Source organism: Chitinophaga sp. (assembly GCF_036569125.1).
Lineage (GTDB): Bacteria > Bacteroidota > Bacteroidia > Chitinophagales > Chitinophagaceae > Chitinophaga.
Genome location: NZ_DATCRF010000268.1, coordinates 1 through 42,664, shown reverse-complemented (window position 1 = coordinate 42,664; position 42,664 = coordinate 1). Strand labels below are relative to the sequence as shown.

Genomic DNA, 42,664 nt, shown 5'->3' with positions numbered 1-42,664 from the left:
CCTGTATACTGCTGATCGGAAAACATGCTTTACCGGAATTTAAAATTGTGAACGGAATCTTTGAGCGTAAATTTCATGATATGATGGGTATTCATTAACGCATCTGTTTGAATGCTTAGCAGCTTACTATCCTGCCCCTCTTCTTTAACGGTAAAAGGAAGTTCGGAAAAAACTTTGCACAAAGGCCCGTTCTTGGCAGTGAGGGTTAGTTTTACGCGAAGCTCTTTATACCCATTATTATGAAGAAGCGCTGTAATAGATTTCATATAAGTATGCTCAACCCTTTTCTGTGCTATTCTGCATGACAGCACAAGATTTTCCATTACAGGAATATTATTGGAGACATTGATGCTGGAAAATCCTATTAACCCATAATCGCCGAATTTATCTTCACAACGAATGCCAATAGAAAGCACCTGCTTATCCGCAAGCAATGAGCTGAACCCGGGTCTGGAATACCGGATGGTGGACAGGTTTAGCTGGTTGCTGCGTTGGATCAGCTCAAAACATCTTTCAATTTCCTGGTCTGTGCCAGGCACAAAGGCTTCCACCACCATGTTGCAGCTAATGAGGAAATCTTCATAGGAACCGGCAAATTTTTCCTGGGTTTCAATACGCTGCGCTTCCCGCTGGTATTTATTCCTTCTGTCTTTACTCTCTTCACTTATCAACACATTAAATTCTTCGTAGCTGAGAATATTATCGATCTCTTTTTCAGAATAAACCCTCACTTGTGGTAAAGCATTCACTATTTCTGATCTTTCAAATGGCGAGTCATCTATAACGGCAATGGTATCGAGCCCAATATTCAGCTTTTCAACAATTTTGCTAAGGTTCTTGCTTTTCTGATCCCAGTTTATGGCAGGCACCAGAAAGTATTTGTCCATCTCCAGGTTTTTGAGCTTTTCCCAGCAGGGGTCAAAATCGTTCTTGCTTATAATCGTTTGTATTATTCCTCTTTCATCCAGCTTTTTTACCAGGTTAATTGCTTCCTCTTTTACGGCTACTGTTTCCTGCTCTATGAAAGTTCCGTTCCAGAATGTATTATCCAGGTCCCATGCAACGCATTTTACTTTTGTGGTGTTTGCTTTTTGCGGGGTTTCTTTTACCGGTACCGGTGGCCGCTTGTATTTAACAAGATCAAGCCATGTGAAGATCAGGCGTTTTTCTATATCACTGTTTTCAGGATACAAATAAATATACCCTTCCAGGGCAGCCACATTTAAAAGATGGAACGGAATGTTAAAGTGATTAAAACCTTTGTGAATATTAAGAACGTTCCTGTATTTGGTATTCCTTACCCGGTTGTTTTCGGTAAAATACTCGCAAATTAATTTATAAGGTTCTTCGTTAACAGAGTAACATTCTATTACAAATTCATCGAAAAGGCCGGTTGCATCCGTATGAACAACCTTCTCTTTCCCTCCTAACCATTTCATGATCTTTTTGGGCAGGCTGTAATTGATCATTGTATTAAAAAGGGAGATCGTTCTTACAGGATAAGCATCCTGTAAAGAGGCTTCTATCTTGCCCCACCTTCTGAAAGTAACATCGGCGCCAAAATTATAATGGCCGCTGAACTTCGGGTTGGGTATTATCCCATATACAAACCTGGCACAGGCTCCGTCCTTACGTTGTTCATAGAGCGGGCAGTTATGGTAGCATTCCGGAATTGCACATTCCACGCAATGTTCTTCCCAATCCATTTTCAGCACCCGGGTAATATTCCTTTTATCAATCTTAGATGGCTCAATTGCGGAAATACTGTCGGAGGACCATAGATCTTTGTTGGCCCATTTTAGCTGGAACATAGCTTTTGATTTAAATGATATGGCGCCTGTGTGGTTAACGCAGGCAATATGGGATATTGCCAGTAACAAGTTAATTTCTAAAAAGGGGCAAAAGAATCGTAGTAGTACTAATCTTGTTGCGGGTTTTACTAAAGCGGCTACAAAACTATACCGGCTATGCCGTCAAATTTGCAGGTTCTATTATTCTGTTCGTAATTCCGTATTTTAGTAATCCTACCGTAGATTTAAGGCCCAGCTTGTCTTTCATGTCCTGCCGTATTTTCTCAATGGACCGTACACTTAGAAAGAGCTGGTCGGCTATTTCCCGGTTACTTTTTTCCTCCCATAATAACTGCAGCACCTTTTTCTCCCGCTCATTCAGGGAAGCAGAGAAGCCGTTTATGCCCGGCTTTATATTATACTGCTTGTTGTAATATAATGCCTCCGTAAACAGCTTATTGCGGTAGATCCTGTTGTTGGCCACTGTCATGATGGCCTGGACCAGCTCTTCCGGTTCGTCTGATTTAGAAATATAGCCATGAATGCCAAGATCCAAAAGGTTGCTGATCACCTTTGGGTCTGTGCAGGTGGATAATATTATGATCCTGATCTCCGGATGCCGGGTTTGTATTGTTTTTAATACATCAATGATGTTAACATTGGCAATGAGAATGTCGGATAACAGAATGTCGGCAGGAAAGTGTTTAAGCCTGTTCAATAGTTCAAAAGGGTCGGAGGTATGTGTAGTTATGTTAATGTTCTCTTGTTCTGAAAGGTAGCCTTTTAACATTTTTCTAAATAAGGTGAATTCATCAATGATAGCTAATTTGATTGCTTCTTCTATCATAAAATAATATTGAAAGGGTTCTCACACGTTGGAAAAGGTGGAATGGTGATTTGAAGGGTTAATGGGTCTAACGCGTAAATTAATGCGTTATTTTGAGGTGGTACTTTTTCTAAATGTAAATTGGGTGAATGAATAATTGTGTCCAGGGTGGCGCCAAAATGATTTTAGATTTCATATGAGTAAGCATAAGTTTTATATCAGTTGTCATCCAATACAGAAAGAACATTTAAGCCGAAAGCTTTTTAAACATACAAAATATTTCCCTAATAAAAAAGAGCAGCACCTGCGACAGAAAGATTGATATTGTAATGTTTTATAATGTTATTGGCCGGGCAGCTGTTTGTAACCAGCTCTTCGGAAGAAAATAAAAAGGCCGCAGGGGAATGATTAGCTAATTCTGAATACTTTTAGTAAAACCCGAAGTAAAATTTCGAAAAACTGCTATATCCGGTTTCTGATTTTTTAAATTATTTTGTTAGGTGTGACCTTGATCAGAACGAAAATGATTTACCGCAATTTATAGTGTGATGATAGCAGCCCTGTTACTCACATAAGCGCAAGCTTTGCCCGGGCTTATTATTAAGCGGTCCTTATTCCTGTTTTATCTTCTCTGGTATCTTTCCCTTAAAAAAATAATAGATAATGACTTCATCACCGGATATCCGGCAGCAGGCATACGTTGCTAAAAAATAACGGTGCTCACAAGATCTTTCCCCAATTGACAGACGATACAAAACCTAATCCTACACATATGACATTATCATTACTGGTAGCTTACCGGAACCGCCCTTTGCATTTAAAATGCCTGCTGGATTGGTTCACGAAAACTGTTCACATAAACCCTGGTATTGAACTGGTGCTAATTGAATCCAGCCCCAAACCTTCACTGGTAAAGGATCCTGGAAAGAACATAAAGTATGTTCATGTACAGGAAGATGGAAATTTTAACAAAGCAAGGCTATTAAATATTGGCCTGGGTTACAGTGTTGGAAAACTGGTAAGCTCATACGATGTTGACCTGGTACCCATTGATCTCTCATTTAAAAAACATTTGCTGCTGGCTGAAGAATCTGATATCCTACTGGTATCAGGCTACCGGCTGAACTGTGGAAAGGAATATATAAATGTGGAGGAAATTGAGCGGGAAAGACTGCAGGCGGCTATTTGTGTAAAGGAGGAATGTTGTGAAAGCTTTTTACGGGAGCAGCTGGTAGAAGGGCACCGGTATGGAGTTATTCCGCTTTTTAACAGGGAGCGGCTGATAAAAGCAGGCGCCTGGGATGAAAGGTTTGAAGGCTGGGGGGCAGAGGATAAAGACGTTATTGAAAGATACCTGGGAGGAACAAGGCACCTCGTCAGGTGTCCGGACCTTATCTATCTTCATCTGAAACATGAAGAGGCAGCAGGATGGAATGATCTGGCGCTCACCAGGAAAAACGATTCCCTGTATTATGAAAAAAGGGCACTGCGCGAAATAATGATAAAAGAAGGTCAATAATAATCATCCGCAATTAATTTATAAACGTTATGGATAAATACCCCATTTCTGTTATCGTACCCACGTATAACCGCAGCCAGTTATTAACCTATACGCTTGATTCCCTCCTGATCCAGCATACGCCCAAAAATATTTTTGAAGTGATCGTTGCAGACGATGGATCGTCTGATAATACTAAAGAAGTAGTAGAAAGCTATAAGGGACAACTGAACATAAAATATGTGTACCAGGAAGATAAAGGCTACCGGCCGGCTTCGGCCAGGAACCTGGGAATAATGAATGCAGAAGGGGCCATCTGCTTTTTTGTAGATGCAGGCGTAATTCTTAGCGAGGATTGTGTAAATGCGCATATAGCTATACATAGTGAGCTGGGATCGCAGGTGGCTGCCATTGGTTATGTGTATGGGTTCGATCAATCCGGCAATACATCTATACAGGAAACAATAATCCCCGCAAATCCTGCTCAGACAATTGAAAATTTAAGATCAGCAGGGATTGGTCTTGATATCAGGGAAAGATATTACAAGCGCTATAACGATAGGATAGATACACTCCCAGCCCCCTGGATCTTATTCTGGACCTGTAACGTATCAGTAAGCCGCAGGAACCTCATTAATATAGGGTGCTTTGATGAACGATATGACGGAAGATGGGGATGTGAGGATAATGATGTAGGAATACGGCTTTGGCAAAGAGGCGTGAAAATACACCTTTGCCGGAAAGCAGCATCTATTCATTTTCCGCATGAAAAGAATATGGAACAGAAAATAGAACAGGGATATAGGAATTGCACAATTTTCCACCAGAAATTCCAAACAGCTGAAACAAAGATCTTTCTGGAAAATTATAAGCAATTAATAACAGATGAATCAGTAGACATTAATGCAATGATCTTACAATCGCAGGCAATTTATTAACCTGTTATCAACGACCATGAAGAAAATACTCTTTTTATTTGGAACACGCCCCGAAGCAATTAAAATGATCCCGTTGATAAAGGAATGTGAAAAGCATCCACATTTATGGGAGCTAAGGGTATGCGTTACCGGACAGCATAAAGAAATGTTGGACCAGGTACTTACCTTTTTTGAAGTAAAGCCGCATGAAAATCTGGCTTTAATGAAACCTAATCAAACCTTGTTTGACATAACGGCCGACGGGCTTGTAAAGATGGCTGCCCTGCTTGAAAAGGAGCAGCCAGACCTGGTGATGATCCACGGGGATACCACCTCTGCTTTTACGGGCGCATTAGCTGCATTTTATAAAAAGATCAAAATAGCACATATAGAGGCAGGCTTGCGGAGCGGCAATAAGTATTCTACCTTCCCTGAAGAAGTTAACCGTAAAATGGCCGGCATTATAGCCGATTTTCATTTTGCGCCTACTTCCAATGCCCGCAACAATCTGCTGAAAGAGCATATCACGGAGCATGTGTATGTAACGGGCAACACGGTAATAGATGCTGTGCTGCTAACGCTGGAACAAATGAAAGGCAAAGACCAGTATTCGGCATTCTTTAATTTCCTGGACCTGCGTAAAAAGATCATTCTTATTACCGGCCACCGGCGCGAAAGCTTTGGGAAACCTTTGGAAGAGATGTGTATGGCCGTTAAAACACTGGCGGAAAAATATGCGTCTTCTGTTGAAATTGTTTACCCCGTACACTTAAACCCACAGGTACAGGAGCCGGTAAGGCGCATACTGGAAAACCATGAGAATATTCACCTGATAGCGCCGCTCGAGTATCCGTACCTGTTATGGCTGATGCAGCATTGCTACCTGGTGCTTACTGATTCCGGCGGCTTGCAGGAAGAGGGGCCTGCCTTAAAAAAACCAGTGCTGGTAATGCGGGATGTAACAGAAAGAACAGAAGGTATTGCAGCCGGCACAGCCACATTAGTAGGCACCAGCCGTGAGAAAATAGAGCAGGCCGTAAGCACCCTGTTGGAAGATGATATTGTATACCAGCAAATGGTGAACGCAATAAATCCTTATGGGAATGGAACCAGTGCCCGGCAGATCATGGAAATATTATCGGAAATAGTATAAGTGTCTTTTACACGTTAATAAAGGGTGAAAAGTAAAGCCAGGTTATGCTTTACTTTTCACCCTTTTGTTTTTTCTAAACTTTATTGATCGCCAGTATCACCCTTGAATAACGGGCATAGCTGATCTCCACCTCATTGCCTGCGCGGTAATCGCTCAAAGCGCCGCGGGTCCAGTAGAACAGCCTTTTTCTTTTTGAATTGGGCAGCATTACCATGAAGTTGGTTTGTGTGTCGTCGTTCTCATGGTACACGGCTTCCAGCGGCGCCTGCATGGTACCTTTCTGTAAAGCCATCAGATCGCGTTTAATAGTGAAATAACGCACCTCTGTTACCTTGATCAAAGCAAATACCAGTACTACAATAAAAGATAACATCCAAAGCCAGAACCAGCCATTGGTGTAAGAAAACAGGGATTGATCCGCTTCCTGGGCTGTGCTGTGCGTGTAAAGATAAACTTGTGGTACTACAGCGGCTACAATCATTAAACCAAGGCCAATCAGTACGAATTTAGTTACCTGTTTTTTGTTCTTTTTGAGGGCATCCTGTAGTAGAAAATGCTCTTCTGTGGTCATAAAAGAGAAATCCTGCATAGATAAAATAAGGTTTTTCTGTTACTAATATAATCAATAACGATTAATTGTTGAAATTTAATATATATAATCTATAACTACCGGATATTGATCTGGTGGGGGTTAGGGAGGGATTGTGCCTCTTATGATTAGTTATGAGGTACTTACAGGCATAAAAAAGATTGCCGCGATCCGGGACCGCGGCAATCATAATTCTATCATTCGTAATTGAACTAGGCTTCTGCTTCTGCGTAAGCGCTCACCGGCTCGCAGGTGCAAATGAGGTTACGGTCGCCATAGGTGTTATTTACACGGCTAATGGAAGGCCAGAATTTGTTAGCCTTCACATATTCCAGCGGATAAGCGGCCTGCTGGCGGCTATACGCAAATGACCATTCATCGGCAGTAATTACAAACTGCGTATGCGGTGCATTTTTCAGTATGTTGTTTTGTTTATCTGCTTTGCCTTCTTCTACTGCACGGATCTCTTCGCGGATGGCCAGCATGGCATCGCAGAAGCGGTCCAGCTCAGCTTTATCTTCACTTTCTGTAGGCTCTATCATAATAGTACCGGCTACAGGGAAGCTCAGGGTAGGGGCGTGGAAACCATAGTCCATCAGGCGTTTGGCCACATCTTCCGCTTCAATACCGGCGCTGGTTTTAAAGGGACGCAGGTCCACAATAAACTCGTGCGCACAGGTGCCGTTCTTACCGTTATACAGGATGTCGTATGCTTTTTCCAGCCTTGCCTTCATGTAGTTGGCATTGAGGATGGCGTATTCAGATGCCTGTTTTACGCCTGCTGTGCCCAGCAAACGGATGTAGGCATAAGAGATGAGCAAAATGCTTGCTGAGCCGTAAGGGGCTGCAGATACTGCCTGTGCGGTGCCTTTATTCAGCGATACGTGGCCGGGCAGGAAAGCTGCCAGGTGCTCGCCTACGCAAATGGGCCCCATACCGGGACCACCACCGCCATGCGGAATGGCGAAGGTTTTATGCAGGTTCAGGTGGCATACATCTGCGCCAATTAAGCCCGGCGCAGTTAAGCCTACCTGTGCATTCATGTTGGCGCCGTCCATATATACCTGTCCACCGTATTCGTGAATGGTGCTGCAAATGTCTTTTACACTTTCTTCATACACACCGTAGGTAGATGGGTAGGTGATCATGATACCTGCCAGGTCATTTGCATGCGCCTGTGCTTTGGCTTTCAGATCATCTACATCTATATATCCATTTTCCAATGCTTTTACTACTACTACCTTAAAGCCCGCCATTACTGCAGATGCGGGGTTGGTACCGTGTGCAGAGATGGGAATAAGCATAATGTTACGATGACCTTCATTACGGCTTTCGTGGTAAGCGCGTATCACCAGCAAACCGGCATACTCGCCCTGTGCGCCGCTGTTAGGCTGCAGGCTGCAGGCATCAAAACCGGTGATCTGGCAAAGGTATTCGCTCAGCTCATCTGTGATCTGTTTATAACCGCCGGTTTGATCCTTCGGTGCAAAAGGATGGATCTTGCTCCAGTGCGCCCAGCTAAGCGGTATCATTTCCGTAGCTGCGTTCAGCTTCATGGTGCAGGAACCCAGGGATATCATGGAGGTGTTCAGAGAAAGATCTTTGTTCTCCAGCATTTTGATGTAACGCATCATCTCTGTTTCGCTGTGGTGCGTGTTAAACACGGGGTGCAGCAGGTAAGGAGAGGTACGTGCCAGGGAAGCCGGTATAGCCGCCGCTTTTGCGGTAATGGTCTTGGCGGTTACCTGGCCGGCATCAAATAGCTGCAGAATATCGTTCACATCCTGGATGGTAGTGGTTTCATCCAGCGCAATACCAATCGTATCGGCGCCAAAGTAGCGGAAGTTAATGCCTGCCTGTTCTGCTTTGGGTCTGATGGTTTCAGCAGGTGCTTTTACTACCAGGGTATCAAAGAATTGTTTGTGCTGTACGGTTATGCCTTTGGCCTGCAGCTTTTCTGCAATGGTATTGGCCAGCAGCGCTACGCGGGTAGCAATGCGCTCCAGGCCCTGCGGGCCATGGAACACTGCATACATGGCGGCCATATTGGCCAGCAATGCCTGGGCGGTACAGATATTGGAAGTAGCTTTTTCGCGTTTAATGTGCTGCTCGCGGGTTTGCAGGGCCATGCGCAGTGCGCGGTTGCCCTGGGCGTCGATACTTACGCCAATGATACGGCCGGGGATAGCGCGTTTAAAATCATCCTTCACCGCAAAAAAAGCAGCATGCGGGCCGCCAAAGCCTAAGGGTACGCCAAAACGCTGGGCCGATCCCAGGGCAGCATCCGCACCCAGCTCACCCGGAGGGGTAAGCAGGGTAAGCGCCAGCAGGTCGGTAGCCATGGCTACATAAGCGCCGGCAGCATGTACCTTTTCAATAAAGGCGCGGTAATCTTCTACAGCACCCATATCATTGGGGTATTGCAGCAGGGCGCCAAAGTAAGTAGCATCCGGCTGGGCGGTTTTATAATCGCCGTACACCACTTCAATATCCAATGGGGTAGCGCGGGTAAGCACTACATCTTTGGTTTGCGGGAATACGTTGTTATCTACAAAAAATTTAGGACGGGTCAGGTGATCATGATCGCGGTTCAGCGCGTTGAAGAACATGGTCATAGCTTCTGCGGCAGCGGTAGCCTCATCCAGCAGGGAGGCATTGGCAATAGGCAGGCCGGTAAGGTCGCTCACCATGGTCTGGAAGTTCAGCAGGCTTTCCAAACGGCCCTGTGAAATTTCTGCCTGGTAAGGGGTATACTGGGTATACCATCCCGGGTTCTCAAAAATGTTACGCAATATTACGCTGGGGGTAATAGTATCGTAATAACCCTGGCCAATATAGTTACGGAACACTTTGTTCTTCAGGGAAACCTCTTTCAGGTGGCGCAGGTAGTCGCTTTCACTCATGGAAGCCGGAATAGCCAGCGGCTGCTGCATGCGGATGTTGCCGGGTACGGTTTTATCCACCAAAGCTTCCAGGGAGGGAACGCCGATGGTGTCCAGCATCTGGTTGGTTTCAGATTCATTTGGCCCGATGTGACGGGACACGAACTCATTCTGTTGAATATCAAAAAGATTCATGATGTAAAAGCAGGTAGTTTGAATAGAATGTGCAAAGCTATAACGATTTTAAGCAACTGCCAAACGGGCGGCAGGGTTGTGGAAACTGTGGTGATAAATGAGTGGCTGGAAGCTGTTGGATTGTCATAGTATTGTCCATGGTCGATGGTCCATAGTCCATAGCCTGCTCCGGTGCGAAGATAGTGCAAGTGAATGCGGTGGTTAGTCCATGGTCGATGGTCCATAGTCCATAGCTTACTCCAATATGAAGGTACTGCAAGTGAATGCGGTGATCAGGCAGGTGTGCATACCTCCATTCACCGAAGGGCTGTTCCTCCGCTCTATGCAATGGACCATCGACCATGAACCATCGACTTTCCTCCATTCCCCGAACTCCCCCCCCCACGATCTATGCAATGGACTATGGACCATCGACCATGGACTTTCCTTACCTTTGCGCTCAAATGAACCACTTACTAGAGAACTGGGAGCTGAAGGCAAAAGAAAAGCAGAAGGCTAACAAGCAATTCCTGCAAAAGCTGCAAACCAAAAGAGGCAAGGGCGTGGAAAAGCTGTTGCCCGAGCTGCATGAGGAAGCTTTTAGCCATATTGACTGCCTGCAGTGCGCCGGTTGCTGTAAAACCATCAGCCCCCGGTTTAAAACGCCGGATATTAAACGCATTTCCAAACACCTGGGCCTGAAAGAATCTGTATTCATTGAAACCTACCTGCGCCTGGATGAGGATGGCGATTATGTAGTGAAAAGAACGCCCTGCCCTTTCCTAGGGGCAGATAACTATTGCGGCATTTACGATGTACGCCCCGGTGATTGTGAGAATTATCCCTATACAGATAGTTATGATTTCTTTAAACGGCCTAATACCACTTTCCTGAACAGCACCATTTGCCCGGCAGTATATTATGTATTGGAAAGGTTAAAAACGATCATGAAGTAAGAGAGCAGGAGGGGCTGACATGAACTTCACTAGGGATGGACTAGGGAAAAACATGGGATCTAGTAGGGAAAGACACGAGAAACTCATGAGAAAGACATGGGAAAATGACAAACTGCCCAACTGCTTACGCCTTCAGATCCAGCTTACGCATAGCCGGTGAAATAATGTAAGTAGTGATCACCACACCCAGGGTTACACATCCGCCAAACACCACAGAGGGCACCAATCCCATTGCCCGCGCCATAAACCCGCTTTCAAAAGCGCCCAGCTCATTGGATGATCCTACAAACATAGAGCTTACAGAAGCCACGCGGCCGCGCATATCATCCGGCGTTTTCAGCTGTAAAATAGTTTGACGGATGATCACGCTGATGCCATCCAGCATACCGCTTATCAGCAGGGCAAAGAACGACAGGTAAAAGCTGGTGGACAAGCCAAAAATAATAATACACAACCCAAAGCCGAAAACTGCCGCCAGCAGCTTAATACCCGGCTTATTCACCAGGGGCCGGTAAGCCAGTATGAACATAGTAACCAGCGATCCTACAGCCACTGCGGCCCGTAAAAAGCCAAATTCCAGGGAGCCCACATGCAGCACATCTGTAGCAAAAGCAGGCAGCATAGCGGTAGCGCCGCCAAATAATACGGCAAACATATCAAGTGCCATGGCATTCAGCACTACTTTGGTATTCCAGACAAAGCGGATGCCTTTGGTAAGGCCTTCTATAAAACCTTCGCCCTGTGATTTATAGTAAATGGGTTTGGGCTTTATCTGCAACAGGCAAAACATAGACAGTACAAAAAAAGCCACAACCACCAGCATAGACCAGTGCACGCCAAACAGGTGTATGAAAAGCCCGCCCAGCGCAGGCCCTGTCATGCCGCCTATTTGCCAGGCGCTGCTGCTCCACGTAGAGGCATTGGCGTATAATGAACGCGGTACCAGTAACGCCAGCATGGAAAAGTTGGAAGGGCTGGTAAAGGCCCGCACAATGCCACCCAGGAACACCAGCGCATAAATAAGGTTCAGCACCAATTGGGTAGAGAAGCCCTGCACAGCACGGTCCCAGGTAAGCAGGAACAAACCGGTGCCTATCACAATGTAAGAGATGATACAGGCCAGCAGCATGCCTCTTTTTTCCCGCTTATCCACCATATGGCCGGCAAAAGGCGCCAGCAGCACGGCGGGTATCACCTCTGCCAAACCTATTAAGCCTAATGTGAACGGATCATGAGAAAGGGCATACACCTTCCATTCAATAATGGTGAACTGCATGCTAAGGGCAAATACAATTGCAAAACGGATAACGAGGTAAAAGTTAAATTCCCGTATGCGAAGGGAGGCATAGGGATCATTCTTTGCAGGAGTTGCCGTGTCCAAGCTAATGCGTTTTATTGAGTGATAAGGTGATACAAATTTAAAATAATTGTTGAAAAGTTAAGAGCGAATTATGGAAATGCGCTACAGCAGCGGGCTGCAGCGTAGCCGTTTTATATCCGGACGGGAATAACCTGAACGGAAATTAATACTTGTTGAACGGTAGCAGCTATCACTTTAAGATGATTATTTTTATAGTAAAGAACCTCCCTTTATGAATGCATTTCGTTTATTGATGGCCGTGCCTGTGCTGGCATTTTCCATTGCCTGCCAGGCAGCCCCTTTATTGAAAGAACCTCCCGCACGTAAAGCCCGTTTGCAACTGGTAACCAACAAGTTTATTTCCCCCGTGGCATTGGGCGTACCAGGTGATGGCAGCGGACGTTTATTCATTTGCCAGAAAGAAGGGAAAGTATGGTTAATACAGAACGGGCAAGTTGCCGCACAGCCTTTCCTGGATGTAAGCAGTGAAATGGTAAAGATCAACCCCGGTTATGATGAACGTGGATTGCTGGGCATTGCCTTTCACCCGCGGTTTAAGCAAAACAAAAAGTTTTATGTGTATTACAGCGTGCCTTCCAATACGGCCGGCAGCAATCATAAAAGCCGTATCTCAGAATTTACGGTATCTGCCAGCAACCCGAATGTAGCTGACCCGGCCAGCAAGCGGGTAGTAATGGAAATAGAGCAGCCGGAATCCAACCACAATGGCGGCGACCTGGTATTTGGCCCCGATGGTTATTTATACATAGCCCTGGGCGATGGAGGCGGTGGTGGCGATAAACACGGCGCCATTGGCAATGGCCAGAACCTGAATACTTTGCTGGGTAAAATTTTACGTATAGACGTTAACGGTAATCCGTACAATGTGCCAAAAGATAATCCCTTTGTAGGCGAATCAAAGGCACGGCCTGAAATATGGGCCTTTGGCCTGCGCAATCCCTGGCGTATATCCTTTGACAAGCCTACCAAACGGCTGTTTGCGGGTGATGTTGGACAAAATAAGTACGAGGAGGTGGATATTATCACCAAAGGCGGTAACTACGGCTGGCGTATCAGGGAAGGTTTGCACAGCTTCAATACGCCGGACGATTTTCCCGAAAATGTTTATGGGGCAGCCCTTAAGCACAAGCCCATAGACCCTATTGATGAATATAGCCACGACCTGGGGATTAGTGTTACAGGCGGATATGTGTACCGGGGAAAAGCCCTGCCGGACCTGAAAGGCAGCTATGTATTTGGCGATTATAACGGTAAATCCTGGGTATTGGTACAAAATGGCAGTAAATGGGAGCGGGCCGACCTGGAGCTGGAAGGGCGCCCTGCCGAAGGCTTACAAATATTAAGTTGGGGCGAAGATGAAGCAGGTGAGCTATATATGCTTTGCAGTTCTTCAACAAGTGAAGGTTTTAAAGGATCCGTGTATAAATTGGTAGGATTTTAGCGGTAATGTTTTGTTAAACCAACGCTAACCCGCTCTTACGGGAGCCAATTTTAGTTTAAATTTGATAAAGTTCAATTGTTCCATATGAGAAGAATGAAAGTGATTATCCCGGTGTTGCTAATAGTCATCTCCGGCGGCGTACTGGCTTTCAATAAGTTAGGCAAAACAGACGATCCTCCCGGACGCTATGAGATTATCATGAACCTGGTAGGGCAAATATTAAAAGAGGGCCATTACCAGCCCAAAACACTGGACGATGCATTTTCTAAAGAGGTATTTACCAAGTATTTGAAAGATCTGGACAGTGAAAAGAAGTTCCTCCTGAAAAGCGATATACAGAAACTGAGCACTTTATCAACCCACATTGATGACGAGCTGCAGGGCGCCCCGCTGGATTGCTTTAACAGCGTAAATGCCATCATTAAACAACGGGTAAGCGAAGCCGCTTTGTTATACCCGGCCATTCTGTCGCAGCCTTTTGATTTTACCAAAGATGAAAAGGTAGTGCTGGACCCCGACAAAATAGATTACCCGGCCGATGAAGCAGCCCGCAAAGAAGCATGGCGCAAAGTGCTGAAATACCGCACCCTGGAAAAATTAACCGATCTGCAGGAAATGCAGGCAAAAGATAAAACTAACGCCAAACCTAAAACCGACGCTGAGCTGGAAGCAGAAGCCCGGGCCAAGGTAAAACAGCTGTACGACCGTTATTTTGACCGCCTGAAGAACAAGCAGGATGATAACGACCGCTTTAGCCTGTATGTAAATGCCATTACCACTACCATGGATCCGCACACGGACTTTATGCCGCCTGCCGAGAAAAGGTATTTTGAAGAGCAGATGGCCGGCAAGTTCTTTGGCATTGGCGCGCAGCTGCGGGAAGAAGATGATAAGATCAAGATCGCATCTGTGGTAACCGGCAGCCCCAGCTGGAAACAAGGCCAGCTGAAAGCAAATGATGTGATCCTGAAAGTAGCGCAGGGCGATAAGGAACCGGTGGATATTACCGGTTATACCGTAGAAGATGCAGTAAAGATCATCCGCGGAGCTAAAGGATCTACCGTTAAGCTGACTGTAAAAAGTACCGATGGTACCGTAAAAGATATCGCCATTGTGCGGGATGAGATCGTGCTGGACGACACCTTTGCAAAATCGGCCATTATCAATGGCCAGCATAAAATAGGATACATTTACTTACCGGAATTTTACGCTGACTTCCAGGACAGGAACGGCGCACGCTCCGCAGTAGATGTAGCCAAGGAAGTACAGAAGCTGAAAGCAGAAAATGTAGAAGGCATTATCCTGGATCTGCGCTATAATGGCGGCGGTTCCCTGCAGGATGTGGTACAGATGGCCGGCCTGTTTGTTCCGGATGGCCCTATAGTACAGGTACGCTCCCGCGGTGGCGATAAGGTTGTACTGCCCGATCGTGATAAGAGTGTACAGTATGATGGCCCGCTGGCTATTATGGTGAACGAATACAGCGCCTCTGCCTCCGAAATTATGGCAGCTGCCATGCAGGATTATAAACGTGCAGTGATCATAGGCAGCGGATCAACCTTTGGTAAAGGCACCGTGCAGCGCATGTATAACCTGGACGACTTTTTCCCCAGCAAGCCTGAAATTGGCGCACTGGGTGCCTTGAAGCTTACCGTACAGAAGTTTTACCGTGCAAACGGCGGATCTACCCAGTTAAGAGGTGTGAGCTCTGACATTGTGTTACCCGATCCATACTCTGAAGTAGGAGAGAAGAAAGATGAAGATGCGCTGGCCTGGGACGAAATACCCAAAGCTAACTTCACCCCCTGGTACGATCCTGTGAATGTAGAAGCGCTGAAAAAGAAAAGCGCCTTAAGGGTAAGCAGCAGCGAAGCGTTTAAGACTATGACGGAGAATATCAGCGCCATTAAGAACATAGACAAACAGGAATCTTACCCGCTGAATATACAAACGTATAAGACCGAGCAAAAGAACAATACCGCAGCGTTGAAGAAATACGATTCTGTGAATGATAAGGTGAAGGAGCTGAATATTGCCAGCCTGAAAACAGACCTCGACAAGCTGGGTAACGATACCGGCAAAGTGGCCCGTAACAAGGATTGGTTAAAGTTCCGTGCAAAAGATCCTTACCTGGATGAGGCGGTGAATGTGATGAATGACCTGATCGTAATGTCTTATCCTAAAATGAAAGGAAAACAGGAAAGCAACTAACGCTTAACGCAAAATGCATAACGCTTAACGCTGATCACCACGCAGGGATCGGCGTTTTGCTTTTTATAGTATCAACCATCAGCGTATATGAATGCCAGATTCACTATAGCCACCCTTAGCAGCCAGCCGGAAACCATTGCAGCCCTGGCAAACCTGATCATTGACACGGTTGCCAACGGCGGCTCCGTTAGCTTTATGCACCCCTTAGCGCCTGAAAAAGCTACCGCTTTCTGGGAGGCCTCACTGGCAGCTGCCGGCCGCGGAGAACGGGTTATACTGGGCGCCTATAACGGCAAGCTGCTGATCAGTACTGTAACTTTGTTGCTGGATTGCCCGCCCAACCAGCCACACCGTGCTGAAATAGCTAAGATGATGACCCGCGCGGAATACCGCGGCCAGGGTGCGGCCCGTATGCTGCTGCAGGCAGCGGAGCGTATTGCTGTTGAACGGGGTAAAACCCTGCTTACATTGGATACTGCGGAAGATGAAGGTGCCGCAGGGCTGTATGATAAAATGGGGTACCAGCGGACCGGGGTTATCCCGGATTTTGCATTAAAGCCGCATGGCGGGCTTACCGGCACTATTATTTACTGGAAGCGGCTCAGTCCCCCAGCATATTGATCAGGTTCACCAGCTCATCATACCTATACCGCTCTTTATCTTCCTGGAAACATTTGGCCAGCTCCTCCAGCAAAAAGCGGATGATCTGTTTATTGGACTGCGGGCGGTAGTAGGCCGGCACCGGCGGTACGGATACCCTTTTCAGGTAGGTTTCTACATCCTGGTGGGAGTAGATCTGCCCCTGCATGGGATCTATGAAGAACAGGATGCGGTAATCATCCGGTTTGGGCGGTTCTGCAAAATCGTAAAAGGAATCAAAGTAAGCCAGTATAAACTGCCGGGGAATGTTCACGGCATATACCGGCAGGTCCAGCATGGCGCACAGGCTTTGGTAAATAATGCCGTTGGTGATGGGGTTACCCCTTTTGGCTTCCATTACCTGGTTAATGAAGAATTGGTTCTTACGCATGTAAGCCACTTCTTCACCCTTCAGCCCAAAGTAGTTATAGATCATGCTGTTGAGCACATTGATCTGCTCCAGCGGGGTAAGATAGTTGTTCAGCTCTAACCAGATGTTGCGCTTAATACGCTCAATCTCCGTCATTACCGGGTTGGGCTGCATATCCGGGAACTGGTAGCGGGCCACCAGCATAGCACCCTGCAGCAGGTCGGGCGTTTCTGCGCGGGTCCAGTGTTGTATAGCTATTTGCAGGTCCTGGTAATGTACACGGTGTATAAGCTGTTCTATACGTTCCTGGATAGATTCATCAATTGTATTCTCCCACAAATTCTCCAGGTTTGGTATAATTTCTTTCCCAAACAGCAATATTTTACTGGCTACGGTATCAAATACTTCCTGATCCGGGTCGTCCAGCAAATGGAACAGAGCATTAATTTCTTTAGTTTCATTCATACGCGTCACAATTTGCAAATGTGCAGCTGTGCAAATATGCAGATGTGCAGATGTTTGATCTCCGCGGTATTTATTTGCACATTTGCTATCTGCACATTCGCACATTATTCAGTCTTCTTCTTTCTAGGCGGTGCCTTTTTCTTGGGCGGGTTGGCCTTTACATCTTCAATAATGGCTTTGGCTTCCTCCACGGTAATATCCGCAGCGTGATCAATCCTTTCCTTCGGTATCTTATAGTTCTTCAACCCTTGCTTTATATATGGGCCGTAAGGGCCTTTTAAGATCTGGATCTTTTCTTTTTCAAATACCTTGATTGTACGCTCGTCTTTGGCGGTGCGTTTTTCTACGATCAGGGGCCCTATTTCTTCCAGCTCTACGGTGTAAGGGTCCATTTCCTTTTTAAGGGAGTAGAACTTCTTGTCGTGCTGTGCATAGGGGCCAAAGCGGCCTATGTTCACCGTTACTTCCTGGCCTTCGAACATGCCCAGGTTACGGGGCAGGCGGAACAGCTCCATCGCATCGGCCATGCTAATGGTTTCAATGCTCTGGGTGGCTTTCAGCTTGGCAAAGCGGGGCTTTTCCTCATCTTCTGCCTTGCCTATCTGTATCATGGGGCCGTAGCGTCCCATACGGGCTACTACAGGCTTGCCGGTTTCAGGATCCTCGCCCAGTAAACGCTCACCTTTTACCCGTTCTGCCTTTTCCAGGGTGTTGGCTACATCCTGGTGAAAGGGCTCATAGAACTCGTTGAGCATTTTATTCCAAACCTTTTTGCCGTTGGCTATTTCGTCAAACTCCTCTTCTATTTTGGCGGTAAAGCCATAGTCCATTACAGAATCAAAGTACTGGTTCAGGAAGTCGGTAACGATCATGCCCAGGTCTGTAGGGAACAGCTTGGCTTTTTCGGCGCCGGTATTTTCCGTATCGGCCGTTTTAGTGATCTTATCCGCTTTCAGCGTCATGATCCGGAACTCACGCTTGATCCCTTCTTTATCGCGCTTTTCCACATAGCTCCGTTTCTGGATAGTGGTAATGGTAGGCGCGTAGGTAGAGGGGCGGCCTATGCCCAGCTCCTCCAGCTTTTTCACCAGGCTGGCCTCCGTATAACGGGGGGCCGGGCGGGTAAAACGTTCGGTAGCCTTCATCTCTTTCAGATCCACCACCTGCTTTACAGCCAGGGGAGGCAGCACGCCTTCCTGGTCTTCTTCGTCCGCATCTTCGTCATCGCGGCCTTCCATATATATTTTCAGGAAGCCGTCAAACTTCAGCACTTCACCGCTGGCGGTCAGCTCCTCATGATTGGTGGAAATATCAATTTTAGCGATGGTTTTTTCCAGTTCCGCATCGGCCATCTGGCTGGCAATGGTACGCTTCCAGATCAGCTCATACAGGCGGCGGGTATCGCTATCATCAACAGTAGCATTGTCCATGTAGGTAGGGCGGATGGCTTCGTGCGCTTCCTGGGCCGATTCGTTCTTGTTCTTGAACTTACGGTGCTGGTGGTAACGCTGGCCATAGCTCTTTTCAATGGCTTGTTTAATATCAGTAAGTGCAGTATCGGAAAGGTTTACGGAATCCGTACGCATGTACGTGATCTTACCGCTTTCGTACAATTTTTGAGCCAGCAGCATGGTTTTGGAAACGCTGTAGCCCAGCTTGCGGCTGGCCTCCTGCTGCAGGGTGGAAGTGGTAAAAGGCGCTGCCGGCGATTTTTTGGCCGGTTTTACCTGTATATCCTTTACTGTATAGGTAGCGCCAATGCACTGTTGCAGGAACTTCTCCGCATCTTCCGCCGTTTTGAAGCGGGAAGGGCCATCGGCCTTAAAGCTCAGGGTTTTACCCTGGCTGTCCTTCGCGGTAAAAAAGGCCTCTACCTTAAAGCTGCTTACTGAGTTAAAAGTATTGATCTCCCGCTCACGCTCCACAATAAGCCTTACGGCTACTGATTGTACGCGGCCGGCAGAAAGGGAGTTGCGCATGCTCATTTTGCGCCACAGCACCGGAGACAGCTCAAAACCCACAATACGGTCCAGTATACGGCGTGCCTGCTGGGCATTCACCAGGTTCATATCCAGCAAACGGGGCTGCTGTACGGCCCTTTCTATAGCAGGCTTGGTAATTTCATGGAAAACTATGCGTTTGGTGGTATGGGGATCCAGGCCCAATACTTCACATAAATGCCAGGATATGGCCTCACCCTCACGGTCCTCATCCGTTGCCAGCCAAACCTCGTCGGTATCCTTGGCTAACTTCTTTAACTCCTTCACTATCTTTTCCTTATCTTCGGGAACAGCATATTTAGGTTTGAAGTTATTATTAATGTCGATACCCATATCGTCCTTTTCCAGGTCGCGTATGTGACCAAAACAAGATTTTACCTCAAAGTCATTTCCTAATATCTTTTCTATGGTCTTAGCCTTGGCCGGGGACTCAACTATAACTAGATTTTTTGCCATGAATGCCTTCTTTATTGCGAGCTAAATATGCAAAATTTAATATAAAAAATAACAATACGATTTTTGCAAGTATAGAAATTAAGGGTGAAAATAAAAAATAAGGCTTTGTTTTATTGCGTTATAGGTTGTTTTAATGTGAATAATGGCAGGGGGAAGGTTACATATGGCCGTATATTCATATATTCGGCGTCGCAGACGATTAAAAACGGATAAAAAGGACCAATTCTATGGAGATTGTAATTATAGGTGCCGGTAATGTAGCACATGCTTTCGGACAATTATTAAAGATCAACGGGCACCAGATCAAGCAGGTCATCAGTCGCAGCGCAGAGAGCGCTAAAGAGCTGGGCGAGGTACTACATGCGCCTGCTACCAATGACCTGCTGGATATTTATATGGAGGCGGATGTGTATATACTGGCGGTAAATGATACTGCTATACAGGCGTTGAATGATGAGCTGCGCCTGGGCCGGCGCATAGTAGCGCATACCGCAGGGGCCGTACCTTTGAGCGCTATCAGCCGTATATCCACCCACACAGGGGTGTTATATCCGCTGCAATCCCTGCGGAAGGAGATTAAAACCCCGCCGCCCATTCCTATTATGCTGGAGGCAAGTAATGATGAGGCCCTGCGCCGCTTGCAGTCCCTTGCGCAAAGCATTGCTTCCCGTATAGAGATGGTAGACTCGCACCAGCGCCTGCAATTGCACCTGGCCGCGGTGCTGTGTAACAACTTCACTAACCACCTGATTGCCCGGGCAAAGGTATATTGTGAGCAGGAGGGGCTGGATTTTAGCCTGCTGCAGCCTATTATAAAGGAAACTTTTGAACGCCTGGATAAATATCCGCCGGAGGCGGTACAAACAGGACCGGCTATGCGGGGCGATACGGCCACCATGCAGCTGCACCAGCAGCTCCTGGGTAACGATGCCCTGTTCCAGCAGCTATACAAGGTACTGTCCGACAGTATTTACCAGTTCCAGGCAAATAAACTTTAGCCAATAAAACATATTTTTGCGATCTGCTGAGTAACCTGTATTACGCGAATGCCACACCATATATATAATATGGTCACGCGCGTAGCACAGGTTGCTCAGATATCATTAAAAAAGACACACAGAATTTCCCGCTTCCAATCATTAAATCAAAGAATGAACGTTTTATCACTTTTCAAGCCTATCACCACGTTTGTATTGGATGTGGACGGTGTGCTTACAGACGGTACGGTGCAGTTGCTGCCCGGCGGGGAAATGTCCCGGAAAATGAGTGTAAAGGATGGTTATGCGTTGCAGCTGGCTGTGAAAAAAGGCTACCGGATCGTAATTATTTCCGGCGGCAGGTCAGAAAGTACGGTGAGCCGCCTGCAGGGCCTGGGTATAAAAGATATATACCTTAACGTTACCCATAAAGAAGAACGCCTGCAGGATTATGTACTGGAGCATGATCTGCGCTGGGAAGAAATGTTATATATGGGCGATGATATACCGGACTACCGCTGTATGCAAATGGTAGGGCTGGCAGTGTGCCCCGCTGATGCGGTGCCTGAGATCAAAAGCATTTGCCGCTATATATCACCTCTTAACGGCGGCACCGGCTGTGTGCGGGATATACTGGAAAAGGTATTGAAGCTGAACGGGCATTGGGAAATTGATGAAACCATTGCGTCGAAATAGTTGACAGTTAGCAGTGTGCAGTTGGCAGTCTTGTAAATACTTCATACTGCCAACTGCACACTGCCAACTGCTAACTTGTTTTAACCTGAAGAACTTTTATGAAACTACTGGCTGCATTTTTAAAGCTCATACGCTACCCCAACCTGATCTATATCGGGTTAACGCAGTTTTTACTGCAATTCTGCGTAATAGCGCCGGTACTGGCAAACAGCGGGGAACGCCCTTCCCTTTCCGTGCTGTGTTTTGTGCTATTATGTATTTCCACGGTGCTGGTAGCTGCCGGCGGCTACATCATTAACGATTATTTTGATATTAATATAGATATCGTTAATAAGCCGGACAAAATGGTGCTGGATAAGATCATCAGCCGCCGCTGGGCAATGGCCTGGCATACCCTGTTTAATATGGCCGGCGTATCCATCGGGTTTATAGTAGCCTGGAAAATAGGGCAGATCTACCTGGGCTTTACCCAGGTGCTGTGCTCCCTGTTATTATGGTTTTACTCCACCTCTTTTAAACGGCAGGTGCTGATAGGCAATGTGGTGATCTCTTTATTAACAGCCCTGTCGGTAGTGGTGGTGGGTTTTTATGAAAAACAGATCTATGAAAGCCTGGAAGCCATTATGTCTACAGCCGGGCGTAAGCTGATCCAGATCATTGGGGTATATGCAACCTTTGCCTTTGTAATATCTATGGTGCGGGAAGTGGTGAAAGACCTGGAAGATATGATCGGCGACAGTAAAGATGGCTGCCGCACTATTCCTATTGTATGGGGTGTGCTGCCGGCCAAGCGCTTATGTTATGGCCTGCTGCTGGTGTTGCAGGTATTGCTGCTGCTGGTAGAGATCAGGGTAGCTATACCCGGCTGGTACCTGGCTATTGCTTATTTGCTGCTGCTGGTGCAGGCGCCTGCTATTTATATATGGTTCTTATTAAGGAAGGCGCATTTGCCGGAACATTATCATAAAGTAAGCTCGCTCATTAAATGGGTAATGCTTAGCGGCATTTTATCCATGATATTCTTTAAAATCTATCATTAATGTATAAGGGACAACGTGTGGTATTGGCATCGCAATCGCCCCGGCGTAGGCAATTGCTCGAGCAGGCAGCCATTCCTTTTGAAGTGAAGGTGGTGGAAACAGCGGAAACTTTTCCGCCGGATATGCATATACCGGATGTGCCCGTACATATAGCCCGCCAGAAGGCAGCTGCCGTGGCGGTGCTGTGCAGCCCGAACGATATTATCATTGCTGCCGATACCGTAGTAGTGCTGGACAATACTATTATTGGCAAGCCTAAGGACCGGGAAGATGCTGTTAACATTCTCAGCACCCTGAGCGGCCGCATTCACCAGGTAATGACCGGTGTAGTTATTAAACAGGATGCTGACCGTGAGATTAGTTTTGTAGATATTACGGAAGTACACTTTAAACCGCTTACCCGGGAACAGATCATTTATTATATAGATCATTATAAACCCTATGATAAAGCAGGCGCCTACGGTGTGCAGGACTGGATCGGCGCTGTGGGTATTGACCGTATTAACGGCTGCTTTTACAATGTAATGGGGCTGCCGGTAAGCAAGGTGGTGGAGCAGCTGGATACAATGTGAAAATGTGCAGATGTGCAAATATGCAGATGGATCGAAGCGATCGTTGAGGCATTTCATTTGCACATCTGCACATTTGCATATTTGCACATCTGCAACTTATTCCAGCACCAGTAAGTTCACATCTTTATTCTTCAACCAGTTATTTTCTTTCAGCTTTTGCAGGTTAATGATGCCCACTACATAGCGGTAGGTAGGGGATTCGTATTTCTCTGAAATGTTGTAGAACGCGGTCAGGTCTACCTGGTCAGGTGTTTTATAACGCAGGTATACTTTCAGCTGCACATCATTTGTGAAGGTAGGCTGGTTGTTCTGCTTGATCTTTTTATACTCGTAGCGGTAGTTATACAGCAGCGCTGAAATATCAGACAGCACTGCGCTGCCGGTAGCTGTACCGCCTGCACCCTTGCCTACAAAGAACTGCTTATCGGTAAATGCGCTTTCCAGCAAAATGCCGTTATACTCGTTGTATACATCATACAGCAGGTTATGCTCTTTAATAAGGTGTGGCAGCACATAGGCATTCACATGCCCGTTTTGCCGGCGGCAGTTACCAATGAGCTTGATGGTAGAGTCGCGCTGGCGGGCAAACTGTATATCAAAATCATTGAGGTGATGAATGCCGAAGTTGAACACTTCTTCAGGTTTTACAAAGGTGCCAAAAGCATGCAGCAGCAGGATCACTATTTTGAACTTGGGGTCATAACCTTCAATGTCCAGCGTAGGATCCGTTTCTGCAAAGCCCAGTTCCTGTGCTTGTTGCAGGGCGGTTTCAAAGCTCAGTCCTTCTTCAAATATTTTAGTGAGTATATAGTTGGTGGACCCGTTGCAGATGCCTTCTACAGCATTCAGCAGATCGTTATCATAATACTCTTCCAGGTTGCGGATAATGGGAATACTGGCACAGCTGGAAGCCTCGTACAGGAAGGGTACCCTGTTCTCTACCTGCAGCTGGTACAGGGAGGGCAGGTTTTCCGCAATCATACGCTTGCTGGCGCTTACTACGGCTTTGCCATTACGCAGGGCGGTGCTTACGATCTCAAAAGCGGCTTCCGTTTCGTTGATCAGCTCTACCACTACGTCAATGGTAGGGTCTTCCAGTATCTCGTTCTTGTCGGTGGTAAAATAGCTCATGTCTATAGGACGAGCTTTGTTAGGGTCTTTAATGCATATTTTTTTGATGCGGGCATTAATGCCTTTCGTTCTGTTCAATACTTCGTAAAGTCCCTGTCCTACGCATCCAAATCCGAAAATGCCAAGGTTAATGATCTTACTTTCCATAATTTAATTTAATGCTTAGTGCTTAACGCTTCCTGCCATGCTCAAAGGCGTTTAGCCTTCTGCGTTTGGCGTTTAGCTTGCTATTGTAAAACGGTGGTTTGTTTGCCAGATGGTTGGTTTAATTTATCTAAAGCCTGTTTCAGATCGCTGATCAGGTCATCTGCATCTTCAATCCCTACAGACAGGCGTATGCAGCTATCCTGCAGGCCGGCGCGTTTACGGAAATCTTCCGGTATGTTACGGTGCGTCATGGTAGCCGGGTGGTCCAGCATACTTTTTACACCGCCAAAACTTTCTGCCAGCTTAAACAGGCGTGTTGCATTTACAATGCGGATGGCATTTTTGATATTGTCGCTTTTAAGGGAAAAGCTCACCAGGCCGCCATACAGCTTTTGCTGCTTGCGGGCTATGTGATGGTTCTTGTGGGTGGCCAGGCCCGGGTAAAATACTTTATCTACCGCCGGGTGGGTAGCCAGCCAGCTGGCTATGGCCTGTGCATTGCTGCACTGTTTTTCCAGGCGCAGGTACAGGGTTTCAATACCCCGTATGGTAAGCCAGGCCTCAAACGGGCTCAGGATGCTGCCGGAAATGTTCTGGTTAAAACGCAGCTGGTCGGCCAGTGATTTGTTGTTCACCACTACCAGGCCTGCAATTACATCCGTATGGCCGGCCAGGTATTTGGTGGCGCTGTGTATTACAATGTCGGCCCCCATTGGTATGGGCTGCTGCAACAAGGGTGTGCACAGGGTATTATCTACTACCAGCAGGGTGTTATGCTGCTTGGCTATTTTACTGATGGATTTAATGTCGGAGATCTTGAGCGTAGGGTTGGTAGGCGATTCCAGCCAAATGAACTTTGTTTTGGGCGTAATGGCTGCCGATACATTATCAATGTTGCTGGTATCTGTAAAGTTCACTTTAATGCCAAAACGTTCGATCATGTGGTTGAACATCTGGAAAATGCCGCCATAGGTATCTTCTACCGCCAGTATCTCATCGCCGGTCTTTAACAGCTTTAATACCGCATCTATAGCGGCCATGCCGCTGGCAAAGGCAAAACCTGCATAACCTTCTTCCAGGGTGCAGATGAGGTTTTCCAATACTTTGCGGGTAGGATTGTTGGCACGGGAAAACTCAAAACCTTTATTAATGCCGGGCGATTCCTGCACAAAGGTGGAGGTTTGATAGATGGGCACAGAGATAGCGCCTGTAAGCTCATCTACCGGGATGCTATGAATGAGTTGAGTAGCTGTTTTCATGCAAATAAAAAAGTTCTTTTTAATGGTGTTATCCTGAAAGGGGTGGAAATAAAAAAGGGCCCTTCCTGTAGTTGGAAGAGCCCCTTTTAAATATTATGCGGGAAGAATTACCTCTGCCAACTTATCTTTCCCCGGTATGTGCCGGGGCAGGAATTAGCACCTTTTTTCTGCTGTTACCAGCAGAATTGGTTGCTAAGGCATCGCAGGGCCAAGTCCCTCCGCCTTTCTGGATAAGTGATGTTTAAGAACTGGGTGCAAAGGTAATAGTACTTTTATGAATTTTCCAAATTTGGAAAACCGGAAGGAGGGATGTAAATTGCTAATAATTTTAGCAAAGAGAGTACTTTTATTGTTGACCTTTAAACACCAAAATCAATGATCGCAAGCGTTAGCCCTTTATTGACCGAAGATCTTTTTCAGCACATCTGGAAATGCCGTTTATTTAACCCTACCGGTTTAACAACCATTGATGGCATTCCGGTGGAGGTGCAGTATACCGGCATTCATAATCATGATGCGGGGCCTGATTTTACGGCAGCCAAAATAAAGATCGGCAATACCCTGTGGGCCGGCAATGTGGAGCTGCATCTGCGCACATCCGACTGGTACCGCCACGGGCACCAGCACAACCAGCAGTACGGCAATGTGATCCTGCATGTGGTATTTGAGCATGATGTAGCTTTTTATGATACTGATCATATGCCCCCCTGTATAGCACTTGAGCAACAAATTCCAAAAATGTTGCTGGGCCGTTATAAGCAGCAATTCCGGCAATCATCCGTGTTTGTACCCTGTGAAAACAGTGCCGGTCAGGTGCCGGACCTGATCTGGCATAACTGGAAAGAGCGGCTGCTGATAGAACGCTGGGAGCGTAAAACCACCACCTTGCATACCTGGCTGCTTCAAACTAAATATAACTGGGAAGAAGTTTGTTACCGAGCCATTGCCCAAAGCTTTGGCGTGCCGGTAAATGCACCGGCGTTCTTACAGCTGGCCCAAAGCTTACCACATAATTTGCTAACCAGGCACCGGCCCAGCCTTTTACAGCTGGAAGCTTTGTTATTTGGCCAGGCCGGTATGCTGCAGGAAGCCTTTGAAGATGAATACCCGCTGGAACTGCAACAGGAATATAATTACCTGCGGCATAAATATAAGCTGCAGCCAATGCCCACACATTTGTGGAAGTGGCTGCGCATGCGTCCCGCCTCTTTCCCTACCTTGCGGATAGCTTCCCTGGCGGCTTTGCTGCATAAAACACCCCACCTGTTCTCTAAAATACTGGAAACGGAAACTATTACCGGGTTTGAGCAGCTGTTTTCCGTACAGCCCTCCGCCTATTGGCATGAGCATTATCATTTGGATGGGGCGCTTACGCAAACCTGTTGCCCCGGTAAGCTGGCCGTGCATAATATACTGATCAATACTATACTGCCCCTGTTATTCCTGTATGGGCGTGAGAAAGGATTGAGCTATTACCAGGATCGTGCATTAGACCTCATAGAACAGCTGCCCGCAGAAGAGAACCGTATTACCCAGGGCTGGGATGATATTGGCGTTTGCCAGAAAAGTGCGCTGGATTCCCAGGCGCTGTTACAGCTAAAGCAAAATTACTGTGATAAAAAGCGCTGCCTGGAATGTGCAGTGGGGGCTAAGCTGCTGCGGCAGGGAATAATCTGATGTGCAGATGGGAGATGTGCAGATGAATGTGCTAATGTGCTGATATGCTAATGTGCCGGTGTTTGTTTATGGGAAAGTAGATGAATGGAAGAATGTGATAATGTTTGTTGCAGAGGGGCAGGTTGATGGGAGAGTTTGTTGATGTAGTCAAGTGCTGGTGCTTATTTGTGGGGTATATTCATGAGTGAGGGATCGGTGATTGAACCGGTTGGCGCCTGGTATTGTTGATGCGCGAAAGTGATATGTAGTTGGCAATTGTGCGAATGTGCTTGTGTATTCGTATGCCTTTCTGCTAACGTGCAGGTATTTATTTACTGATCAAAGATCAGGCAACAAAAACCAGCACATTAGCATATCAGCACTTTAACACATTAGTTATTACCAGTTAAAAGTTACATCCTGTAATATATCCGGGTGCACGCTTTTAGCTACCGGGCAGGTAAGGGCCGCTCTTTCCAGGATAGCTTTTTCCTTATCGCCTAAAGTATGGTTGGGCGGAAAGTCAAACACCACCTTTACACCGGTTATGCGGCGGGGCTCTGTGCCCATGATCTTTTGTATACCTACCTGGGTACCCTCGATAGACCAGCCATTTTCGCGGGCCTTAATACCCATAATAGTCAGCATGCAGGAGCCCAGGGCGGTAGCTACCAGGTCAGTAGGGGAAAAACGTTCCCCCTTGCCGTTATTGTCTACCGGGGCATCTGTTTCTATGGTAGTGCTGCTTTGCAGGTGTGTGGCGGAAGTACGTAATTCGCCGTTATATACGATCTTGGAGGTTTGCATATGATAATAGTTTTATTAGCTGCGGTTTAATTAAAATGTAAATTAAAAGCATTTTTTATAATGGACCAGGCCAATTTACAGATGCGCAGAAAATCGGGTAAGTTTGTAACAATAAATGAAAACCGGCGTTTATAATAGGAGGCGTTTGAAGAGGAGAGTTTGGGATTTTCATTACATTTGATACAAATAGCCCAATTACTGTGAAAAAATTACACTTATTCTTGTTCTTATTATTAGTGGCTGGCAGCTTGCAGGCCCAGTCTGATAAAGAAACCAAAAAACAGGAGCGGGAACAAAGAAAGCTAAAACGTATCTCCCTGTTCAGGGAGCTGGAAGAAGGGGAGAATAATTACGACCGGGAATGGTCTATAGGGGGCCGGTTAAACACAGACGGTTGGGGCGGCTTTTTTGAGCTGGGCTACCGCAAGAACCGGAAAATAGTGAACTACTTCCAGTTTGAATTTGCAGAAAAGAAAGATCCCAAGGAAGATAAAAAACCGGGAGCTTTTGTACCGGTGGGCGACTTCGCTTATTCAGAAAAGCCCTACATCTACGGCAAACAAAATAATTTTTACCAGGCCAAACTGGGTATAGGTCAGCGCTACCTGATAGGCGGCAAAGGCAACAAGAACGGGGTAGAGGTAAATGCCATTTATTATGGTGGTATCTCTATAGGTTTACAAAAACCCTATTACCTGAAGGTAGAAACCCCCAGCGGAGAAGTAAAGGATATTAAATATGGTACGGATCCTGACCTGGATACCGCTTTTATTACCCCCTCCAAGATCATTGCCGGCGGCGGCTTTGGTAAAGGCTGGGGCGAGCTGACCGTGGTACCCGGGCTGCACGCCAAAGCAGGCCTGCGGTTTGACTGGGCCAAGTTCAATGAAGTGGTGAGCGCCCTGGAAATAGGTGTAAATGCAGAATACTATACTAAAAGCGTTCCCATCCTGGTGTACCAGGATAATAAGAAGTTCTTTTTTAACGCTTACCTGAGCCTGCAGTTCGGCAAGCGCTGGGATAAGAAGTAAATTATTGGATGGTTATATTGTTAAAAGGTTGATTATCTGATGGATAATAGCCCAGCAACGGTATAACCATTTTTAGTGAATAATAGGTAACTTTGTTGCTCTTAAAGAAAGGAGTTAGCGATGCAAGAACAAACCGTATGTGGAACACCGGCAGCAGCCCCCAGGACCAAAAAACCAGACTGGCTGCGTGTGAAATTACCGATAGGAGAAAGCTACAAACAGGTTCGTAACCTGGTTGATACCCATAAATTACATACTATCTGCGAAAGCGGTAACTGTCCTAACATGGGAGAATGTTGGGGTGCAGGCACCGCTACCTTTATGATACTGGGCAATATTTGCACCCGTAGCTGCGGTTTTTGCGCCGTAGCCACCGGCCGCCCTGAAGCAGTTGACTGGGATGAACCCCAGCGTGTGGCTGAAGCCATTTATTTAATGAAGGTGAAACATGCTGTGTTAACCTCTGTAGACAGGGATGAGCTGAAAGATGGCGGCTCCATCATCTGGGCCAATACCATTAAAGCCATCCGCGCCCTGAACCCTGATACCACCCTGGAAACCCTGATCCCCGATTTCAGAGGCCAGTGGGAAAACCTGCAGCGCATAATAGAAGTAGCGCCTGAAGTAGTATCCCATAATCTGGAAACAGTGGAAAGGCTTACCAAGCAGGTGCGTATACAGGCCAAGTACCACCGCAGCCTGGAAGTCATCCGCCGGTTAAAAGAAGGCGGCATGCGTACCAAAAGCGGTATTATGCTGGGCCTGGGTGAAACCAGGGAAGAAGTGATACAGGCTATGCAGGACCTGTATGATAACGGGGTAGATGTAATAACCCTGGGCCAGTACCTGCAGCCCACCCCCAAACATTTACCGGTAGTACGCTTTGTACACCCTGATGAGTTTGCAGAATATCGTGAAATCGGCTATGCCATGGGCATTGATTACGTTGAATCAGGCCCGCTGGTACGCTCCTCTTACCATGCGGAAAAACATATTCATAGCGGACGTAATAAATAATGCATGGTTAAATAGGTATTTAACCACTTAACCAGATATCCATACAAATTTGGATTGCATTGCTATCTTTGCGTAGCATTTAACACCTAAAACCTACCTGATACGCAGTTGGGACATCGCCCAACGGCTTAGCAACCTTAATAGCGGGCTATTAGCGGATTTAATATTCCGTTAATCAACTTTTTGTAATAATTGTATAGATTATTATAAAGCGGCGTACTTATAACTATTTACGGGTGCCCGTTGTTATATTCTGATTGGTATAAGATGAATTGATCGTTAAATATGAAAAAAACACTTTTCCTGGCGGTGATAATAGGTATGGCTTTCCATACCAGTTATACATACGCACAGCAATTACCTGATTCATTATTGCCCGATGCCAATTTACGCGATTGTATCAAGTATGCATTATCTCACCAACCGGTAGTAAGGCAGTCCATGATAGATGAAGCGATCACGGAAGCTACGATCAAAAGTAAGCTGGCAGACTGGTATCCGCAGATCAACCTGGATTATAATATCCAGCATTACCTGCAGGTGCCTACCAGCTACTTTAACGGCAGCCCTATCAGGGCAGGGGTGGAGAATAGCTCCACGGTAGGCTTTTCACTGAATCAAAACCTTTTTAACCGCGATGTACTGCTGGCCAGCCGCACGGCAAGGGATGTACGTAACCAGGCTAAGCAAAACACTGCCAGCAGCCAGATCGATGTGATCACCAATGTAAGCAAGGCCTATTATAATGTGCTGCTTACCAAGCGGCAGATCTCCGTGCTGGAAGAAGATATAATTCGCCTGGAGCGCAGCCAGAAAGATGCGTATAACCAATACCAGGGCGGCATTGTAGATAAAACAGATTACAAGCGCGCCAACATTTCCCTGAACAATGCCAAAGGCCAGCGCAAAACCGCAGAGGAACAGCTGAACAGCGCCTATGCACAGCTGCGCCAGCTCATGGGCTACCCCACTACCGGCGATCTGAAGCTGATAGATGATACGCTGCAAATGGAAAGCGAAGTATCGCTGGATACATCCGTTACCGTTACTTACGAGAACCGTATAGAATACCAGCTGCTGCAAACACAGCAACGTTTGCTGCAGGCAGAGCTTACCTATAATAAATGGAGCTTTTTGCCCACCGTATCGGCCTTTGCCAACTATAACGCCGCATACCTGAATAATGAGTTCTCCAAACTGTACAACAATAATTTCCCCAACTCTTTCTTTGGGTTAAAATTATCAGTACCTATTTTCCAGGGCACCAAACGTACGCAGAACATACGTGCAGCCGAGCTGCAGCTGAAACGTACCGACTGGGATTTTGCATCGCTGAGGAACCAGATCAGTACAGAATATACGCAGGCTATGGCCGCTTATAAAAGTAACTTCTACAACTATACGTTGCAGCGGCAGAATATGCAGGAAGCCAAAGAAGTGTATGACCTGATTGCCCTGCAATACAAGGAAGGTGTAAAAACCTACCTGGAAGTGATCACCTCTGAAACAGACCTGCGCAGCGCGCAGCTGAATTATTTTAATTCACTGTACGAAGTACTGTCCAGCAAAATAGATCTGCAGAGATCATTAGGAACGTTAACAGCTAATAATTAAAAAAGATAACCTGTCCGGATGGGCCTTCACACAGCTTTTCCGGCCAATGCAAGACAAACGATTATCAGATGAAAAATGAATTCGTAGTTATTATTTGCGCTTTCGGCATGCTTTCCTGGACCGCCTGTAAAGGTCCGGCTCAAAAAGGAGCCCCTGTTATGCCGCCTACCCCCGTGACTACCGTGGAGGCGCAAGAGGCGCCTGCCATTTATTATGATAAATATCCTGCCACGGTGGTAGCTGTGAACAGTGTGGAGCTGCGTGCGCAGGTATCCGGTTTTATTACCGGCATCTTCTTCAAAGAAGGGGATGTAGTACAAAAGGGTAAAGCCTTATATGAAATTGACCGCCGCAAATATGAAGCCGCTGTTCGCCAGGCAGAGGCCAATATCCTGAGCGCCAAAGCTAATTTTATCAGGGCTCAGAAAGATATGGACCGTTACCAGCGCCTTGCAGAGCAGGACGCCATTGCCCGCCAAACGCTGGACAATGCTACGGCCACCCTGGAAGCTAACCGCAGCCAGGTAGCCGCCGGCGAAGCCAGCCTGCTGGCTGCCCGTACCGACCTGGATTATTCCATCATCAAAGCCCCGTTCACCGGCCGCATAGGTATATCACAGGTAAAGCTGGGCGCACAGGTAAGCCCCGGCACTACGCTGCTTAACACTATTTCCAGTGAAAACCCCATTATGGTGGATTTTGTGGTAACTGAAACAGAAATAGGCCGTTTTGCAAATATGCGTGGTAAAACCATTAACCCGGCCGACAGCACTTTCCGTCTGCAGCTGCCCGGCGGCGGTATTTATAAACATACCGGCCGTATCACCACTATTGACCGTGGGGTAGATAACCAAACCGGTACCATTAAAGTAAGGATAGAGTTTGAAAACCCGGACGATGAGCTGAAAGACGGTATGAGCTGCGTACTGAATGTACTCAACGATCTTTCCGGCCAAAGGCTCGTCATCCCTTACAAAGCCGTAACAGAGCAAATGGGCGAATTCTTTGTGTATGTAGCAAAAGATTCTATTGCCCTGCAACGTAAAGTGCACCTGGGTCCCAAGCTGAAAGACCAGATCGTGATCCTGGATGGGGTACAGGCCGGTGATAAAGTGATCACGGAAGGTTTCCAGCGTTTACGCGACAGCGGTAAAATACAATTAGGCGCACCCCCGCAACAGGGCGGCAAGCCATAATGTGAAAGGTGAAAGTGAAGTAAAACAGATTGAATCAATAGAAGACAACGATCATGATTGCAGATACTTTTATACGCAGACCAGTTACCGCTATAGTAATTGCTATTGTATTGGTGCTGGTGGGCTTACTGGCGATGACCACCCTGCCGGTAGGGCAGTATCCGGATATTACACCGCCCACAGTGCAGATCACCGGTACCTATACCGGCGCTGATGCACAAACGGTGGAACAAACCGTGGCCACACCGGTAGAAGTACAGGTGAATGGTACACCGGGCATGACCTACCTGCAAAGTAACAGTACCAGTAACGGCGCAGTAAGCTTAACAGCCAACTTTGAAGTAGGGACAGACATTAATATTGCAGCGCTGGACGTGCAGAACCGTGTAGGTATTGCACAACCCACCCTGCCACAGGAAGTACAGCGTTTAGGCCTGATAGTGAGAAAGCGTAACCCCAGTATCTTAATGCTGGTGGCCCTGTACTCACCCAAAGGCACGCATGATATTACTTTCCTGGATAACTATACCAACGTGTTTGCAAAAGACGCATTACTGCGTGCAAAAGGGGTAGGTGATATCTTCACCCGTGCAGATGATTTTAGTATGCGTGTGTGGCTGAAGCCTGATAAGCTGGCCGAAATGGGTGTTACCGCCAATGAGGTGAGAGCCGCCATCACAGAACAAAATGCGCAGATCACTGCAGGTACTGTAGGCGCCCCGCCCGCGCAAACCGGCCAAACATTTGAATACACCATACAGGTAAAAGGCCGTTTGGTTACTCCGGAAGAATTTGGCAACATCATTGTTAAAACCAAACCGGATAATGGTAACCTGGTGTACCTGAAAGATGTAGCCCGTGTAGAGCTGGGTAAGTTCAACTACGCCAGCAACTCTTATGTGGATGGCAAACGCGCATCCTACCTGCTGGTATACCAGGCGCCGGGTAGTAACGCTATTGCAACTGCCGAGAATGTATATGCCACTATGGAGCAGCTGAAGAAAAGTTTTCCGGCTGATGTGGATTATGTAGTACCGTTTGAATCTGTTACCGTAATCCAGGTATCCATACACGAAGTGGTGGAAACGCTGCTGGAAGCCCTGGCCCTGGTGGTAGTGGTGGTGTTCCTGTTCTTACAGAGCTGGCGCGCTACGCTGATCCCCGTATTGGCTATTCCGGTATCTATTATTGCAACATTCATCTTCTTTATACCATTAGGCTTTACCATTAACACCCTTACCCTGTTCGGGTTTGTGCTGGCCATTGGTATTGTGGTGGATGATGCCATTGTGGTGGTGGAAGCGGTGCAGCATAATATTGACCATGGGCATATGACGCCTAAAGATGCTACAATACAGGCCATGAAGGAAATATCCGGGCCGGTAATTGCCATTGCACTAATATTGGCGGCGGTGTTTGTGCCGGTAGGTTTTATACCCGGTATCGTAGGCCGTTTGTACCAGCAGTTTGCCATCACCATTGCTATTTCCGTACTGATCTCCGCTTTTGTGGCCTTGTCACTTACACCGGCATTGTGTATCCTGATATTGCGCCCTATGCACCTGGATAAGGATTCCAAAGGTTTGAACCAGTTCTTCTTCCGGTTTAACCGCTGGTTTGGGCATACTACTTCCCGATACTCCGTAGGGGTGAAGAAAAGTATCCGCTGGTCGCGGTATGTAATGATCCTGCTGCTGTGCATATGTGTAGGCGCTGTATTGCTGTTCAGGGGCAAGCCTACCGGCTTTATTCCTACAGAAGATGATGGCCGTGTATACATTACATTTGATCTGCCGGAATCTTCTTCAACGGAACGTACCGTAACAGTAATGAGCCAGATGATGAAGGTGCTGGATAGTGTGCCTGCCATTGGCCACTACGCTGCATTGGGTGGTTTGAACGTAGTGAACTTTGCTACCAAATCAAACAGCGCCACCATCTTCTGCCAGCTCAAACCCTGGGATCTGCGTAAGAAAAAATCTGACCAGATCTTTGGCCTGGTAGCTCAGCTGCAACAAAAATTATCCCGCTTCAAGGAGGCCAATGTGGTGGTAATTCCGCCGCCGGCTATTCCGGGTCTGGGTCAAACCGCCGGTTTCTCCTTCATCTTACAGCAAAGGAGCGGTACGGATATTAAACAGTTTGAAGGGGTGCTGCAGAAATTCACTGCTGCTATTAACCAGCGGCCTGAAATAGCCCGCGCCTTCTCTTTCTTCACAGCGCGCACACCGGGTTACCTGCTGGAAATAGACCGTGAAAAAGCCAAGAAGCTGGGCGTACAGGTATCAGATATAGCTACCGCGCTGCAAACCTATATGGGTAGCGCTTATATCAATGACTTTACGGTATATGGGCGTAACTTCCGCGTGGTAACGCAGGCCGATTCCATATACCGCGGCGATATTAAGAACCTGGGACAATATTATGTACGTAACCAAACCGGTGGTATGGTGCCGTTAAGCACCCTAACCAGCTATAAGGTAATAGAAAGCGCGCCGGTAATTTCCCACTACAACCTGTTCCGCTCTGCGGAAATAAACGGTAGCCCGGCGCCGGGTTACAGTAGCGGCGATGCTATTAATGCGCTGCGGGAAGTAGCCGCGCAGGTGCTGCCGGATGGTTATGGGTACGAGTTCTCCGGCTTAAGCCGCGAGGAATTATTATCCGGTTCCAAAACCGTATATATATTCGCGTTATCCATTGTGTTCGTATTCCTGTTCCTGGCAGCTTTGTATGAAAGCTGGGCTGTACCATTCTCCGTACTGCTGGCAGTGCCAATAGGTATGTTCGGCGCCATCCTGGTGCTTACTTTCCTGCCGAATTTAAGTAACAACGTATATGCACAGATAGGTATGATCACGCTGATAGGTTTGGCGGCTAAGAACGCCATCCTGATCGTGGAATATGCCAAAGAACGTGTGGACAGGGGTATGGAGCTGGTAACGGCCAGCGTGGAAGCAGCCAAGCTGCGCTTACGCCCCATTATCATGACCTCTATGGCGTTCCTGCTGGGTATATTACCGCTGGTACTTTCCTCCGGCGCAGGTGCGGAAGCACGTAAAACCATGGGTTGGACGGTATTGGGCGGTATGTTCACCGCTACCTTCCTGGCCATCTTTATTGTACCCGTGCTGTTTGTGTTAATTACACGGCTGGCTTATGGTAAGGCCAAGCTGGAAAAAATGAGAGAGAATTATACAGCTATCCCTGATCACGATGTGCAGGGTGGTTAAAACTCGATAGATTTAAGTACAGTGTTTTAAGTAAGGGCGCTCCATTTGGGGCGCCTTTTTTTTGAGGTTATTCCTGTTCTGCATCTGCAGGGTCGCGCTTGTTGCCTTCTTCGTCAAACTCCTGCCCCAGCATCCATTCCGTATAGCCCACCATATATAAGGCGCCAATCACCACCGGGCTAATAGTTACATAAAAGAAAAGTTCCGTTTGCTTTTCAAAGAACAGTGCGCTGGCAATACCAAATACAAACAGCAATATGCCTATACGGCGCGAGATATGGGAGGCATAGGTATTGGCGGCACGCCAGGTTTCAATATTCTGGGTGGAGTAAAAGCTGCGGTAGCCATACCATGTTTTTAAACTTTTAGGTGGGTACCGGCGAATGAAATAACCCATGAAGAGGAACAGCAAACCTGCCAGCAGACTGGCATTGCAATAGGTGCTATGCAGCAATGTTGTCATGAACGTGGCATTTAAGGTTAGTATAAGATACGAAAAAAAACCGTCCCGGTGGCTGGCCGGGACGGTGAGGTTTTTAGATCTTAGATTTACGATTTTAGATTTGGATTGAAGCGATCTCAAAAAAAACGTACCATGAAATCTGAAATCGTAAATCTAAAATCGTAAATCTGAATTATTGCTCTTTTTTCTTTTTAAACAGGCCGTTCAGCGTATTCTTTAAAGTTTGTTCTGCCTGTTTGCCTGCATTTTGTGCCGGTTGTTTGTTGGCAGTATCTTTTTGCCCGCTCAGCTGTTTTGCCAGCTGGTCTTTGATGGCATTGGTGGCATTGTTCTTTATCTGGTTCAGTGAATCTTTTACCGTGTTCTTTACAGTGTCTACTTTATTCTTCACCAAAGTAGTGGCCTGGTCTTTCAGGCCTGCAGCCAGGCTGGAAGCTGTTTCCTGCAGGTCTGTTTTATAAGTGGGTTTGGTAATGTTACCACCCAGCAATACCTGCAGGTGTACACTATCGCTTACATTAACAGGTACACCTTTGTTGGCGGCCTGTGTAACCAGGTTATTAATAAGCGAGTTAGCCTGCGCACCCATAACGCTGCGTGGCAGTGCCAGCTGCAGCGTATAGTCCAGCGACTGATCAAAGCCGTGGGAGCCGGCTACCGCCATATTAATGTTGCTTACTTTTATTTTGAACGGATTTACTTTTACGCGGCCGTTCTCAAATGCAAAATAGGTTTTAACATCACGCAGGGAAATATCTTTCAGCTGGCTTACATTTAATTGACTGGCCAGCTGATCTACCGGTGCAAATTTTTTCAGGAAACCTTCTATCAGCAGCAGGTTGCCATCGCCGTTCAGGGAGCTTAATTGCGGCATCATATCCTTACCCAGCTTGCCTGCCACCTTTAGCTGGCTGGTGATCTTACCGGACAGGAACTGCCCGATAGGCATTAGCTTTTGTACCGTGTTAAATGCATTAAAGGTTTGCTGTACATCCAGGTCCTGTACATTATAAGCCAGGTTAATGTCCGGGTTTTGCTTACTGTTCTTGGTGCTGTAGCTGCCGTTCACTTCCATGCTGCCCTGTAAGGCATTACCTTTTATTTGTTGCAGGGTTACTGTTTCATCTTTTATCTGAAGGGCGCCGGTTAAGTTGGTCATATCCAGCTTATCGTAATGCACTTTGCCTACCTGTGCCTGTAAGTTCAGATCCAGGTTGCCGGGTACGGCAAAAGGCGCTGTGGTGGCGGTGTCTGTTTTAGCAGTGGTGGTAGTGGCTGCGGTAGTGCCCATCCATTTGTCAAGGTCTACCTGGTCTGCCTTCATATTCAGCTTACCATCCAGCGGGGCATTTTTAAACATATAGGCCAGCAGGTTGTTTACCTCACCATTAGCCTGGAAGTTGGTGCCCATATACTGCCCGTCAAACTTTTCCACGGTTACATTACGCGGGTTAAATTTCAGGGAAAGGTTGTTCACCTTTACGCCATCAGGGTAATCTTTGCTGCGGTACAGCAGGTTATTTACCAGCAGGCTGCCGGCGGCATAAAAACGGTCGTACTGCTGTTTTTCAATAGCGCTCATGTTGCCTTTGGCGCTGATGTCGGCATCCAGCAAACCGGTAAGCTGTGTACCTGATTCCAGCTTTACGAACTGGGTTACCTTGGAAAGGTCCAGGCGGCCTTTTGCAGCGCCATCTACATACATGTCAGATACCGGTGTTTTTACCAGCAGGCGCAGGTCCAGCGGGGTATTATCCATTTCAAGATGGGCCGAAGGCATGTTTACCACCGTATGGTCGGGCACACCATCCGGGTTGCTTACGTCAACGGCTAGTTGAATATTTTTCACCGGCTTAGGCAGGTCAGGGTATTGGAAGAAACCATTTTTCACGGCCAGGTGCAAGCCAAAGGCCGGCATTTGCGTGCTGCTGTAGGTACCTTTTACAAAGCCGTCAAATGCGGCGGTACCTTCTGTTTTGATCTTATTAAAATCCTGCTGGTACATAATAGGCACCAGGGATAACAGGTCTTTGAAGTTGGTAGAGGGGGCTTTAAAGCTCAGGTCCATACCATAGGTACTATCATTTACCAGCCTGAAAAAGCCCTGTACGGCTACTTTCAGGTTATTGAGCAATACATTGCCATCCTTGAAAGTATAGGTGCTGGTTTTATTATCTACGGTAATAGCTGCGTCTACTTTAGCAGCGGTGTTGGAGAGGTAGGGCACCAGGCCATAGCGGTAAGTTACTGCCTGCGCGGTGGTGCTGGTTTCCAGGGTAAACAGGTCCTGGGTAAAATCGCCTTTACCTTCGTGGTCCAGGTGTTCTATAATGGCCTGCATATTGCCCTGCTGATCGTCATAATTCACATAGGCATCTGCGATCTTATAGCTTTGCAGGCTCATGGAAAACTTGCCGGCAGTGGTATCTGCGCTGGCCTGCGCGGTATCGGGCTTGGTAATGTTCCAGTTCACTTCCCCGTTACTGTGCACAATGGCGTGTATGCGGGGTTGGTCCAGCGTTACGTTATAGATCTCCATATTACCGCCTTTTATTACGCTCATGAGGTTCAGGGCGGCATCGATCTTTTTTACGGATACCAGCGTATCGCCTTCAAAGGGGGCTACGTTAATCACCTGCAGTTCTTCTAAACCTACGGCAAGGCGGGGGAAATGGCGGAACAGGCTAATGTCCACATCTTTAAAATCTACTTTGGCTACCAGGTTTTTGTTAAGCTCTGTTTTTACCAGGGCCATGATCTTATCTTTAAAGAAATAAGGGATGGCAAAGGCGGCTACGATCAGCACCAGTAATAATACGAGTACGACTTTCAGTACTTTTTTAAACATAGGAATGTTGTGTTTGTATAGAACGGTGAAGATAAGGAGGTAATTGTAATTACCCAACCGGTTACTTTATCATTGCTAACCAATCGTTTATCGTGGAGGTCACCGTTAAATACTCACAAACCTCACGGAAGTACCGATGCCTTTTGGCCTAAAATGTACCTGATCCGGGTGTTTTCCTGCAGGCTGTCTGCCGGCGGGGCTGGCGAAAGGGCGGCGCCTTTATATTGTTGGTAGGTGGCAATGGCATCGCTGCTGTTTGTTACCAGCTCCAGCGTTTGCAGCTCAGCGGGTATGCTGGCGCCGTACCAGCGTTTATCTTCCTGCTGTTTCCAGGTTACCAGCGCTAAGGCTGCACCGGGCGGGTAGCTGCCGGAGGCGCCGGTGGTGGCGTATTTGAAAGCTGCCTCATTTCCATACAGGGTGGACATGGTGGCCTGCTGCCGGTTAATAAAAGAGGTGATCACCTTCCAGCCCTGCTTATTAAAGTTAAAGGCGGCCGGCAGTGAGGCGGTTTTATTAAGCGTTCCGGCATCTTCCATTTTGCTGCTGCAGCTAACCATAAAGAGTGCAGCCAGCAAGATATATGTGTACTTCATAGTTTTAGAATTTAACAGGCATGGTAAAAACAAAGTCATTGTCCTTTACGGGGCGGTGGCAATTGATACATTCCATGGTGAACATTTTATCTTTCCCGTAAGGTTTCAGCTCCGGTGTTTTCCATCGCGCCCAGCCCCAGCCTTTGGTATCAGCATATTTTTTATCGTCTTTGATCATGTATTCCACCTGTTTAAACGCGCCGGTACGCACATTGCCATCTGCATCCTGCAGCTGATCCCAGGCTACTTTTGCAAAGATGGTACCGTTGGGCCAGGGGTTAATATGGTTTTCCTGTATGGCTTTAATGGCTACATCGTTACCGTATATTACGCGCATGGTGCCGTTATCAAAACGGTCGGTAGTGCTTACTACCTGCCAGTTCTTATAGTCGGGTAAATAGTCGATGCCGTTGGGTGTAGGCTGTACCTTGCTGCTGGCAACAGCGGCTGTTTTCCATTTATTGTACTGCTTATCTGCAGCGTTTATTAGGGCAGTATCCGCCGGTTTAACGGACACCATACCGGCTATATAGTTCTTGAGAATAGCTACATCGTTTTCAGAGAGCACGGCATCCCGGTGTATAAATGCATAATCCTTCAGCGGCATGGCGCCTGCCTGCACCTGGTTAAAGGATTCAAACAGCTTGCCCTTCTGATCGGCCGGGGACAGGCTTTGCCATTCGGAAAAGTTTAATCCCTTTCTGCCATCTTTTATATGCCGGGCCACCCGCCAGTAGGCCGGCGCAATCCGGTCGTACCAGCGCAGCTGCGTTTGATTGGAGTGGCAGTCGTAACAGGCTCTTTGCAGTATGCTTTTTACTTCCGGCGGGGCCTGCAGGTCGCCGGTAACCGGTGGGTGGGGCACTTCCGGTCTTATGAACTGCAGCAGTATAAACACAGCGCCCAGCAATATGATCACCTTCAATATCCTTTTCCGGGTAGTTGTTTGCATGGAATAATTTTTATTGTACAAAGAAAGGTTATACTGCCTTACCTGTAAACATGCCGGCCGTGAATAAGGCAGAATAGGGGATGAACCGGACATAAGTACAGGTGAAAGCGGCGTGGCATTGTAAATGAGGTAGCTTCTGTTTATTTTTACTTTATGTTCAACCAGTTAGATGCATCTGTAGCCCGTTTTATTCAATTAACAGCCGAAGAGCTGGAACTGTTCCATTCTTTACTGCAATTTAAAAAAATAAAGAAAAAGCAGTTCCTGTTACAGGAAGGAGAGGTGTGCGATTTTGAGGCTTACCTGTTAAAAGGCTGCTGCCGCTCCTATTACCTGGATAAAGAAGGTACGGAAACTATTTTGCTGTTTGCGGTGGAGGACTGGTGGGTGAGTGACCTGTCCAGCTTTTCGGAGCAAACGCCTTCCAATATGTTTATAGAAACGGTAGAAGATTGCGAGATGCTGCTGATCAACTATACTAATAAAATGCAGCTGTTTGAGCAGGTGCCTAAGTTTGAAAAATTCTACCGCCTGCTGGTACAGCGCTCTTTGGGTGTGCTGCAGAAACGTTTTTATGCCTCTGTTTCACAAACGGCAGAGGAACGCTACCTGGCCTTTATGGAAAAGTACCCGCATATTGTACAGCGGGTACCGCAGCACCAGATAGCAAGGTATATAGGCGTATCGCCGGAGTTTTTGAGTAAGGTGAGGAGTAATATGTATAAGAAGTAATACACCAGGTATTTATTACTTTTGCTGCCAGCAAAACCGGATTATGACACCTGAACGCAGGGAACGATTAACAGGCGTGTTAAACAAGCGCCAGCCCGACCTTACTGTTGTACTGGAAAATGTACAGGACCCGCATAACATTTCTGCCGTAATGCGTACCTGCGATGCTGTGGGCATACAGGAAATATATGTGCTTACCAATAAAATACCCCGGCATAAGAAATGGGGCGCCAAAAGCTCATCCAGCGCGGCCAAATGGCTTACTATCCACCAGTTTGAGGATGCTGCGGAGTGTATGGCTGCCCTGCGTAAAAAGTATGATAAGATCTACACCACCCACCTGGCGGCTGATTCCATCAGCTTATATGAAATAGATTTTACCGGTTCTGTAGCCCTTGTGTTTGGTAATGAGCATATGGGGGTAAGTGAGGAGATCCGTGCACAGGCAGATGGGAATTTCATTATTCCGCAAATGGGTATTATCCGCTCCCTGAATATTTCTGTGGCTTGTGCTGTGAGCATTTATGAAGGGCTGCGGCAAAAAACAGCCGCCGGGCATTATGAAAAGCGCCGCCTGCCGGATGGGCAGTATAATGAGCTGTGGAAACAATGGAGCAGCCCGCATGCGGATGCTGAGCCGCTGGAAGGGGAGGAGTGAGGGGGATACGGGATCCTGAAGCTGCCGGTTTTGCGAACTTAATGCTGCCCATGTTAACAGACCCCATTGCATTGGCGAACCTTTTGCCAGCTCTAATACTTCTTATTTAAGGCATAACATTGGCAAACATCCTCAGCGCCTAATGTATTTGTTCCATTTTTGTATGAGCTATATCTTGTAACCCGCTGCCTGTGCATTGCTCATTTAATACATTTATTCATTTGCATTGGTAACCTTGTCACTACCCGTAGTACGCTCCGCGCAACCGGTAAACCAGGAACGTTACGCGTT

33 protein-coding genes and 1 riboswitch are annotated in these 42,664 nt (G+C 47.0%); of the genes, 19 read left to right on the top strand and 14 right to left on the bottom strand.

Features of this window, described 5'->3' with window-relative positions; all coding sequences use genetic code 11:
- Positions 1-29: 29 nt before the first annotated feature.
- Together VIM87_RS09995 and VIM87_RS09990 are read right to left on the bottom strand one after the other, a co-directional pair.
- Positions 30-1,811, bottom strand: coding sequence for an HAD-IIIC family phosphatase (locus tag VIM87_RS09995; RefSeq protein ID WP_331996856.1), 1,782 nt, complete (start codon positions 1,809-1,811; stop codon positions 30-32).
- A 154-nt stretch (positions 1,812-1,965) separates the two neighbouring features.
- Positions 1,966-2,637, bottom strand: coding sequence for a response regulator transcription factor (locus tag VIM87_RS09990; protein ID WP_331996855.1), 672 nt, complete (start codon positions 2,635-2,637; stop codon positions 1,966-1,968).
- 751 nt (positions 2,638-3,388) lie between these two features.
- On the opposite strand from VIM87_RS09990, the gene VIM87_RS09985 reads away from it, so the two are divergent.
- The 3 genes from VIM87_RS09985 to wecB are packed head-to-tail and all read left to right on the top strand — an operon-like array spanning position 3,389 to position 6,184.
- On the top strand, positions 3,389-4,135 hold the full coding sequence (locus VIM87_RS09985) for a galactosyltransferase-related protein (protein ID WP_331996854.1): 747 nt from the start codon (positions 3,389-3,391) through the stop codon (positions 4,133-4,135).
- Positions 4,136-4,164: 29 nt separating this feature from the next.
- Positions 4,165-5,052, top strand: coding sequence for a glycosyltransferase (locus tag VIM87_RS09980; protein WP_331996853.1), 888 nt, complete (start codon positions 4,165-4,167; stop codon positions 5,050-5,052).
- 16 nt (positions 5,053-5,068) lie between these two features.
- Entirely contained in the window at positions 5,069-6,184 is a 1,116-nt protein-coding gene (gene wecB / locus VIM87_RS09975) for a non-hydrolyzing UDP-N-acetylglucosamine 2-epimerase (protein WP_331996852.1), read from the top strand.
- A gap of 73 nt (positions 6,185-6,257) precedes the next feature.
- On the opposite strand, the gene VIM87_RS09970 is transcribed toward wecB, so the two are convergent.
- Complete coding sequence (locus VIM87_RS09970; RefSeq protein ID WP_331996851.1) at positions 6,258-6,773, bottom strand: hypothetical protein; 516 nt, start codon at positions 6,771-6,773, stop codon at positions 6,258-6,260.
- A gap of 212 nt (positions 6,774-6,985) precedes the next feature.
- Positions 6,986-9,850, bottom strand: coding sequence for an aminomethyl-transferring glycine dehydrogenase (gcvP, locus tag VIM87_RS09965; RefSeq protein ID WP_414649616.1), 2,865 nt, complete (start codon positions 9,848-9,850; stop codon positions 6,986-6,988).
- Positions 9,851-10,293: 443 nt separating this feature from the next.
- On the opposite strand from gcvP, the gene VIM87_RS09960 reads away from it, so the two are divergent.
- On the top strand, positions 10,294-10,785 hold the full coding sequence (locus VIM87_RS09960) for a YkgJ family cysteine cluster protein (protein WP_089913704.1): 492 nt from the start codon (positions 10,294-10,296) through the stop codon (positions 10,783-10,785).
- A 124-nt stretch (positions 10,786-10,909) separates the two neighbouring features.
- Here VIM87_RS09960 and VIM87_RS09955 read toward each other — a convergent pair whose 3' ends face one another.
- Complete coding sequence (locus tag VIM87_RS09955) at positions 10,910-12,166, bottom strand: MFS transporter (protein ID WP_331996849.1); 1,257 nt, start codon at positions 12,164-12,166, stop codon at positions 10,910-10,912.
- 211 nt (positions 12,167-12,377) lie between these two features.
- Between VIM87_RS09955 and VIM87_RS09950 the strand changes: the two genes are divergently transcribed.
- From VIM87_RS09950 to VIM87_RS09940, 3 genes are all read left to right on the top strand, one after another.
- Positions 12,378-13,607 carry a PQQ-dependent sugar dehydrogenase gene (locus VIM87_RS09950; RefSeq protein WP_331996848.1) on the top strand — a complete coding sequence of 410 codons (1,230 nt, stop codon included), beginning with the start codon at positions 12,378-12,380 and terminating at the stop codon, positions 13,605-13,607.
- An 84-nt stretch (positions 13,608-13,691) separates the two neighbouring features.
- Positions 13,692-15,818 (top strand): carboxy terminal-processing peptidase, encoded by a 2,127-nt coding sequence (locus VIM87_RS09945; RefSeq protein WP_331996847.1) that lies wholly within the window; start codon positions 13,692-13,694, stop codon positions 15,816-15,818.
- An 87-nt stretch (positions 15,819-15,905) separates the two neighbouring features.
- A complete protein-coding gene (locus tag VIM87_RS09940) occupies positions 15,906-16,439 on the top strand; it encodes a GNAT family N-acetyltransferase (protein WP_331996846.1) in 534 nt (177 codons plus the stop codon).
- On the opposite strand, the gene VIM87_RS09935 is transcribed toward VIM87_RS09940, so the two are convergent.
- Entirely contained in the window at positions 16,420-17,292 is an 873-nt protein-coding gene (locus tag VIM87_RS09935; RefSeq protein ID WP_331996845.1) for a transglutaminase-like domain-containing protein, read from the bottom strand. The two genes, VIM87_RS09940 and VIM87_RS09935, sit on opposite strands and share 20 nt — an antisense overlap.
- Before the next feature lie 104 nt (positions 17,293-17,396).
- Positions 17,397-19,748: a type I DNA topoisomerase gene (topA, locus tag VIM87_RS09930; protein ID WP_331996844.1), complete on the bottom strand. Its 2,352-nt coding sequence runs from the start codon at positions 19,746-19,748 to the stop codon at positions 17,397-17,399.
- Between the two features lie 227 nt (positions 19,749-19,975).
- Between topA and VIM87_RS09925 the strand changes: the two genes are divergently transcribed.
- From VIM87_RS09925 to VIM87_RS09910, 4 genes are all read left to right on the top strand, one after another.
- Positions 19,976-20,746, top strand: a complete 771-nt coding sequence (locus tag VIM87_RS09925) for a Rossmann-like and DUF2520 domain-containing protein (protein WP_331996843.1) — start codon at positions 19,976-19,978, stop codon at positions 20,744-20,746.
- 153 nt (positions 20,747-20,899) lie between these two features.
- On the top strand, positions 20,900-21,421 hold the full coding sequence (locus tag VIM87_RS09920) for a KdsC family phosphatase (RefSeq protein WP_331996842.1): 522 nt from the start codon (positions 20,900-20,902) through the stop codon (positions 21,419-21,421).
- A 98-nt stretch (positions 21,422-21,519) separates the two neighbouring features.
- Positions 21,520-22,461, top strand: coding sequence for a geranylgeranylglycerol-phosphate geranylgeranyltransferase (locus VIM87_RS09915; protein ID WP_331996841.1), 942 nt, complete (start codon positions 21,520-21,522; stop codon positions 22,459-22,461).
- Entirely contained in the window at positions 22,461-23,033 is a 573-nt protein-coding gene (locus tag VIM87_RS09910) for a Maf family protein (RefSeq protein WP_331996840.1), read from the top strand. The genes VIM87_RS09915 and VIM87_RS09910 overlap by 1 nt, the downstream gene beginning before the upstream one ends.
- Before the next feature lie 96 nt (positions 23,034-23,129).
- Here the strand turns inward: VIM87_RS09910 and VIM87_RS09905 are convergent, their stop codons facing one another.
- On the bottom strand, positions 23,130-24,311 hold the full coding sequence (locus VIM87_RS09905) for a homoserine dehydrogenase (protein WP_331996839.1): 1,182 nt from the start codon (positions 24,309-24,311) through the stop codon (positions 23,130-23,132).
- A gap of 80 nt (positions 24,312-24,391) precedes the next feature.
- Positions 24,392-25,570 carry a PLP-dependent aspartate aminotransferase family protein gene (locus VIM87_RS09900; RefSeq protein ID WP_331996838.1) on the bottom strand — a complete coding sequence of 393 codons (1,179 nt, stop codon included), beginning with the start codon at positions 25,568-25,570 and terminating at the stop codon, positions 24,392-24,394.
- A 118-nt stretch (positions 25,571-25,688) separates the two neighbouring features.
- A riboswitch (SAM riboswitch) is annotated at positions 25,689-25,807 on the bottom strand.
- A 138-nt stretch (positions 25,808-25,945) separates the two neighbouring features.
- Between VIM87_RS09900 and VIM87_RS09895 the strand changes: the two genes are divergently transcribed.
- On the top strand, positions 25,946-27,247 hold the full coding sequence (locus VIM87_RS09895) for a DUF2851 family protein (RefSeq protein WP_331996837.1): 1,302 nt from the start codon (positions 25,946-25,948) through the stop codon (positions 27,245-27,247).
- Positions 27,248-27,625: 378 nt separating this feature from the next.
- On the opposite strand, the gene VIM87_RS09890 is transcribed toward VIM87_RS09895, so the two are convergent.
- Positions 27,626-28,033: an OsmC family protein gene (locus VIM87_RS09890; protein WP_331996836.1), complete on the bottom strand. Its 408-nt coding sequence runs from the start codon at positions 28,031-28,033 to the stop codon at positions 27,626-27,628.
- Positions 28,034-28,254: 221 nt separating this feature from the next.
- On the opposite strand from VIM87_RS09890, the gene VIM87_RS09885 reads away from it, so the two are divergent.
- The 5 genes from VIM87_RS09885 (at position 28,255) to VIM87_RS09865 (ending at position 36,124) form a co-directional block, all read left to right on the top strand.
- Positions 28,255-29,064: a hypothetical protein gene (locus tag VIM87_RS09885; RefSeq protein ID WP_331996835.1), complete on the top strand. Its 810-nt coding sequence runs from the start codon at positions 28,255-28,257 to the stop codon at positions 29,062-29,064.
- A gap of 120 nt (positions 29,065-29,184) precedes the next feature.
- A complete protein-coding gene (gene lipA, locus VIM87_RS09880) occupies positions 29,185-30,081 on the top strand; it encodes a lipoyl synthase (RefSeq protein WP_331996834.1) in 897 nt (298 codons plus the stop codon).
- 285 nt (positions 30,082-30,366) lie between these two features.
- Positions 30,367-31,695 (top strand): TolC family protein, encoded by a 1,329-nt coding sequence (locus VIM87_RS09875; protein WP_331996833.1) that lies wholly within the window; start codon positions 30,367-30,369, stop codon positions 31,693-31,695.
- 68 nt (positions 31,696-31,763) lie between these two features.
- Positions 31,764-32,891: an efflux RND transporter periplasmic adaptor subunit gene (locus tag VIM87_RS09870; protein ID WP_331996832.1), complete on the top strand. Its 1,128-nt coding sequence runs from the start codon at positions 31,764-31,766 to the stop codon at positions 32,889-32,891.
- Between the two features lie 53 nt (positions 32,892-32,944).
- Positions 32,945-36,124 (top strand): multidrug efflux RND transporter permease subunit, encoded by a 3,180-nt coding sequence (locus tag VIM87_RS09865; protein WP_331996831.1) that lies wholly within the window; start codon positions 32,945-32,947, stop codon positions 36,122-36,124.
- A gap of 67 nt (positions 36,125-36,191) precedes the next feature.
- Here the strand turns inward: VIM87_RS09865 and VIM87_RS09860 are convergent, their stop codons facing one another.
- From VIM87_RS09860 to VIM87_RS09845, 4 genes are all read right to left on the bottom strand, one after another.
- Positions 36,192-36,587, bottom strand: a complete 396-nt coding sequence (locus VIM87_RS09860; protein WP_331996830.1) for an SdpI family protein — start codon at positions 36,585-36,587, stop codon at positions 36,192-36,194.
- Between the two features lie 172 nt (positions 36,588-36,759).
- Positions 36,760-39,435, bottom strand: a complete 2,676-nt coding sequence (locus VIM87_RS09855; RefSeq protein ID WP_331996829.1) for an AsmA-like C-terminal region-containing protein — start codon at positions 39,433-39,435, stop codon at positions 36,760-36,762.
- Positions 39,436-39,557: 122 nt separating this feature from the next.
- A complete protein-coding gene (locus VIM87_RS09850) occupies positions 39,558-40,031 on the bottom strand; it encodes a cytochrome P460 family protein (protein WP_331996828.1) in 474 nt (157 codons plus the stop codon).
- Positions 40,032-40,035: 4 nt separating this feature from the next.
- Positions 40,036-40,983 (bottom strand): heme-binding domain-containing protein, encoded by a 948-nt coding sequence (locus VIM87_RS09845; RefSeq protein WP_331996827.1) that lies wholly within the window; start codon positions 40,981-40,983, stop codon positions 40,036-40,038.
- A 153-nt stretch (positions 40,984-41,136) separates the two neighbouring features.
- Here VIM87_RS09845 and VIM87_RS09840 point away from each other — a divergent pair, with 153 nt between their 5' ends.
- Together VIM87_RS09840 and VIM87_RS09835 are read left to right on the top strand one after the other, a co-directional pair.
- Positions 41,137-41,715, top strand: coding sequence for a Crp/Fnr family transcriptional regulator (locus VIM87_RS09840; RefSeq protein ID WP_331996826.1), 579 nt, complete (start codon positions 41,137-41,139; stop codon positions 41,713-41,715).
- Positions 41,716-41,758: 43 nt separating this feature from the next.
- The gene (locus tag VIM87_RS09835) at positions 41,759-42,373 is read left to right on the top strand and encodes an RNA methyltransferase (RefSeq protein WP_331996825.1); all 615 of its coding nucleotides are present in this window, start codon (positions 41,759-41,761) and stop codon (positions 42,371-42,373) included.
- Positions 42,374-42,664: the final 291 nt, after the last annotated feature.

Excerpts from the sequence above, each read along its gene's own strand:
- lipA (WP_331996834.1), top strand. The coding sequence starts at position 29,185 with ATGCAAGAACAAACCGTATGTGGAACACCGGCAGCAGCCCCCAGGACC.
- VIM87_RS09960 (WP_089913704.1), top strand. The coding sequence starts at position 10,294 with ATGAACCACTTACTAGAGAACTGGGAGCTGAAGGCAAAAGAAAAGCAG.
- VIM87_RS09995 (WP_331996856.1), bottom strand. The coding sequence starts at position 1,811 with ATGTTCCAGCTAAAATGGGCCAACAAAGATCTATGGTCCTCCGACAGT.
- VIM87_RS09940 (WP_331996846.1), top strand. The coding sequence starts at position 15,906 with ATGAATGCCAGATTCACTATAGCCACCCTTAGCAGCCAGCCGGAAACC.
- VIM87_RS09925 (WP_331996843.1), top strand. The coding sequence starts at position 19,976 with ATGGAGATTGTAATTATAGGTGCCGGTAATGTAGCACATGCTTTCGGA.
- VIM87_RS09900 (WP_331996838.1), bottom strand. The coding sequence starts at position 25,570 with ATGAAAACAGCTACTCAACTCATTCATAGCATCCCGGTAGATGAGCTT.
- VIM87_RS09875 (WP_331996833.1), top strand. The coding sequence starts at position 30,367 with ATGAAAAAAACACTTTTCCTGGCGGTGATAATAGGTATGGCTTTCCAT.
- VIM87_RS09865 (WP_331996831.1), top strand. The coding sequence starts at position 32,945 with ATGATTGCAGATACTTTTATACGCAGACCAGTTACCGCTATAGTAATT.
- VIM87_RS09850 (WP_331996828.1), bottom strand. The coding sequence starts at position 40,031 with ATGAAGTACACATATATCTTGCTGGCTGCACTCTTTATGGTTAGCTGC.
- VIM87_RS09905 (WP_331996839.1), bottom strand. The coding sequence starts at position 24,311 with ATGGAAAGTAAGATCATTAACCTTGGCATTTTCGGATTTGGATGCGTA.
- wecB (WP_331996852.1), top strand. The coding sequence starts at position 5,069 with ATGAAGAAAATACTCTTTTTATTTGGAACACGCCCCGAAGCAATTAAA.
- VIM87_RS09980 (WP_331996853.1), top strand. The coding sequence starts at position 4,165 with ATGGATAAATACCCCATTTCTGTTATCGTACCCACGTATAACCGCAGC.
- VIM87_RS09945 (WP_331996847.1), top strand. The coding sequence starts at position 13,692 with ATGAGAAGAATGAAAGTGATTATCCCGGTGTTGCTAATAGTCATCTCC.
- VIM87_RS09870 (WP_331996832.1), top strand. The coding sequence starts at position 31,764 with ATGAAAAATGAATTCGTAGTTATTATTTGCGCTTTCGGCATGCTTTCC.
- VIM87_RS09950 (WP_331996848.1), top strand. The coding sequence starts at position 12,378 with ATGAATGCATTTCGTTTATTGATGGCCGTGCCTGTGCTGGCATTTTCC.
- topA (WP_331996844.1), bottom strand. The coding sequence starts at position 19,748 with ATGGCAAAAAATCTAGTTATAGTTGAGTCCCCGGCCAAGGCTAAGACC.
- VIM87_RS09860 (WP_331996830.1), bottom strand. The coding sequence starts at position 36,587 with ATGACAACATTGCTGCATAGCACCTATTGCAATGCCAGTCTGCTGGCA.
- VIM87_RS09835 (WP_331996825.1), top strand. The coding sequence starts at position 41,759 with ATGACACCTGAACGCAGGGAACGATTAACAGGCGTGTTAAACAAGCGC.
- VIM87_RS09890 (WP_331996836.1), bottom strand. The coding sequence starts at position 28,033 with ATGCAAACCTCCAAGATCGTATATAACGGCGAATTACGTACTTCCGCC.
- VIM87_RS09920 (WP_331996842.1), top strand. The coding sequence starts at position 20,900 with ATGAACGTTTTATCACTTTTCAAGCCTATCACCACGTTTGTATTGGAT.
- VIM87_RS09990 (WP_331996855.1), bottom strand. The coding sequence starts at position 2,637 with ATGATAGAAGAAGCAATCAAATTAGCTATCATTGATGAATTCACCTTA.
- VIM87_RS09855 (WP_331996829.1), bottom strand. The coding sequence starts at position 39,435 with ATGTTTAAAAAAGTACTGAAAGTCGTACTCGTATTATTACTGGTGCTG.
- gcvP (WP_414649616.1), bottom strand. The coding sequence starts at position 9,850 with ATGAATCTTTTTGATATTCAACAGAATGAGTTCGTGTCCCGTCACATC.
- VIM87_RS09895 (WP_331996837.1), top strand. The coding sequence starts at position 25,946 with ATGATCGCAAGCGTTAGCCCTTTATTGACCGAAGATCTTTTTCAGCAC.
- VIM87_RS09915 (WP_331996841.1), top strand. The coding sequence starts at position 21,520 with ATGAAACTACTGGCTGCATTTTTAAAGCTCATACGCTACCCCAACCTG.
- VIM87_RS09840 (WP_331996826.1), top strand. The coding sequence starts at position 41,137 with ATGTTCAACCAGTTAGATGCATCTGTAGCCCGTTTTATTCAATTAACA.
- VIM87_RS09970 (WP_331996851.1), bottom strand. The coding sequence starts at position 6,773 with ATGCAGGATTTCTCTTTTATGACCACAGAAGAGCATTTTCTACTACAG.
- VIM87_RS09910 (WP_331996840.1), top strand. The coding sequence starts at position 22,461 with ATGTATAAGGGACAACGTGTGGTATTGGCATCGCAATCGCCCCGGCGT.
- VIM87_RS09935 (WP_331996845.1), bottom strand. The coding sequence starts at position 17,292 with ATGAATGAAACTAAAGAAATTAATGCTCTGTTCCATTTGCTGGACGAC.
- VIM87_RS09845 (WP_331996827.1), bottom strand. The coding sequence starts at position 40,983 with ATGCAAACAACTACCCGGAAAAGGATATTGAAGGTGATCATATTGCTG.
- VIM87_RS09985 (WP_331996854.1), top strand. The coding sequence starts at position 3,389 with ATGACATTATCATTACTGGTAGCTTACCGGAACCGCCCTTTGCATTTA.